The following is a 56,381-nucleotide window of genomic DNA, read 5'->3' as shown; positions in this document are numbered from 1 at the left end:
ATTGCTCCAGCAGCCGGCGCAGAAGATGCGACTTGCCGGAACCGGAATTGCCCTGCACCAGCAAACGCGTCGCAAGCAATTCCTCAATATCGAGCTTGGCCTGCTGCCCGCCCGATAGAGTTCCCATGTCGATGCCGACCTGCAATGTTCAATTCCTCGTGCTGCATCTGATACGGCCGATTCCCTTGGCGGCGGCCGAACATGCTCTTTACCAAAAAAACGCCGATTGCGTCTGTCACATCCCGATAATGCACAGGCAATTGCGTGTTACGCCTATGCAGGCCGGGTCCACAACCGCGACAGGGCGATGCGTCGCCCGAATACGTTCAGCACCAGGCCCAGAATGACCAACCCGGCGCCCAGCACTTCGAAGAGGGTGATATGCTCCGCAAAAGCGAGATAGGCGCTGATGAAACCGACAACAGGCACCAGCAGCGAAAACGGCGCAACGGTTCCGGCCGGATACCGCAAAAGCAGATAACTCCAGATGCCCGCGCCGACAATCGTCGCCCCATAGGCCATATAAATGACCACAAGAGCCGTCGTCGCCGTCGCATTGGCAAGCCCCTCGGCAATCGCGCCCGGCCCTTCCACAACAAGCGAAAGCGCCAGCAGCGGCAGAACAGGCACAAGGCTGGTCCATGCGACGAAGGAAACCGCATTCACCTGGCCGATCCGCCGGTTGACGATATTGCCGACGGCCCAGGCGATCGCCGAGCCGACGCCCATCAACAACGGCACGAAGGCCGCCATCGTCATGCGCTCCGCGCCGATCACGGCCAGCCCACCAAAGGCGATGACCGCGCCCATGACCTGCGAGGGCAAAGGCCGCTCGCCGAGGAACACGACGGCAAGCGCCAGCGTGAAAAACGCCTGCGACTGCATGACCAGCGAGGCAAGCCCGGCGGGCAGGCCGAGCTTGATGGCCGGATAAAGCAGGCCGAACTGAAAAAAGCCCATCGCCATGCCGTATACGATCATATGCCGCCACGGCACATTCGGTTTCGGCAGGAAGAAAACCAACGGCACGGCCGCACAGAGATAACGTAACCCCGTCAGGAACAAAGGCGGCATGTCGGTGACGCCGATCTTGATGGCGACGAAGTTGAAGCCCCACAAAAACACGGTGATCAGGGCGAGAAGTATATGCGGCAATGCCATGCTGTATATCCGGTATTGGCTCTCACGAAGCCTTTACGATGCAGCAGTCCTCTTCCACGCGAAGGCGACAAGACCGGCACCAATCAGGAGACCGCCACCCGTGCGGTTGACGATGCGCTGAACCTTCGGTTTGCGGATCGTGTTGCGGGCGGCACTTGCCAGCAGTCCATAAAGCGCTGCATTCACGGTGGCAAGCACCAGGAATGTCGCTTCGAAAATCAGCACCTGCGGCCAGAAGGGCAGCGTCGGCACCAGAAACTGCGGCAGGAAGGCCACGAAGAACACGATGCTCTTTGGGTTCAGCGCCGTGACGATATAGGCATGCAGGAAGATTTTAAGCGGCCTTTCACGGCCCGTCACACCCTTGCCATCCGCACCTTCGCCGCTGACCGGTGAACGCCACAGCTTGATGCCGAGATAGATGAGGTAAGCCGCCCCGATCCATTTCAGGCCGGTGAACAGCGCGGCCGAGGTGGCAAGCAGCGCCCCAAGCCCCAGCATGGAGGCGGTCATGGCGGTAAAATCACCCAGCGCGACACCTGTTACCGTCGCGGTGCTCGCCTTGCGGCCATGACCGAGCGCGTAAGAAATCACCAGCAGGATCGTCGGTCCCGGAATGGCAAGCATGATGGCGGATGCGGCCACGAAGGCCAGCCAGTTCTCCAACGGCATGATGAAATCTCCCTTCACTCAATGCGGTGAGCAAGCCACGGAAACCGAGAGGTATCAAGCCTAATCTTCGATGATTACGCCGCCCTGTCATCCAGCGGACGAACGGGCGGTTGCTCCCGTTTCATCGCCTGTGCAAGATCGTAGTTAGACTGCATGGCAAGCCATGCGCGGGCTGTGCTGACGCCTGCCCGCTCCAACCGCACGGCAAGGTCGGGGCTGACCCCTGCCCGTCCGTTAAGGACCCGCGAAAGCGCCACACGGGACATGCCGAGCCTTTCAGCAGCTTCTGTTACGGAAAGCCGAAGCGCGGTAATAACCTCCTCCCGCAAAAGCTCACCGGGGTGAACAGGAAACTTCATCATTGGAACAAATCCCTTCAGTGATAGTCCTGATAATCGACAAGCTCGACATCGCTATCCAAAAATCGAAATGTCACTCGCCAGTTTCCATTCACCCATAAGGACCAGTGACCCTTCATGTCGCCTTTTAGCGGGTGAAGTTTAAAACCAGGAAGATTGAGATCGGAAGCGACTGCCGCAACTTCTAACAATGTTAGTATCCGGCCAAGCTTCGCGGCGTGAGCCGGCTGAATACCCTTCGTTGTCCCGGAACGGTAAAAAGCTTCGAGCCCTTTGTGACGGAAACTAACGATCATGGAAAAACTGTATCCTGTATCGCATCGCTATACAACAGTGCAGAACGACAACGATACGGCCTCTCCAACATTTCGTCGTCAGAGAGGCCATCACCTTCAAAACCGCGGTGCCCAGTAAGGTGGCGCCCAGTCCCGACGCACCTTCCGCTCAGAGGGCTGGAGGCCGATATCATCCAGCAGACGTTCGGGTAAATCGGCGATATCCGTCGGCGGCGCGCGCGGCACCATAGCCGCGACAAGAACCGCCTTTAGGGTTTTCCAGACGCCGAATGTGACGAATAAACGGTCGACCGCATCCGGCAGCGCATATGCTACCAATGGTTGATTTTTCTGCATGGAAATCCATCCCGGCGCAGCGAAGCGGCCAGGTCCTTTATCGATGGAAACGACATGCTGGAACGACGGGCGCAGCAACGGAGCCACGCGAACGCACAATTTCAGATGTCGAACGAAGTGAAAGTGCCAAACGGCAAGGAAATCAGGCAATAAGCCTTATCGGAGGGTGATGCCTCGGGGCATATAACCGCAGATGACCATGCCGGAAGTGCCAGACATGCCGTTAAGGCGCATATTAAAATTGTCAATCATTCCACGCCTCCTTTTATAGCGATTACAGACGAGAGGCATCTTACACGAGATGCCGGACGCGACAAGTGGTCGCAATCTCGAATTGCAAAAGTCAAGCGGAACAGATGCAAAAATACAACAGCAGCTAAGGCCGTGAAACTCAGACCGCCGAAACGCTGAGGCCAAAACCCTGCATCAGCCGCCGCGTGGCGAAATCCGGCTTGCCTGACGTGAAGACGGCGAAGTCGAAACCATCTGGATGTTCCGCATCCTGCGGCAGCGGCACCAGATGGCGCGCACGCCTCGCAATCGCTTCAGCGGGATCGAGCCAGTCCACCGGCCATGGAGCGAGCCGGCGAAACACATTGGCCATGAAGGGATAATGCGTGCAGGCGAGAACGACGATATCGGTACGCTTGCCGTCGCTGTCGATGAAGCAGGGCTCAATTTCGGCAAGCACGGCGTCGTCGGATATCGGCTCCCCCCTGATCCAGCTTTCCGCCATACGCGCCAGATTTTCCGAGCCGACGAGGCGAACATGGCATTGCGTGGCGAAGGACTGGATGAGATCGCGCGTATAGGCCCGCTTGACGGTGCCGGGCGTCGCCAGCACAGAAACGAGGCCTGAACGGGTACGCTCGGCGGCGGGCTTGATGGCGGGAACGGTGCCGACGAAGGTCATGCCCGGAAACCGTGCCCGAAGATCGGCCCCGGCCAGCGTGAAAGCGGTGTTGCAGGCAATGATGCAAACTTCGGGGCTGTAATCTTCCAGCAGCGTTTCGAACAGCGAGAGAATGCGCGCCGTCAGCGCCTCCTCCTCCCAGCGGCCATAGGGAAAACCCGCATCGTCGGCCACATAGATGAAACCACGTTCGGGCATCAGCACGCGCGCCTCGCGCAGCACGGTCAGCCCGCCAATGCCGGAATCGAACACCAGCACCGGTTTCAGCACATCGGCCGCCGCTTCACTCGTCTTCAGCATTCTCCCCCATCTCCTGTGCCGGTTCTACCCTGCCGGTCTGTTTCGACCAACGGCGGGGAAAACGGTCGAGCGTATTGAGCACACCACGGAAAACGCTGATTTCCTGCTCGGAAAACCCGCGTCTCGACATCACGGCGCGCAGATTGTCGACCATTCTGGGCTTTTTTTCGGGCGGATGGAAATAACCGCGTGCATCCAGCACTTCCTCGAGATGTTCGAACAGGCCGAACACCTGCTCCTTGGTGGAAGGCCGCTGCTCGACGGACTGGAAAAGCGTCTCGTCCAGATCGTCCATGCCTGACTTCATCCACTCATAGGACATCAACAGCACGGCCTGCGCGATGTTGAGCGAGGCAAAGGCGGGATTGACCGGAAATGTCACGATCTCGTCAGCCAGCGCCACTTCCTCATTGGAAAGCCCCCAGCGCTCGCGCCCGAACAGGATGCCGGTCTTTTCGCCAGCCTTGAATTTTGTCCGCAGCGTCGCGGCGGCGGTGACGGGCGCGCGCACCGGCTTGAAACCGTAACGCTCCCGCGCGGTGGTGGCATAAACGAAATTGAGATCCTTGATCGCCTCTTCCAGCGTCTCGAACACCTTGGTCCCATCGATGACATGATCGGCCTTGGAGGCGGCAGCGCGTGCCTTCTCGCTCGGCCAGCCATCACGCGGATTGACCAGACGCAATTCGGAGAGGCCAAAATTGGCCATCGCCCGCGCCACCATGCCGATATTTTCGCCGAGCTGCGGTTCGACCAGAATGATCGCCGGGCCTTCCGCCAGAAGTTCAAGCTCGCTGTTAGTGCCTGCCATCGTCGTGTTCCAGTTTTTTAGAAGCGCGGCATCGGTTTTACCACGATGCGCTAAAGCGCGCCTCACTGGCACAGATCAGCGCTAAAATCAAAGGCGGGGCGAGCGCACACCCCCACTCAGCTTTGCTGAAGATGAGAGAAAAACCACCACCCCGTCATCCTCGGGCTTGACCCGAGGATCCACAACCCGTTGAAATCAATGGATCCTCGGGTCAAGCCCGAGGATGACGCCGAGTGTGGCGAAAGCCTCGCATCACCCACAACCGGCTCAAACGCGACCCCTTATTCCCCCTTGATGATCGTCGCCATCTCCGCGCGCAGCGAATCCCTGCCCTCGTCACCCACCCGGTGAATATCGCTGATCACCGGCCTGCCATCTTCCTCGATCACGTCGAAATGCACCTCGTCAACCGTCGCCTTCATCTCCGCCTCGTCCATGCAGGCCCAGAGCTTGAATTTCGCCGTCACGTCGGTCACGCCATCCTTGACGGCGCCCGGCGTTACCGAAACATCGACCAGAGGGCAGCCGTCCTGCGAGTTCGTCACCACATCGTAACCGAAGGGATCGCCGGTCTCGCCGCTTTCCGCCTCATAAGCCGGCTTCTTGGACGCTTCGCGATATTGCGTCACGAAGTCCTTGCTGAACAGGCTGGTCAGCATGTCCTCATCGAAAATGTATTTCCAGTTCTCGGCATCACCGGACCAGTTCTTGACGGTAATATCCATCACCTTCTGAACGGGATCGGCAGGCCCGGCCGCAAGGGCGCTGTGGGAAACGAGGACGGCGGCAGTCAGAAGCAGAAATTTCCGCATGATGTGATCCCGGGATAGGCCCGACACGCGGGCGAAGCGATTCGCCTGACTGTATTCCGGCATTGTGGTTTGGCAATGCGCAAAGCGTTATTGCGCTGCGCCAAAAAAGCGCCCCCCATGGCTTTGCCTCAGGCGCTCGCGATGCTATAGCCCGACCGGATATTTTTCCGAATACCGGCGTCAACAGGCGCCACAGCTTCGAAGGTGAGGAATTCATGGCAAAGATCAAGGTAGCCAATCCGGTCGTCGATCTCGACGGCGACGAAATGACCCGTATCATCTGGCAGTTGATCAAGGACAAGCTGATCCTGCCTTACCTCGATCTCGATATCGAATATTACGACCTCTCGGTTGAAAATCGCGACGCCACCAACGACCAGGTCACGATCGATGCGGCCCACGCCATCAAGAAGCACGGCGTCGGCATCAAGTGCGCCACAATCACCCCGGATGAGCAGCGCGTCGAGGAATTCGGCCTGAAGCAGATGTGGAAGAGCCCGAACGGCACGATCCGCAACATTCTGGGCGGCGTCATCTTCCGCGAGCCGATCATCTGCAAGAACGTTCCGCGCCTCGTTCCCGGCTGGACCAAGCCGATCGTCGTCGGCCGCCACGCTTTCGGCGACCAGTACAAGGCAACCGATTTCAAGTTCCCCGGCAAGGGCAAGCTGACGATCAAATTCGTCGGTGAAGACGGCACGGTCATCGAAAAGGACGTTTTCGACGCCCCGAGCGCCGGTGTCGCACTGGCCATGTACAACCTCGATGAATCCATCCGCGAATTCGCCCGCGCATCCATGATGTACGGCCTGATGCGCAAGTGGCCGGTTTACCTGTCCACCAAGAACACCATCCTCAAGGCTTACGACGGCCGCTTCAAGGATATCTTCGAAGAAGTCTACCAGACCGAGTTCAAGGCGAAGTTCGACGAAGTCGGCATCACCTACGAACACCGCCTGATCGACGACATGGTTGCTTCCGCGCTCAAGTGGTCCGGCGGCTACGTCTGGGCCTGCAAGAACTACGATGGCGACGTGCAGTCCGATACGGTTGCTCAGGGCTTCGGCTCGCTCGGCCTGATGACCTCGGTACTCCTGTCGCCGGATGGTCGCACCGTCGAAGCGGAAGCTGCACACGGCACGGTGACGCGCCACTATCGCCAGCATCAGAAGGGTCAGGAAACCTCGACCAACTCGATCGCCTCGATCTTCGCCTGGACCCGTGGCCTTGCCCACCGCGCCAAGCTGGACGACAATGCCGAACTCGCGAAGTTCGCGACAACGCTCGAAACCGTCTGCGTCGACACCGTCGAAAGCGGCTTCATGACCAAGGATCTGGCCCTGCTCATCGGTCCGGACCAGCCCTGGCTCTCCACCACCGCTTTCCTCGACAAGATCGACGAAAACCTCAAGACGGCGATGGCGGCTTAAGCCTCTTCACTCAGTGACATTAAAACCCGGCCTCAGCGCCGGGTTTTTTCTTTGCCCATAAAGCTGAAACGTCAGCGCCGCGGCATGGGCCGAGCGCGCCCTCATCTCCTCATGCGCTGGAAGACCGATTGCGCCCGTCGCGCGCCTGATCTGCAAATCTCCGACCAGAAGCGACAGCCAGATTTCGGCCGGCCCTTCCGACATGTCAGCGCATATGACACCGCGTTTTTCCAATGCCTGAAAATAGGCCGCGAGCTTCGGCATGACGTGGTCACGGCCCTTTTCCGCCAGCAACCCTCCAAGCGCCGCATCATCACCGGCCTCCGCCGCCGCCACCCGATTGAGCAACACGGCCCGCTCTCCGAGCAGCATTGCCAATAGATCAGCCCCGAAACGGGATAGCTCATTCACCCCATCGGAAGCCTCAGCAGAGGGCAACACCAGTGCCGCAGCATTTTCGGCAACCATGGCCTCGTAAAGCCCGGCCTTGCCGCCAAACCAGCCGTAAAGCGTTTCCTTCGACGATTTGCTGACCTTTGCCAGCGCCTGCATCGAAAACACGGCATACCCATCCCGCGCCAGCATGGTGAAGGCATGTTCGACGATCTCGCGCCGCCGCAACTCCCTGCTCTCACTACGCATGGATGCTCGCTTGACAAAATCCGTACATATGCGTACGGAATTAATATCCGTACGCATATGTACGGATATTAGATGGAGATTTTCATGTCCAGCTCATTTCTGCACCAGATAACCACAAAGCACTTTTCCGCGCTGGCTTCGGCAAGAGAACCGGCAATTTTTGCATCCCGTATTGCTGCGCCGCTGAGCCTTGGCATCATGGCCGGCTTTTTCTTCGCCTTCAGCAATCCCGTGATGATGGCATTCCAGCAGCTGGATGCCGATGTTTTCATTCTGGCGTTTAATGGCATCAATATCAGCCTTCGAAACGGCCTGTTCTTTATCGCCTTCTTTCTTCCGCTTGCCATGCTTTCAAGTGCCGCACTTATCGACCGCAGCAACAGGCTGTTGTGGGTGGTAGCTCTCATCATCTACACCGTCGTCGTGATCCAGACCCGAATGGTCAACGTCCCCATCAACGAGTTTTTCAAGACTGTTTCCACCGAGATACCGCAGGATTGGCAGGAACTGCGCAACCGCTGGGCGCTCTCCAATATCATCCGCACCTTGCTCACCACGATCGCCTTTTCGGTCGCGCTCTTTGCCGCAACAAGAAACACGGCGAGACACAAGCCCGGCTGATCTGGACTGCATCAGGCAAAAAAGGTGGAAAAAACTGGAAAACCGGGTCGCAACGCCCGGTTTTCTTTTTTTGTTCACAGTATCTTGATTAGACGTTGCACTAGGCGCAGACTTCGATTCTGGACCGTGCCGTGGCCAGCACAACAATAAGACAAAGCTGAAACAGCATCTACTTAAGATAACTTACCCGGCGCGGTCAAAACTTACCGCAGCGTCAGTACGATCTTCAAGGAGCGTGAGAATGATGCTGCGGATTATAAAAACACACCGCGCCAGTGAGGGACCCACAGGGTTTCCCCATGAGGCTGCGGCGATTTTGCTTGGGGAGGCAGGACTATGAGTGAGTTGATCTTCTACACCAATCCCATGTCGCGCGGACGCATCGCGCGCTGGATGCTCGAAGAAGTGGGCGTTCCGTATAAAACGGAAATATTGAGTTTCGAAACCTCGATGAAATCGCCCGCCTACCGGTTGATAAACCCGATGGCCAAGGTGCCGGCCATCAAACACGGCGACACCATCGTCACCGAGGCCGCTGCGATCTGCGCCTATCTCGCCGATGCCTTTCCGGGCGCGAACCTTGCGCCGACGCCGAAGGCGCGCGGGCTTTATTACCGCTGGATGTTTTTTGCCGCCGGCCCGCTGGAAATGGCGGCCAGCATGAAGGCGATGGGTTTCGAAGTGCCGAAGGAAAAACTGCGTATGGCGGGCTGTGGCAGCTATGCGGATGTGATGAACACGCTTGAGCGCGCCGTCAGTGAAAACCGTTTCATCGCCGGCGATCTCTTCACCGCAGCCGATGTTTATGTCGGTGCTCATATCGGTTGGGGACTACACTTCGGCACGATCGAAAAACGCCCGGCCTTCATCGACTACATGGCGCATCTCACCGAACGTCCGGCCTTCAAGCGCGCTGCCCAGCTTGATGAAGACGCGGCGAGGGATTTACAGGCGACGGGATAATCGTCCTACGGTATTGCAAAGAACGACGGTGGCCCGTCCGAAATCGCCCATAGGGTCGATCTTTGCGGCGGGTCTATTCATCGGATTGAACGAGTGGTTCTCCGACCTCGATTGCATGACCGTCCGGATCATAAAAGCGGAATACTCTCTGCCCCCAAGCCTGCGGTTCGAGAGGATGGATAAGCTCGACATACGGCGCGATATTTCGAAAAGCCGCCTCGACATCCGCATGCTCGAAATACAGCAGCAGGTTTCGCCTGCCATATGGCTCTTCCGCCTCTGATGGCGTCTGCCAGACCGTCTCCTCAAGCGACCGCCCTTCATGGATGGCGAAGCCGCCCTCAAAGAGAACGAACTTCCCGAAGTCACGCAATATTCGGAGGCCGAGCCGGTCACGATAAAACGCCGTGGAGCGGTCTATATCGCGCACGAAAGGGATGGGATTTACAAAGCGCATGCCTTCCTCCCCGTCTTCAGCGCTCGATGGTCCAAGCCATCTCTCGCAAGCCTCAGCGCAGAACTAAAAAAGGCGGGGTGAAACCCCGCCCTTCCTCAATCTTTCCGGATCAGGCCGCCAGTGCCGCGGCCACCGCTTCGATGGCCTCCTGCGCCTTGGTACCATCCGGGCCGCCGGCCTGCGCCATATCCGGGCGACCGCCGCCGCCCTTGCCGCCAAGTGCGGCGGAAGCGGTGCGGACAATATCGACGGCACTGAAGCGGGCCGTCAGATCTTCGGTCACGGCGGCGACAGCGCTTGCCTTGCCGTCTTCGGAAACCGCAATCAGCAGCACGACGCCAGAACCGAGAGTGGCCTTGGCCTCATCGGCAAGACCCTTCAAGTCCTTGGCATCGATGCCGGCAAGGGATTTCGCCAGGAAATTGACGCCCGCGACCTGCTGCACATCGTTAGCGCCGGCATCCGAGGAACCGCCGCCCATGGCAAGCTTCTTGCGGGCATCGGCAAGCTCACGCTCCAGCTTCTTGCGCTCATCAAGCAGGCCTTCGACGCGCGACAGCACCTCGCCCGGCTGAACCTTCAGCGACGAAGCCAGAGCCTTCACCCGCTCGTCCTGCTCGGCCAGATAGGCAAGCGCGCCCTGACCGGTGACGGCTTCCAGACGGCGCACGCCCGAACCGACGGCGCTTTCCCCGAGAATGCGGATAAGGCCGATCTGACCGGTTGCCGCCACATGGGTGCCACCGCAGAGTTCGACGGAATAGGGACGGTTGGCTTTTGCGCCATGAAGGCCGGTGCCCATCGACACCACACGAACCTCGTCGCCATATTTTTCACCGAACAGCGCCATGGCGCCCTCGGCAATGGCGTCATCGACGCTCATCAGGCGGGTGACGACCGGCGAGTTCTGCAGCACGATCTCGTTTGCCATATCCTCGACGACCTTCAGCTCCTCGGCCGACATGGGCTTGGGATGCGAAACGTCGAAGCGCAGGCGCTCCGGCGCGACCAGCGAGCCCTTCTGGGCCACATGGGTACCGAGCACTTCGCGCAGCGCTTCATGCAGCAGATGGGTTGCGGAGTGGTTGGCACGCAAACGGGAACGGCGATCATGATCGACCGTCAGCTGCACGGCCTCATCGACCTTCAATCCACCCTTGGAAACAGTGCCTGAATGCACGAACAGGCCTTCGCCCTTTTTGTGAGTGCCGGTAACGTCGATGGCGCCATTCTCGCCGACGATGACACCGGTATCGCCCATCTGACCGCCAGATTCGCCATAAAATGGCGTCTGGTTGACGATAACCTGCACCGTCTCGCCCTCGGCAGCACTATCGACCGCCTTGCCATCCCTGACGATCGCCTGAATGACGCCTTCAGCGGTTTCGGTGTCGTATCCCAGGAATTCGGTCGCGCCGAACTTTTCCTTCAGCTCGAACCACACGGTTTCCGTTGCCGTGTCGCCGGAGCCGGCCCAGTGCGAGCGGGCTTCCGCCTTCTGGCGCTGCATGGCATCGGTGAAACCGGAAATATCCACACCGATTTCGCGGGCGCGCAGCGCGTCCTGCGTCAGATCCAGCGGAAAACCGTAGGTATCGTAGAGCTTGAAGGCCGTTTCACCGTCCAGCATATCGCCCTTGTGCAGGGTCGAGGTCGCGTCGGACAGCAGCGACAGGCCGCGTTCCAGCGTCTTGCGGAAACGGGTTTCCTCAAGTTTCAATGTCTCGGAAATCAGCGCCTCGGCCCGAACCAGTTCGGGATAGGCGCGACCCATCTGCTGGATCAGCGCCGGCAGCAGCCGGTAGATCAGCGACTCGCGCGAGCCCAGAAGCTCGGCATGGCGCATGGCGCGACGCATGATGCGGCGCAGAACATAACCGCGACCTTCGCTCGATGGCAGAACGCCATCGGCAATCAGGAAGGCGGCCGAGCGCAGATGATCGGCGATGACCCGGTGGCTGGCGCGGTTCTCGCCTTCGGCCGGAACGCCGGTCGCCTCGACGGAAGCGGCTATCAGCGCCCGGAACAGGTCGGTATCGTAATTGTCATGTTTGCCCTGCAGCAGCGCCGAAATACGCTCCAGACCCATGCCAGTGTCGATCGACGGACGCGGCAGGTCGATGCGCTCTTCCTTCGTCAGCTGCTCATATTGCATGAAGACAAGGTTCCAGATTTCGATGAACCGGTCGCCATCCTCTTCCGGCGAACCGGGCGGGCCACCCCAGATATGATCGCCATGGTCATAGAAGATTTCCGAACAGGGGCCACAGGGACCGGTATCGCCCATCGCCCAGAAATTGTCGCTGGTCGGAATGCGGATGATGCGGTCGTCGGAAAAGCCGGCGATCTTCTTCCAGAGATTAAAGGCCTCGTCATCGGTGTGATAGACCGTGACCAGCAAACGATTGCGGTCGATGCCGAATTCCTTCGTGATCAGGTTCCAGGCGTGGGTGATCGCCTCTTCCTTGAAATAATCGCCGAAGGAGAAATTGCCGAGCATTTCGAAGAAGGTATGGTGACGGGCAGTATAACCGACATTGTCGAGATCATTATGCTTGCCGCCGGCGCGCACGCATTTCTGCGCCGAAGCGGCGGTGGAATAGGGACGGCTTTCAAGACCGGTAAAGACGTTCTTGAACTGCACCATGCCGGCATTGGTGAACATAAGCGTCGGATCGTTGCGCGGCACCAGCGGGCTGGAGGGCACAATCTCGTGTCCGTTCTTCTTGAAGTAGTCGAGGAAGGTCGACCGAATTTCATTTACACCGCTCATGCCCACACACCGCTCACAGCTGGAGTCCATCATTGCCATCACAAAGGATGACTATATTGCAAAATTAATGGCTTTTATCGTCCACATCCTGCCCTGTCCAGCCATGCAGGCGAAGCAAGACATATAGGCAAGGAAAAAGGGCCGCGCGAAGAAAAATCCGCACGGCCCTTTTGATCTAAACCAGTTTCGCGACATCTCCGGACGGCGACATCAGGATTTTCGCGAAATACATCAGCCCTCGTCGGAGCCGTCGTCGCCTTCGCCGGCATCCGGGCCGCCATTCTGCAGGAAGCGGTCGGCGATCAGACCGGCATTCTGGCGCAGCGCCAGCTCGATCTCGTTGGCCGTATCCGGATTGTCGCGCAGGAAGGACTTGGCGTTTTCACGCCCCTGCCCCAGACGCTGGCTGTTATAGGAGAACCATGCGCCGGACTTCTCGACGATACCGGCCTTCACGCCGAGATCGACAAGCTCGCCGGTCTTGGAAACACCTTCGCCATACATGATGTCGAATTCAACCTGCTTGAAGGGCGGCGCCATCTTGTTCTTGACGACCTTGACGCGTGTCTGGTTGCCGACAACCTCTTCGCGTTCCTTGACGGCACCGATGCGGCGAATGTCGAGGCGCACCGAGGCGTAGAACTTCAGCGCGTTGCCGCCCGTCGTCGTTTCCGGCGAACCGAACATGACGCCGATCTTCATGCGGATCTGGTTGATGAAGATCACCATGCACTTCGACTTGGAGATCGAAGCGGTCAGCTTGCGCAGCGCCTGGCTCATCAGACGGGCCTGAAGGCCCGGCAGGCTGTCGCCCATCTCACCTTCGATTTCGGCACGCGGCGTCAGCGCCGCCACCGAATCGATGACGAGAACATCGACCGCACCTGAACGTACCAGCGTGTCGGTGATTTCCAGCGCCTGTTCGCCGGTATCCGGCTGCGAGATCAAGAGGCTCTGCAAATCCACGCCGAGCTTACGTGCATAGACCGGATCGAGCGCATGTTCGGCATCCACGAAAGCGCAGATACCGCCCTTTTTCTGGGCCTCCGCAATCGTCTGCAACGCCAGCGTCGTTTTACCGGAGCTTTCCGGGCCGTAAATTTCAACGATACGCCCCTTCGGCAGACCGCCGATACCGAGCGCAATATCCAGGCTGAGCGAACCCGTCGAAACGGTCTCCACCTCAACCACATTTTCATTGGAACCGAGCTTCATGATCGATCCCTTGCCGAACGACCGTTCGATCTGGGAGAGAGCCGCTTCCAGTGCCTTGCTTTTGTCCACCGATTTATCCTCTACGAGACGCAAAGAATTTTGTGCCATCCGAAACACCTTTAGGTTATTGAAGCCACGCAGGCAATGAAGCAGTATTGAAATGGTATGTACCCTATTTGTTCTCATTTCGCAAGGCGCGGCCAGCATATTGAAAACAAATAATGATAAGTGGTTTGTTCTGCCTTTGTTTTTTCCGACCCGGCCAATCGCCGCAAACCGGATGGAAAGGTGGATGAATACGGGATCCGGCCGAATCGTGCGGCCTTTCGATCCATGCAAGAGGGAAACGCAAGCGTGAAGAAAATACTCGTTCTGGGCGGCGCGCATATCGACAGGCGTGGCATGATCGAGACGGAAACAGCACCAGGCGCCAGCAATCCCGGCTCGTGGATGGAAGAGGCCGGCGGCGGCGGTTTCAACGCGGCGCGCAATCTTTCCCGGCTCGGTTTTGCCGTCCGCATCATTGCGCCGCGCGGCGGCGACGTGACCGGTGAAGCGGTGGCGGAGGCCGCGAGGCAGGCAGGCGTCGAAGACACGCCCTTCATTTTCCTCGACCGCCGCACGCCGAGCTACACCGCCATTCTGGAGCGCGACGGCAATCTGGTCATCGCCCTTGCCGATATGGACCTCTACAGGCTCTTCACCCCACGCCGCCTGAAAGTGCGCTCCGTGCGCGAGGCGATTACCGCGAGCGACTTTCTGCTCTGCGACGCCAATCTGCCGGAAGACACGCTGACCGCACTTGGCCTCATCGCCCGCGCCTGCGAAAAGCCGCTGGCAGCCATCGCCATTTCGCCCGCCAAGGCGGTGAAGCTGAAAGGTGCGCTTGCCGATATCGACATTCTTTTCATGAACGAGGCGGAGGCCCGCGCGCTGACCGGACAGACGGCGGAAAATGTCCGCGACTGGCCCGACATTTTGCGCCAGGCCGGGCTTGCCGGCGGCGTCGTTACCCGCGGTGCAAGCGAGGTGGTGGCTTTTAACGAAACGCAAACCGCAACCCTCAACCCTCCCCTCATTCGCGAGGTGAAAGACGTGACCGGCGCCGGCGACGCCATGGCGTCGGGTTATCTCGCGGCGATCACCGATGGTAAAACCATCGCGCAAGCCCTGCGAGTGGGCGCAGCGGCAGCGGCCATCACCGTGCAATCGCCTTTCGCCACTGCCCAAGACCTGTCAAAAGACAGTGTCGAGACGATGTTGGGGCTTGTCCCCATGGCAGAAATGCTGGCATGAACCCGTTTATTAGAGAACCTGGAACAAACAGAATGACCCGCCCCATCTCCCCGCTCCTGCCCATCGTTTATTCGCAAGAAGTCGCCGCCGCCAAGCAGCGCGGCGCGCCGATCGTCGCACTGGAATCGACCATCATCACCCACGGCATGCCCTATCCGGGTAATATCGAAATGGCAGAAAGCGTCGAGCAGATCATCCGCGATCAGGGTGCGGTTCCGGCCACCATCGCCGTCATTCACGGCACGCTGCATATTGGTCTGGAAAAGGATCAGCTGGAAGCACTGGCCCAGACTACCGACGCCATGAAGGTTTCCCGCGCCGATATCGCCTTCGCAATCGCCGAACGCCGCACCGGCGCCACCACGGTGGCTGCGACCATGATCGCCGCCGCCCGCGCCGGCATCCGCGTTTTCGCCACCGGCGGAATCGGCGGTGTGCACAAGGGTGCGGAAGAGACCTTCGATATTTCGGCCGACCTCACCGAGCTTGCCAAGACCGGCGTCATCGTCGTCTGCGCCGGCGCCAAGGCCATTCTCGACATCCCGAAGACGCTGGAGGTTCTGGAAACCAACGGCGTGCCGGTCGTGACATTCGGCTCAGAAGAATTCCCGGCCTTCTGGTCGCGTTCCTCCGGGCTGGCGAGCCCGCTTTCGCTCAACAGCCCGGCGGCGATCGCCAATTTCCAGACGACCCGCGAACAGCTCGGCATCGATGGCGGCATGCTGATCGCCAACCCCGTGCCGGAAGAAGACGAAATTCCCCGCGAAGAGATGGACATCTACATCAACCGCGCCATTTCCCACGCCGAGCGCGACGACATCAGCGGCAAGGCGGTTACGCCCTACCTGCTCGGCGATATCTTCCGGTTGACGGATGGCAGGAGCCTTGAGACGAATATTGCGCTGGTGCGTAACAATGCGCGGCTGGCTGCGGAGATTGCGGTGGCGCTGAACTGAGGAGATGCATCTTCTCCTCGTTCAGTTTCTTCGTGGAGATGCCCCATTAAAAAAGCTGCCAACTTCCGGCTTTTCAGGTTTTGGGCGGTCTTCACAAACCTCTCCTCCGTCATGCTCGGGCCTGTCCCGCGCATCTGCTACATCTCGACTAAACGAGACGTGATTGGATCCTCGGGACAAGCCCGAGGATGACGTCGAGCATGAGAATTGACGATAAAAAAGCCCGGAAAGCTTGCGCCTTCCGGGCCTGCGTTTTCCTACCTGAACCCAATCAGTTCTGGGCGACCGGCTTCACCAGCGGTGTCACACGGCGGATGGTGACGCGGCGGTTCTGCTGTTCCGGGCCGAGCGTCTGGACCTTCAGGTAACGCTCACCATACCCTTGCGTCGCGAGGTTTTCCGGCGGAATGCCGTAGACATCGGTCATGACGTTGGCGACAGAGGCGGCGCGTTCATCGGAAAGCACGAGATTGCTTTCATCCGAACCGACAGCATCGGTATGGCCTTCGATCAGGAAGGTTTCCGCCGGGTTCTTTTCCAGCGCCTTGTTGATCGCATCCGCCACCTTGCGCAGCGAGCGGGCCTGCGCCATCGGAATGTCAGAGCTTCCCGTGGCGAAGGTGATCGTATCGAGGTCGATACGGCGCACCTTGTCGCGGATACGGGCCGAATACCGCACTTCGTCCAGCGAATAGACACGCTCCACCGGCTCGACCGGCGGCTGTTCGAGGAAGCGGTAATAATCGCGGTCCGGATCGCTGGACGTGTCGATGATGTAGTCGCGAACCGGGATGCGAAGGCGCATCGGCGGCAGGTCGAGGCCCGGATCGCGATAGACGTAATCGCGGTCGGGTTCGTCCATCAGCTCGGGCGCATAGAACAGCACATATTCGCGGCCGCGATCGTCGATGCGCGAGCGCTGGATCACGTCGCCATAACGGTTGCGGATCGTCACCACCTGCGTACCGTCACGGCGCTCCACCGTTTCGCGGACGCGACCGCCTGGCAGACGCTCGTAATAGGGCTCGCCGCCATCGCGGATGAAGCGCTGGTTGTCGTCGCCACGCACCACGACACGATCACCGAATTGCAGGATGATCGGCGCATCACTGTCACGGTCACGCGGACGACCCTCACGCGGCTGCCATTCACGCACGCCCTCCGGCCGCTCATATTGCGGACGGCGGTCGATGCGTTCGCCCTGCTGGGAGGTGATGGCCTCCATTTTCACGGGCGGCGGTGGGGTTTTGCCTTCGGCGGCACCAGCGCGCTGCGCCTCGGCGTCGGAGGTCGGAACCTTCACGTCACCGGCCTGCTCGCGCTCGCGGCGGCGTTGCTCGCGGGCCTGATTGTTGCCGGAGCGTTCCACTTCCTTGTCGCTGTCGAGAACGGCTGCCCCTTTGTCCACCGGCAGGATGACAGTGTCGACAGACTTGGACGGGTCCTTGGCAACCGCCTTGGCCTTGTCCAACTCCTGCTTCGTCGTCGGCGGTGCTTCGGTTTGCGGAATGGCAACCTGATTGGGCACGGGCTCGCCGGCAGGTGCCTGTCCGGTGGTCGCGCCGTTTGGCACAGGCGCAGGCGTGCCGGGCAGCGGGGCTGCGGGCTCGGTCTTGCCCTGTCCTTCGACCGGCGGCTTTTCAGAAGGCTGCTGACCGGGAGCAGGATTGGGCTGCGCCTCCGGTGCCGGCGGACGTGCCGGTGTCGGCGCTTCGGTCGGAACGGGTGCTTCCTTGGCAGCGGGTTCAGGCGCTGCCGGTTTTTTCTCTGGAACCGCCTTTTCGGCAGGCTCAGCCTTCGGCGCAGGCGCTTCTACCGGCGGCTTCGCCGCTGGCTCGGCTGATTCAGGACGCTTGGCGGGCTCTTCGGCCGCTGGCTCCTTGGCACGCTCCGGCTTGCGCGGACGTTCCTTCGGTGCCTGCTCGGCAGGGGCTGCGTCAGGCGCCGGCTCGGGGCGTTTGCGGGCGGGTTTCGGTTCGCCTTCCGGCTGTGGCTCCTGGGCGCGACGTGCAGGTTCTTCTGCCTTCTGCTCCGCAGGTGCGGGTTCCGGGCGAGCCTCGGCCTTCGGCTCCGGAGGCGCTTCGCGTTTCGGCTCCGGTTCACGCTTGGGCTCTGGTTCGGGTTTCGGCTCCGGCTCGGGCTTCGGCTCAGCTTTGGGCTCAGGACGCGGCTCGGCGGGGGCTTCAGCCTTGGGTTCAGGTTTGGGCTGCGCCTCTTCGGCCTGCTGGCGCTGCTTGCGCAGAAGTTCTTCCGGGTTCTGTTCTTCGGCGACCTGCCCTTCCGGTTGCGCCTGCGCCAGAATAAGCGAGCTCTGCGTCTGGGGCATCTGTGCCTGCGCCCGCGCGGCTCCGGCAAAACCGGCGGAGGCCGGCTCCACGGCGATTGCCAGCGACATGAGGGGGAAAACCACCCCCGTCAGCAATGTGTTCTTCTTCAGCATTCGGTGCTTCCTCATTTGCCTTGTCTTATCGGCGCGCGCTATCGCGACGTCCCGGCTGCGCATGCAGGCGCTGGACAACGCCTGCCACACACTTCGGTTCCCATGATGACCAAAGCCTTGTGTACCGGAAATGAACAGATCAAGGCGTTTTCGTGAAAGCTCTGCGGCACAATCGCGGTGACTAATATTGCAGTTGCATTTTTTGACCAACCGGATGAATAATTGCCGCAAGCGCTGAAGGCCCCGGGAAACAAAAAACATCCCGCCGTGCCCTGCGCTCAAGGCGTCCGCACTGAAAACAACAACAGACTGCGGATGAACGACCAAAAGAGAGGATCGAAATGCCTATTTCCACCCGTCTGCTCGCAGCCGTATCGATTGCCGCCATCTCGCTGTTTTCAGGTGCCGCCCTTGCGCAGGACAAGATCGTCATCGGCACCGAAGGCGCCTACCCGCCCTTCAATAATCTTGAAGCCGACGGCACGCTGACCGGCTTCGACATCGACATCGCCAAGGCGCTCTGCGTCGAGATGAAAGCCGAATGCACCTTCGTCACCAATGACTGGGACGGCATCATTCCGGCCCTGCAGGCCAAGAAGTTCGATGCCATCATCGCGTCCATGTCGATCACGCCAGAGCGTCTCGAGAAGGTCGACTTCTCCAAGAAATATTACAACACCCCGCCGGCCATCGCCGTGCCGAAGGATTCGCCGATCAAGTCGGTCGACGATCTCAAGGGCAAGTCGCTCGGCGCACAGGGTTCCACCACCCACTCCAACTATGCCGAAAAGCATTTTCCGGATGCCGATGTGAAGATGTATCCGACCGCCGACGAATATAAGCTCGACATCGCCAATGGCCGCATCGACGCCGTCATCGACGATATCGTCGTGCTTTCGGAATGGCTGAAGACGGACGCCGGCAAGTGCTGCAAAATCCTGACGCCGCTTCCGGTTGACGTCGAGATCAACGGCAACGGTGCAGGCGTTGCCGTGCGCAAGGGTGACACGGCGCTCGCCGATAAATTCACCGCCGCCATCGCCGGTATTCGCGCCAACGGCAAATATCAGGAAATCAACAAGAAATACTTCGATTTCGACGTTTACGGCCAATAACCGGCACGACGTCTGTTGAAATCTGGTGGCGGAAGGCTTGCCCTTCCGCCATTTTTGTTTGAAAACGTCACTATAACAATCACGGCGGCTTAAGACCGCGGGGGAAAACTGGCATGAGCGGAGCATTTTCCGCCATAGGTGCGTTCTGGACCTATGTCTCGACACTTCTCGACCCATTTTGCGGTCCGGTCGGTCTCTTCTCGCTTCTCGGAAACGGCACCCTTGTTGCGTGCGGCGACGCAGGCTGGGGCGATGAAATCGCTTTCGGCGTCAAGGTCACGATCTCGCTGGCGCTTGCCACCCTGCCCGTCGGGCTGCTGATCGGCTTCCTCATCGCGCTTGCGGCGCAATCGGAGGAAAAGTCGCTGCGGCTGGCGACCGGCATATATACAACCATCTTCCGCGGCCTGCCGGAACTGCTGACACTCTTCATCGTCTATTACGGCATTCAGATGCTGCTGCAATCGATGGCAGGTTACGTCGGCATCACCGGACCGGTCGAGATCAACGCCTTCGTGGCCGGCATGGTCGCGCTATCAGTGGTGTTTTCATCCTATGCCTCCGAAGTGCTGCTTTCCGCCTTCAAGGCCATTCCCAAGGGTCAATATGAGGCGGGCCACGCCCTTGGTCTGTCTCGCGGCCGCACCATGGTGCTCATCATCATTCCGCAACTGGTCAGGATCGCCCTGCCCGGCATGACCAATCTCTGGGTCATCCTGCTGAAAGACACCTCCTACGTCTCGATCATCGGCCTTGCCGATATCGTCCGCCAGACCGGCATCGCCGCCCGCGTCAGCAAGGAAGCCTTCTTCTTCTACGGCATCGCCTGCCTGCTCTACCTTATTCTGGCCCTTCTCTCTTCCATCGGGATCGGTTTCATCGATCGCTGGTCGCGCAAATCGGAGGTAAGCCGGTGAGCCACATCCAGGAACTCATCCCGCCGCGCCCTGCCCCGGCCATTGCAGACAAACCGCTCAACATATCGCGTATCGTCGGCATCGCCGTCATCACGCTTTGGCTGCTACTCGCCGCCGGGCTGCTCTTCGCCATGATCGAAGGATGGGACTGGGCAAAGTTCGAGCGCTACGGGCCGCGTTATATAGACGGCCTCATCACCACCATCACGCTGGTCGGCAGTTCGATCATTCTCGGCGCAATCCTTTCGGTGCCGATCGCCTTCGCACGCATGTCGAAAAACCGCATCCTCGGCGCACTGGCCTATGCCTATGTCTACGTCTTCCGCAGCACACCGCTTCTGGCACAGCTTTTCCTGATCTATTACGGCCTTGGCAGCTTCCGCCCGCAACTGGAGGCGGTCGGTCTGTGGTGGTTCTTCCGCGAGGCATGGTATTGCGGCCTGCTGTCGCTAACCCTCAACACCGCCGCCTATCAGGCCGAAATCCTGCGCGGCGCAATCCGCAGCGTGCCGCTCGGCCAGCATGAGGGCGCGGCCTCGCTCGGCATTTCGAAATTCATCACCTTCCGCAAGGTCATCCTGCCGCAGGCGTTGATCGTCGCGCTGCGTCCCTATGGCAATGAGATCATCCTGATGATCAAGGGTTCGGCAGTCGTCTCCATCGTCACGGTCTTCGACCTGATGGGACAGACCCGCTACGCCTTTTCCCGCACATTCGACTATCAGGCCTATCTCTGGGCCGCGATCTTCTACCTGACGATCGTCGAGACGCTGAGACATGTCTGGGCCTGGCTGGAAGCCCGCCTGACGCGCCACCTCAAGCGTTAGGCCGAAGCTTGGCAGCACTCATCAACTGAGGCTGCCAACATTTTGAAAAATATAACTATTTTGTGACAGCCCATGGCTTTGGCAAGGTTGGATTAACCCTGTCGTGTTCCCATGTCAGATACAGCGGCAACGCTGTGATCGGCAATCATGGAAACGGGAACCGCCGTCATGAACAAGGACATGGAAATGATGCTGAGAGGCTACGGCCTCACCACCGCCCAGATATTCTACCGCATGCCGGACCATCCGCTGGTTCTGCAGACCTATGTCTGGCAGGACTACGATCTCGCCCCGGATTTTCCCGAAATGCACGGTTTCCTCAAATTCTGGCAGGAAAAGCTCGACGGACCGCTACACTCCGTCCGCTACGTGCACCGACAGGTGATCTCGGCGCAGGAATGGCGCGCGCTGAAAGGGGAGTTCATCATCCACTGAAAACTGTTCCCACATAAACGTTGCGCCAACCACCGTTGCGGCTTACAGCAAACGTCAACTGAAGACGTTATGGATACCGCACGATGACGAAGAACCAGAAAATCGACGAAGAAGCGCTTGCCGAAGCCTATAACCGCGCGCTTGCGCTTGAAAAAGCCGGCGATGTGGATGCGGCGGTAAAAGCCTACCAGGAAGTTCTGGCCATCGACCCGGAAGATCACGGCGGTGCCGCCGTGCGCATCGCCGCCATGGGCCGGGGCGAACAGCCGTCAAAAGCGCCCGACGCCTATGTCGAAACCCTGTTCGACCAGCACGCCGAAGCCTTCGAGGATATTCTTGTCGAACAACTCGGTTATGCTGTGCCGATGATGGTGCGCCAGCGCTTGCAGACGCTCAATCTCGGCCCCTTCAAGCGCCTGCTCGATCTCGGCTGCGGCACCGGCCTCACCGGCGAAGCGTTGCGCGACATGGCTGAGGACATCACCGGCATCGATATCTCCGAAAACATGGTCGAAATCGCCCATGAGAAGGACCTCTACGAGACGCTTTACGTGGCCGAAGCCGAGGATTTCCTTGAGGATAATGACGACGAACCCTTCGATATCATCACCGCAACCGACGTGCTGCCCTATCTCGGCGCGCTGGAACCGCTGTTTTTCGGTGCCGCCGAAAACCTCAATGCCGGTGGCCTGCTGATCTTCTCGTCGGAAACCCTGGACGAAGAGACCTTGGCCGGACGTCCCTATATGGTCGGCCCGCACCACCGTTTCGCCCATGCGGAAGACTATGTCCGCGAACGGCTGGCGGCGACGGGTTTCGATATCCTCGAAGTCACCGACATCAATGTCCGCATGCAGGACGGCAACCCGACACCGGGCCATCTGGTGATTGCCAAGCTCAAGGGCTGATAACTCGGCATTTCGGCATATTTCTTCTCCCCGCCGGGGAGAAGGTGGCCCGAAGGGTCGGATGAGGGGTTAACGTCAGCGATATACGGAGAGCTTGCCCCCTCATCCCGCTGCCGCGGACTTCTCCCCCTCGGGGAGAAGAAACAAGTGGCGCCAGCTCGTGCCAATGCGGCGGGCTCTGCTTTGCTGAATCAATATCTCATCAAGATCGCCCAGCCGATTGAAGAGACTCAACTTTCCGTCGCGGCAAATAAAAAAGCCCTCCCCGGCAACCGGAAAGGGCATTGCTCAAAAACCGGATGAGCGGCGCGTCACTCCTCGCCGGATTTCGGATTATCCAGCAGCATGTAATCAAGCGGCAGTTCCGTCGTATATTTGATCTGCTCCATGGCAAAGGCCGACGACACATCGCGAATTTCGATCTTGGCGATCATCCGCTTGTAGAAGGCGTCATAGGCCGCAATGTCAGGAACGACGACGCGCAGGAGATAATCGACATCGCCGCTCATGCGGTAAAATTCGACGACCTCCGGAAATTCGGAAACCACCTCGGAGAAGCGCTTCAGCCATTCGATCGAATGGGAGGCCGTGCGGATGGAGACGAAAACCGTGACCTTGGTGTTGACCTTGACCGGATCGAGCAGCGCCACGCGCCGGCGGATAACGCCGTCCTCCTCCATCTTCTGGATACGCCGCCAACAGGGCGTCGTGGAAAGTCCGACCTTTTTCGCCAGATCAGCGACGGCCAGCGTGGAATCCTCTTGCAGAATGCGTAAAATCTTGCGGTCTAGGCGATCCAATGCGTCTACCCTCCTGAATTAATTTCCTTTCAATACACTAATTTTCGCATAAAAACAGAAAATTGTTTCACTAAAGCCGCATTTCCACATGTTGTCGCAGAACCGGAAGCAGCTCCTGCGTGAACCACGGGTTCTTTTTCAGCCAGCCGGTATTGCGCCAGCTGGGGTGCGGCAGCGGTAAAATGCCGGGGCCGGAATTGGCATGCAGGTAGCCGCGCCAGTTCTGCACGGTTTCGGTCATGGTTCTGCGCCGCCTTTCGCCCAGATGAAAAGCCTGCGCATATTGGCCGACAGCAAGGATCAGCTCCACCTGTGGCATCGCCGCCATCACCCGCTCACGCCATGCAGGCGCACATTCGCGCCGCGGCGGCAGGTCGCTGCCCTTGTCGTCATAACCCGGAAAACAGAAGCCCATGGGCACGATGGTGAAGCGGTCGAGATCATAAAAGGTCTCGCGGTCGACATTCAGCCATTGCCGAAGCCTGTCGCCGGAAGCGTCATTAAAGGGCAGTCCCGTCTCGTGCACACGCAGCCCCGGCGCCTGCCCGGCAATCAGGATGCGGGCCTTCTTCGACATGACAACCACCGGCCGCGGTTCATGCGGCAGGCAATCGGTCATGCCCCTGACAGGTGCGTCACGACAGATGCGACAGCGGGCAATCTCGCCGCGCAACTCATCCAGCCCATCATCAAACCTTGGCATGGATTGGACCAGCTCAGCCATGCGACCATCCCAGAAGATGGCGGATGACGGTCAGGAAACCGGCCGCCGGTGTCTCGATATCCGCTGCGCGGTGCTCGCGCCGCCATTGCGAAGGTTTTTCGAATTCGCCCGCCCAGATGCCCCGCGCCTCCCGGCGCGCTGCTGCCTGTTCGCCGGAAAACTGGAAATAACCGGAAGCGAGGGCAAAACCCGCCGACACCATGTCCGCCGAAATATCCCTGCCGCCGGCGGCGCAATAGACGAGCAGCCGCCCGTAACGGTCCCGCGAACTGCCGGAACAGGAGAAATCCTGCGCCACGACCAGCCGTTGCAGCACACGGCGTGCCTCCTCCCCGCAGGGCCAGGTTTCAGTGCCGCGCCGGCATGTCTGCGACAATTCGGGCGCATCGATGCCCAGCAGACGAAACCGTTCTTCACCCTTTGCAAGCGTATCGCCGTCGATTACGAAGAAACGGCCGCCATAGGTCTCGCTGTTGATCTGATCGAGCTTGGCGGCAATCAGGATACCGAGAAAAACCGCAGCAAGAAACAGCCCGCCGTCGCGGAACGCCGAAAAACCCCTGCGTCTGCCTCCGTTTCGTCCCATGTAACAACAAACCCTTGTCAGAAATGGCAAACAAATCCTTTCACGGCAGCATCTTCTTAAGATTTTAAGCGTAGCCTGCAAGGGTTCATGTCACCTGCGTTGTAACAATGAGTAAAAGCGTCAGCACGTCCACCGACAAGATCATCGTCGACCGCTCGAAAAAACACCGCAACAAGGCGGTTTTCGACACGGTGAAGACGACGCGTGAACGCCTGCAGCAAGGTGCTGGCGGAAGTGACGCCTATGAACGCGAAATGCTGACCATGCACATCGCCGAAGCCCTTCAGGGCGCGATGATCATGCCGCTCTTCATTGTACTTGCCTCCATCATCGGCCTTTACATCACCCGTGACATCGGCCTGATCGTCTGGTCGCTGGCTGCGCTGAGCTTCCATGCCATGTCGCTGATACTGGCAAAACGGGCAGCAAAACAGGAGATCACGGCCGAAAATCTCCAGCACTGGAGAAATCTCTTCCTCGGCATGCAGATCCTCATCGGCTGCGCATGGGCCATGTTCGCACTGGCCGAACCGGTGCGCAACGACCCGACGCTCGTTCTCTTCTTCAAGGGCGCAACGCTGCTGATCGCGCTTTCGCTGACCGCCATGGCCAATTTCATGCTGCGGCGGGCGACGTTCATGACTTTCCTGCCGGTGCTGGCAGCGCTGTGCGTCACCTCGGCCATCTCGCGTAATCCCTTCGATCTCGGCCTTGCGCTGATGTTCGGTATGGCGATCCTGTTCTGTCATCGCATCACCAGCCGGCTCTACCAGACCAGCGTCAAACTGCTCTCTTCCCAGACGGAAAAGGACGACCTGATCGCCGAACTCGAAGTCGCCAACTCGGTTTCGGATGAGGCGCGGCGGCGCGCGGAAGAGGCCAATCTGGCCAAATCGCGTTTTCTCGCCTCCATGTCGCATGAGCTGCGCACCCCGCTCAACGCCATTCTCGGCTTCTCCGAGGTCATGGCGTCAGAAGTGCTGGGTCCGCTCAACAATCCGCTCTACAAGGAATATTCCGGCGATATCCATCGCTCCGGTCAGCATCTGCTCGATCTCATCAACGAAATCCTCGACCTGTCGCGCATCGAGGCCGGCCGCTACGACTTGAACGAAGAGTCGATCTCGATGCTGGAAATCGCCGAGGATTGCATCGGCATGATCCAGCTGCGCGCCCGCGCCAAGACCATCAGGATTTCGCAGCAGTTCGAAGGCAGCCTGCCACAGGTCTGGGCGGATGAAAAAGCGATCCGGCAGGTCATCCTCAACCTTCTCTCCAACGCTGTGAAATTCACGCCCCAAGGCGGCGAAATTCTTGTGAAAGCGGGCTGGACGGCGGGCGGCGGGCAATATGTATCGATCAAGGATAACGGCCCCGGCATTCCCGAGGACGAAATTCCGATTGTCCTGTCCGCCTTCGGTCAGGGATCGATCGCCATTAAAAGCGCCGAACAGGGAACCGGGCTTGGCCTGCCCATCGTTCAGGCCATTCTCGCCAAGCATGACGGCCAGTTCATCCTGAAATCGAAGCTGCGCGAAGGCACCGAAGGCATCGCCATCCTGCCGGCAAAACGCGTATTGCAGAGCCTGCCGGCCGTGGAAGAAACCCACGCGATCCAGCCGCGCCGCCGATCCTTCGCATAAGGGCTTAACGCCTCAGAAGAACAGCGTCGTCACCAGCGAATAGAGCACGAAAAATCCGTTCGCCATCAACAGGCAGAAGACGGCGAAGGAGCCGAGATCCTTGGCATGTCGTCCGACCGAGGAAATTTCCGGCGAGATGCGGTCCACCAGCTCCTCGATCGCGGTATTGAGCGCCTCGATCGCAAACAGCAGCAGCATCAAAACCGTAAAGACGAGGAGATGCGCAAACGGCGCGCCGACGACCAGAAGCAGGGTAAGCCCGACGCCGAAGGCCAGAACCTCATGCCGGAACGCCGCTTCCTGCCACAGCCGGCCCAGTCCCTGCACGGAATAGCGGGCCGCGGCGAACAGATGCCGCCAGCCCTTTTCCTTGCGGAAAACGGGCTCGGGTTGCTTCTTGTGCGGCGTCGCGTCCATCTTTGACCTCAATGATCGGTACGGGGGCTGATGTGGGTATCCACACCCGCCGCTTCAAAGGTCGCCATACCGGAGTGGCAGGCAGCCGCAGCCTTGACGATACCGGCGGCCAGAGCCGCACCCGTGCCCTCACCCAGCCGCATGCCAAGCGCCAGAAGCGGCGTCTTGCCGAGCTTTTCGACGGCTGCCAGATGGCCGGGTTCGCCAGAGACATGGCCGATCAGGCAATGGTCGAGCGCCGAAGAATTGGCGGCCTTCAAGAGAGCGGCAGCGGCAGTTGCCACATAACCGTCGATCAGCACGGGAATGCGCTGCACGCGGGCGGCGAGGATAGCGCCGGCAATCGCCGCAATCTCGCGCCCGCCAAGGCGGCGCATGATTTCGAGCGGGTCGGACAGGTGGTCCTTGTGGAAATCGACGGCAGCCTTCACCGCCGCGATCTTGCGGGCCATGACCTCACCTTCGGAACCGGTGCCGGGGCCGGTCCATTCTTCCGCCGTGCCGCCATAGAGCGCCAGATTGATCGCCGCTGCAATCGTGGTGTTGCCGATGCCCATTTCACCCACACAGAGGAGATCGGTGCCACCGGCAATCGCTTCCATGCCGAAGGCCATGGTGGCCGCGCAGTCGCGCTCGGAAAGAGCGGGTTCGCAGGTGATATCACCGGTCGGATAATCAAGCGCCAGATCGAAGATTTTCAGGCCCAGATCGTTGGTGACGCAAATCTGGTTGATCGCCGCGCCGCCGGCTGCAAAATTCTCCACCATCTGCTGGGTCACGGAGGTCGGATAGGGCGTAACGCCGTGCCGGGTGACGCCGTGATTGCCGGCAAAGATCGCCACCAGCGGGCGGGTGACGGCGGGCGAACGGCCCGACCATGCGGCCAGCCACATGGCGATTTCTTCCAGACGGCCAAGCGAACCGGCAGGCTTGGTCAGCTGCGCATTGCGCTCCTTGGCCGCCACCAGCGCATGCGCATCCGGGCCGGGAAGCTCACGCAACAGCGCGCGAAAATCGTCGAAGGGCAATCCGCTCATGCTCATGGTGTCGGTCTCTTTCGTAGCCGGGTTGGCTGTCGCATCGGCTCATGCGTCCGGAACTTGTGTTTTCCGGCAAATCGGTCTTTGTTGCGCCTCTCATAATCGCGGATGCGCCGCGGAACAACCGGAAATGCAAGTGCAGCAACGGAGACAGCATGAAGGCCCGGGATTTTATAACAGATGTCATGCATTCCGTTGCCTTTCTCAGCCGCCTGCCGGTGCCTGCACGGTTTTTCGGCGATGTTGACGGCCTCTCGATGCGCCGCACCGCCCGCGCCTTTCCGGCCGCAGGCCTGCTGATCGCCCTGCCCGCCGCTTTTCTGGTGGTTGTTTTTGCCGCCTTCGATGCCTCGCCGCAACTCACCGGCTGGCTTGCCATAGCCCTGACGGCGCTCATCACCGGTGCACTGCACGAGGACGGGCTGGCCGATATGGCCGATGGTTTCGGCGCAGGCAAGGACAAGGCGCGAACGCTTGAGATCATGAAGGACAGCCGCATCGGCAGCTATGGCACCATCGCCATGATCCTCTCCTTCGCGCTGCGCGCCACCGCACTCGCATCGCTCATCGAGACCCTGCCCGCCAAAACCGCCGCCGCCAGCCTGATCGCAGCGCTTGTCATGAGCCGCGCTCTTATGGTGTGGCACTGGCAGGCCCTGCCCGCCGCCAAAACCTCCGGCATCGCCGCCGGCGCCGGCCAGCCGGGGACAAGCGAGCGCAACATCGCGCTCGCGGCCGGGCTGCTGGTCTTCATCCTCTTCACACTGCACGCTTTGCCTATTCTGTCGATTGCACTTGTGCTGGCGGCAGCCTTTCTGGCCTCAATGCTGTTCGCCAGGTTCTGCGACGGGAAGATCGGCGGTCATACCGGCGATACGATCGGCGCCTGCCAGCAGATCACGGAGATCGTTACTCTCGTCGCCCTTGCCCTTGCGGCGTGACGGCCTGATATAGATCAGCATGGAAACACCCTGCATTCACATCTGCCGCCTTGACGCGACCAACAGCCTCTGTATCGGCTGCGGCCGCACGCTGGATGAAATCGGCGGCTGGGCGGGTTATAGCGACGAGAAACGCCGCGCAATCATGCGGGCGCTGCCGCAAAGACTGGCAAATTTGAGCGAGACCGCCAAGGAGACGCATACCGCATGAACAGGCTGACCATCGTTCTCCTTCTTCTGGCAGTGGGTCTTGGCCTGCTTGTCATCAATCACGATGGCGGCCGCACCCTTGGCATCGATAATGATCAATTCGCGCAGGTGCTCTATCTGGTACCCATTGCCGGCCTCCTGTCGGCCGGCATTCTGGCCGGGAGACGTGGCAGCCTCGGCACAGTCATGCGCCAGCTCGCCGTCTGGCTCGTCATCATCCTCGGCCTCGTTTCCCTCTATCTCTATCGCTACGACCTGCAATCCTTCGGCGACCGGCTGCTGGGTGGCCTGATGCCCGGCCGCGCCGTGGTGGTGACGACATCAGGCGGCGAACAGGAGATCGTGCTGCACAAATCGATGAGCGGCCATTTCGAGGCGAATGTCGGCGTTGATGGCAAGACGATCCATATGCTCGTCGATACCGGCGCAAGCTCCGTGGTGCTGGCCAATGCCGACGCGGCCGCAATCGGCATCGACACCGGCAGCCTGCGCTATACCGTACCGGTCATGACCGCAAACGGCCGCACGGCAGCTGCCCCCGTCACCCTGTCGGAAATCGGCATCGGTCCGATCGTGCGCCGCAACATCTCTGCCCTCGTCGCCCAGGATGGCCAATTGGGCCAGAGCCTGCTCGGCATGAGCTTCCTGTCGACGCTCGGTTCGCTGCAGATGCAGACGGACGAATTGCGATTGCGGGACCGCTAAACCGCAGGCATCAGGGGCTACGCCTCGGCACGCCGCATTCGTCATCGGCCGCGGAAAGGAAATACCCCGTTTCGGGCACAATCGGAATGTTCTTTTCGCACTGACCTATCGCGACAGAGCATTCCCCCTTGATTCCTTCCCATTTGATAATTTATGTTGGTGATGTTCTCAGGGCGGGGTGCAATTCCCCACCGGCGGTATCGGGATTTGTCCCGGAGCCCGCGAGCGCTTCCGGTCTCCAAAGCCAGAAGGTCAGCAGATCCGGTGAGAGGCCGGAGCCGACGGTATAGTCCGGATGGAAGAGGACAAGGCATAAAGACGCCCGCGTTTCGTGGGCTTCGCATTGCATTGTTCGCCCAAGGGATATTTGGCGCTTCTTGAAGCGCGAAAATGCCGCAAAACGGCATAACCCCTTGAAAGGCTTGAAATAGAATGACCATTGCTAAAATTGAAGACGCGATCGACGCCATTTCCCGTGGCGAGATGGTGATTGTGGTTGACGACGAGGACCGCGAAAACGAAGGCGATATCATCGCCGCTTCCGACAGCATTACCCCGCAGCAGATCGCTTTCATGATGAACCATGCGCGCGGGCTGATCTGCGTTGCCCTGCCGGGTGAACGTCTCGATGCCCTCGACATTCCGCTGATGGTGTCGCGCAATACCGAATCCCTCAAGACGGCCTTCACCGTGTCGGTGGACTATATTCCGGGCACCACCACAGGCATTTCCGCCGCCGACCGGGCAAAGACAGTGCGTGCGCTGGTGTCGGAAGGCTCGCGCCCGGATGACTTCGCTCGCCCCGGTCATATCTTCCCACTGCGCGCCAACCCGGACGGTGTGCTTGGCCGCACCGGCCACACGGAAGCAGCCGTCGATCTCTGCCGTCTTGCCGGAAAATTCCCGTCCGGCACCATCTGCGAAGTCGCCAATGACGACGGCACCATGGCCCGCCTGCCGCAACTCGAAGTCTTCGCCGAACGCCACGGCCTGCTCGTCGTGACGATCAAGGACCTCGTTTCTTATCTGAAGGGCGAGGTTGTCGAGGACGTGGTGCAGAAGCAGGTCGCCTGATCTGCTGCTAGTGTTGTGAATACGAAAACGCCCGGCTGGAGCCGGGCGTAAAATTGGAAGTAGACCTTACCTCTTACGCAACGTCATCCTCGGCCCTGTGCCGAGGATCTAAACACGTCGAATGAAATCAATACGTTGCAGATCCTCGGGACAAGCCCGAGGATGACGGCAGTGGATTTTTCGGACTTCATCAGTCGTTGAAGCTGGGCTACCATGCCAACCCTACCAGCAGCAGAAACCGCCATCCACCAGCAGGTCCACACCTGTCACGAAGCTCGCGGCGTCCGACAGCAGGAAGATCGCCGGGCCGACCATTTCGTCCACGCCCGCCATGCGCTGCATCGGCGTCTGCTCTTCGAAGAGCTTGGTCTGGTGCACCATTTCCGGCCGGGTGTTCATCGGCGTTGCGGTATAACCCGGCGAGATGGTGTTGACGCGAATGCCGCGCCCTACCCATTCCATCGCCATGGATTTCGACATGTGGATGACGCCCGCCTTCGAGGCGTTGTAGTGGCACTGCATCAGCCCGCGATTGACGATGACGCCGGACATGGAGGCGATGTTGACGATCGCCCCACGGCCGTTTTTCAGCATGGCATTGGCTTCCGCCTGACAGGAGAGAAAAACGCCCTTCAGGTTGATGTCCATCATCGTCTGGAACTGGCTTTCCTCCATCTCCTCGGCCGGATTGGCATTGGCGATGCCGGCGGCGTTGACGGCAAGCGACAGCGCGCCGAGTTCAGCCTCCGTGCGGGCGACGGCTTCGGTCAGCGCCTGCTTGCTGGTGACGTCGGCGGCGATCTGGATCGACTTGCGGCCGGCCTTGGCGATGAAATCGGCCGTCTGCGCCAGACCGTCATCGGTACGGCGATCAAGCAGCGCGACATTGGCGCCGGACTGGGCAAGCCCCATGGCGATCCGCTGGCCGATGCCGGAACCGGCGCCGGTGACAAGCGCCACCTGACCGGAAAGATCGAACAGTTTCGGCGCGTTGAGCGTGATGGTGGACATCGCTATTTCCTTCTTCAGATGGTTGCCAGTTCCATGACCGAGACGTCGTTGGCGTCGTCGCGGTTAAGGATGCCGGCCTGTGTTCCCTGCGCAAGCACGAGGATGCGGTTCGAAACGCCCAGCACCTCTTCCAGATCGGAGCTGACGACGATGACGGCTACACCGTCCTTCGCCAGACCGACGATGATATCGTAGATGCCAGCGCGCGCGCCGACATCGATGCCGCGCGTCGGCTCGTCCAGCACCACCACACGCGGATTGCGGGCAAGCCATTTGGCGATGACCACCTTCTGCTGGTTGCCGCCGGAAAGATCCGACGCCGGCTGTTCGCTGCGGCCCTTGACCCCGAATTTGGCGATAGCTTCCTTGGTAAAGGCGCGCTTGATGCGCGGCGTGATCCAGCCCGTGCCAACGCGGTCGAGATTGGCGTAGATCAGGTTTTCACCGATCTCGTGCTCCACCACGAGCCCCTGCAGCTTGCGGTCTTCCGGCACCATGACGATGCCCTTCTCTATGGCATCCGCCGGGCTTTTCAGCGTCAGCACCTTGCCATCCAGCAGCACCTCACCCGCGCTCGTCGGATCGGCACCGGAAATGGCGCGGACCAGTTCGGTGCGCCCCGCACCGATCAGGCCGGCAATGCCGAGAATTTCGCCGGCGCGGACGCCGAAGCTGATATCGCGGAACGCGTTGTTCGCGCCGGTCAGCCCCTTGACCTCCAGCACCACCTTATCCTGCGGCTCAGGCAATGCTGGGAACAGGCGTTCCAGCGAGCGGCCGACCATGCTTTCGACGATGGTGCGCACCGGCGTCGCGCTGTCGGCAAATTCATGCACGCGCTCGCCGTCGCGCAACACGACGATGCGGTCGGTGATCTGTCTGATTTCTTCCATACGGTGGGAAATGTAGATGATGCCAACACCCTCGGCGCGCAGCTTGCGCACCTGCTCGAACAGCGCCTGCGTTTCCGCGCCACCGAGTGCGGCCGTCGGCTCGTCGAGGATCAGGAGCTTGGCGTCAAGCGCCAGCGCCTTGGCGATCTCGATCAGCTGCTGGTTCGCGGTCGAAAGGCCGCCCACCTTGCGGGTGGCGGGAATGTGAAGATTGAGGCGCGCCAGCTGCTGCTGGGCTCTGCGCACCATCTCGGCGTTGTCAACAACGCCGTTTTTCATGAGCCAGCGGCCGATGAAGACGTTTTCAGCGATGGAAAGCTCCGGCAGAAGCTTCAGCTCCTGATGAATGAGAACGATGCCCTTGTCGATCGCCTCGCGCGGCGATGCCGGCGCGTAAGGCTGACCAAGCCAGGTCATCTTGCCTTCGGACGGCTCGCGCGAACCCGCGATAATGCCTGACAGCGTGGACTTGCCCGCGCCGTTTTCACCGAGCAAGGCCACCACCTCGCCCGGATAGACGTCGAGATCGACGGCCTTCAGAACCTCGAGCGGACCGTAACGTTTGCTGATGCCACGGAGCGAAAGAACCGGCTCGCGCATGACGGGACCTCCCAGGGAGCATTCACAGCGGACAGAGGCCGCAGCTTTGCGTCCGAATTGCGTAAAGACGAAACAATGATAACCCCGCGCATCCAACGGACACGCGGGGGCAGAGATATTACGGATGGTTGGCGATAAAGCCTTCGACGTTTTCCTTGGTGGTCAGCGTCGCATCGGAGAGCTGCACGGCCGGAACCTTCTCGCCGCCGACGATCTTGACCGCCATTTCGACAGCCATGCGGCCCATCTTCTGGGTCTGCTGCGTCGCGGTCACGTCGAAGACGCCGTTCTTCAGCGCTTCAAGCGCTGCCGTGTCGCCATCGAAACCACCGACGACGATCTTCTGCGAAGGGTTGGCAACCTTGATTGCCTGTGCCGCGCCAAGCGCCAGACCGTCGGCCTGTGCAAAGACGATGGAGACATCGGGATTGGCCTGCAAAAGGTTCTGCATGATCTGGAAGCCTTCGTCCTGGCTCCACATGTTGGACCACTGTTCGGCAACCACCTTCACGCCGGCATTGGCCTTGACCGATTCCATGCAGCCCTTGGTGCGGTCCACTTCCGGCGTCGTGCCCTTCTGGCCATGAATGATGACCATCTTGCCGGCGCCACCGGCCTGCTTGATGATGTAGTCGCACACCGACTTGGCGGAAGCGACGGAATCGGTTGCAAGGAAGGTATCGCCCGGTGCGCCATCGGCATTGCGGTCGATGTTGATGACCGGAACGCCGGCGGCTTTCGCAAGCTTCACCGGAACGGTGGCGGCAGCGGCGCCAGCCGGAATATAGATCAGCGCGTCGATGTTCTGGGTCAGCAGATCCTGGATCTGGTTGACCTGCGTCGGGCCATCGCCCTTGGCGTCGACGGTGACGACGGAAATGCCGCGCGTCTTGGCTTCGGCTTCGACGGCCTGCTTGATCTGGTTGAAGAAGTTCGCCTGCAAATTGGCGACGGCAAGGCCGATCTTCTTGACTTCGGCGGCGTTGGCAGAGCCGAGCGACAGGGCGAGAAGGGCGGCGGATGTCAGCAGAATGCGTGAAAATTTCATGATTATTCCTCCATTTGTTGATTTTTGACCCTCGGGCAGATCGAACCTCCTCCCCTCCGGCCGTTTTTCACGCCTCCCGTATCGGGAGGTCTTTTATTGCGCGGACGGCTCATCACCGTCCGCAGGCAAATTCAGCTTCTGCGGCGGCGCAGCGTTTCAGCGCCCACGGCCAGCACGATGACGACACCGATGATGACCTGCTGCAAAAAGGGAGAAACGTTGAGAAGATTGAGGCCGTTGCGCAGCACGCCAATGATCAGCACGCCGATCAGCGTTCCGCCAATGCCGCCCGCACCACCCGAAAGCGATGTTCCGCCGATGACGACGGCCGCAATCGTATCCAGCTCGTAACCGAAGCCGCTGGAGGGCTGCACAGAGTCCAGACGCGCGGCGAGCACGATGCCGGCCAGACCGGCAAGAACCGCACAGGCGACATAAACGCAGATCGTCACCAGCGGCACGTTGATGCCGGCAAGACGCGCCACTTCCGGATTGCCGCCCACCGCATAAACGGTACGGCCTTCGGAGCGGAAGCGCAGGAAAAGCCAGGTCACGAGAACCACGACCAGCATCAGCAGCACGGTTGCCGTCAGCACGCCGAAATGACGGTCGATGGCGAGCATCATGAACCAGTCAGGAAAACCGACGATCTGCTGGCCGTCCGTGATCATATTGGCAAGACCGCGCGCCACCGACATCATCGCAAGCGTGGCGATGAAGGCCGGAACCCGGAAGGCGGTCACGAGAATACCGACCACAAGACCGCAGGCGGCAGAGGCGATCAGCGCCAGCACAATGGCCATACCCATCGGCATGCCGGCGACATTGGCCGTCCAACCCATGATCATCATCGACAACGCCAGAACCGAACCGACAGACAAATCGATGCCGCCGAGCAGAATGACGAAGGTCATGCCGACCGCCATGATGCCGAGAACCGTGATCTGGTCGAGAATGTTCAGGCCGTTTCGAAGCGACAGGAAGTTTTCGCTGGTGAAGGTGAGGAACACACACAGCAGCAACAGGCCCAAAAGAGGTCCGGTCGCACCGCTTAACCAGGCAAGCGGGCTTCTGGTGTGCGTGACCCCCTCATTGCGTTCAAGCGCGGACATGGCTCCTCCCGAGTGACTGTCTTGTATTTTTTAAACCGATTAGAATAATTATTCATCCTCGGTGAAACATGCATAAGCCAGTTAGGAGAAGCTTGTCAATAGGCTTGGATAGCGGGATGGACCACGGCGGAAGACACGGCGGCTTGAGACTGGCGCTTGCCGATCCCATTGCTGTGCCTGCCACAAGAATCCAGCCTGTGCGGGTGTGCACGGCGAAAAGAGACCTTCCAACCCAAGGGCTTGAGCTGGCTGAATTCCTTTGACCAGTACAGGAACGAGGCCGCCGCGAGGCTCGCCGCCATGAAATCATGCCTCGCGTCGGGAAGGAATGACGTGGGCTGAAACACGAGAATCCATAATTGCATCTTGACAGAAACGCCAAGTCTGCAATTATATAAACATCTGTATAAATATTCACACGCATGTTTTGAAGAGGATCCCATGCAGCCCACAGAGCTAGAGCGCATTGCGCGCCAGATCCGCCTGCGCGACCTGCAGGCTGTTTTCGAAGCGGGCGCCGGCCATATTGGCGGCGAATTGTCGGCTATCGACATCATGACCGCCCTTTATTTCCGCGTTCTGCGCATCTGGCCGGATGATCCGAAGAACCCTGCCCGCGACCGTTTCGTGCTGTCGAAGGGCCACACGGCCTGCGCGCTTTATGTGACGCTGGCCAAGCGCGGTTTCATTCCGGAAGAGGAAATCTCGACGTTCCTCAAGCCGAATTCCCGCCTCAACGGCCATCCGAACTGCAACAAGGTGCCGGGTGTCGAAACCAATACCGGCCCACTCGGCCACGGGCTGCCGGTTGCCGTCGGCATGGCCACGGCGGCCAAGCTTTCCGGCGCGGACTACCACACCTATGTCATGACCGGTGACGGCGAGATGCAGGAAGGCTCCAACTGGGAAGCCATCATGTCCGCCGCGCAATTCGGCCTGAACAATCTGACGCTGATCATCGACCACAACCGCTTCCAGCAGGGTGCGGCCATTGCCGACACCAACGATGTCGCGCCGCTTCGCCCCAAGCTCGAGGCTTTCGGCTGGGAAGTGACGGAAATCAACGGCAACGCCATGGCGGAAGTCGTGTCCGCGCTGGAGCATCGCGGCACCCGTCCGCATTGCATCGTCGCCCACACCAATAAAGGCCACGGCATTTCCTTCATGCAGGACCGCGTGGACTGGCACCACAAGGTTCCGAGCAAGGAACAATATGAAATTGCCGTCAAAGAACTTTCGGAGGCATTGTGATGAACGCGCCCGTAACCGCCGCCAAACTTTATGACTGCCGCGACGCCTTCGCCGAAACGCTGGAGGCGCTGGCCGCCAACAATGACAAGGTCGTCGCCGTCTGCAACGATTCGGTCGGTTCCTCGAAGCTCGGCGGCTTCAAGTCGAAATTCCCCGAGCGCCTGATCAATGTCGGCATCGCCGAACAAAACATGGTCGGCGTCGGCGCAGGCCTTGCCAATGGCGGCCAACTGCCCTTCGTCTGCGGCGCATCCTGCTTCCTCACCGGCCGCGCGCTGGAGCAGATCAAGGCTGACCTTGCCTATTCCAACACCAATGTGAAGCTGATCGGCATATCCTCCGGCATGGCCTATGGCGAGCTGGGACCGACACATCACTCCATCGAGGATTTCGCCTGGACCCGTGTTCTGCCGAATCTGCCCGTCATCGCCCCCTGCGACCGCATCGAAACCGCAGCCGCCGTCAAATGGGCGGCGGATTATGCCGGCCCCTGCTTCCTGCGCCTGTCCCGCGTCGGCGTGCCGGATCTTCTGCCGGAAGGCCACGTCTTCGAACTCGGCCGCGCCAACCTGCTGCGTGAAGGTTCCGACCTGACGCTGATCGCCAATGGCACGCTGACCCACCGCATCGTCAAGGCCGCCGATATTCTCGCCAGCCGCGGCATCAAGGCCCGCGTGCTGAACATGGCGACCGTTCGCCCGATCGACGAAGCGGCCATCGTCGCGGCGGCGAAGGAAACCGGTGCTATCCTGACAGCTGAAGAACATTCGATCTTCGGTGGCCTCGGCTCGGCCATCGCCGAAGTCGTGGTCGATCAGGCTCCGGTGCCGATGAAACGCCTCGGCGTTCCCGGCGTCTTTGCCCATACCGGCTCGGCGGAATGGCTGCTGGATCAATTCGGCATGGCCCCTGACGCCATTGCGGATGCGGCACAAGCGCTGATCAAGAGAAAATAAAGTCTCCTCCCAGGGGTCGTCGCGTGTCTTCGGATACGCGGCGACGTCTTTTTAGGACACACGCACCTTCTTAAACAAAGAGGCCCGTGTGAAAATGACCGCCGCAGACGAGAGAACACAGTGATGCGCGCTATTCTGTCCATCGATCAGGGCACCACCAATTCCAAGGCCATTCTCGTTGCGGAAAGCGGAGAGTTGCTGGCGCGCGGATCGTCGCCGGTCGGCATTACCTATCCGCAGCCCGGCTGGGTGGAACAGGAGCCGAACCGCATCTGGGCCTCGGTGCGCGAAGCGATTTCCGCCTGCCTTGCGGCAGCCCCCTCCGACATCAGCGTCGAAGCCATCGCCATTTCCAACCAGCGCGAATCGGTGACGATCTGGGACGGCGAAACCGGCGAGCCGCTCGGCCCGGTTTTGAGCTGGCAATGCCGCCGCACCGCGCAGGATTGCGCAGACCTGATCGAAAAGGGCCATTCCGAGCGCGTCATGGCGCTGACCGGCCTACCCATCGACCCGATGTTTCCCGGCGCGAAAATGCGCTGGTTGCTGGAGCGCGCGCCGAAGGGCCGCAAACTTCGCCTCGGCACCATCGACAGCTGGCTCATCCATTGCCTGACCGGTGGCAAGGTCCACGCCTGCGATGCCTCCAATGCCGCCCGCAGCCAGGTGCTGGATCTCAACCGGCAGGTCTGGAGCGAGGAGCTTTGCGACCTCTTCGGCGTCGATATCGAGGCGCTGCCGCACTTACGCGACAGCAGCGGCGATTTCGGCGTAACATCAGGCGTTCCCGGCATTAAGGACGGCACGCCGATCCTCGCCGCGATAGGCGACAGCCATGCCGCCCTCTTCGGCCACGGCGCTTTCAACCCTGGCGATGGCAAGGTGACTTTCGGTACCGGCTCGTCGGTCATGACGACGCTGCCGCATTTCATCGCCCCGCAACGCGGCATTACCACGACAGTTGCCTGGCGGCTGGGCGGCAAGCCGACTTTCGCTTTCGAAGGCAATATTCTCGTCTCGGCCGCGTCGCTGCCATGGATGACCGAAATCCTCGGCCTGCCGGATGTCGCAGCCCTCGTGGAACTGGCCGCCACGGCCGAACCGGAAGGTCCGGGTTTCGTGCCGGCCTTTGTTGGCCTTGGTGCGCCCTATTGGGATACCCATGCGCGCGCCCTGTTTTCCCAGATCAATTTCAGCACCAGCCGCGCCCAGATGGCCCGCGCCGTCACCGATTCCATCGCCTTTCAGGTCCATGACGTCTTCGCCGCCATGCGCGCGCAGTCGCCTTCCGGCTTTGGGCGGCTGTTCGTTGATGGCGGGCCAAGCCAGAACCGCTTCTTGATGCAATGTGTTGCCGACCTGCTGCAACACACCGTAATCCAGCGCGATGCGCCGGAGGCTTCCGCACTTGGTGCCGCTTATCTCGCCGGCCTCGCACTCGGTCTCTGGAGCGATCTCGACGCCATTGCCGCGCTGAACAGTCAGGGCAATGCCATTGCGCCTTCGACCGTCGATGGCAGCCAGCGGCTCGGCGTCTGGCGCGACGCGATTGCCCGCTCGACCTTGCCCGTAACCTCGGATAATGGTGAATAAAAATTCACCATGGAGGACTTATGGGCAGGATCAACGAACTTCGGATGATATCCCGCGTGGCGCAGATGTATTTCAGCGAGCACAAAAGGCAGGCGGAAATTGCGCAGCATCTCAACCTGTCGCAGGCCACCGTCTCGCGCATGTTGAAGCGCGCCGAGGCGGAAGGCATCGTCCGCACCAGCATCATTCCGCCGCCCGGCACCTATACCGATCTCGAAGCCCAGCTGCGCGAACGGTTCGACCTGCCGGAAGCCATCGTCGTCGATTGCAGCGAGGACCGTGACGGTGCGATCATGGCCCGCATTGGCGAGGCAGCGGCGCATTTCCTCGAGGTGACGCTGTCGCAGAACGAGATCATCGGTGTTTCCAGCTGGAGCCAGACGATCTTCAAGATGGTGGAAAACATCCACCCGCTGAAGGGCGCCAAGGCGCGTTATATCGTCCAGACTTTGGGCGGCATGGGCGATCCTTCCGTGCAGACCCATGCCACCCAGATCACTACCCGCCTAGCGCGGCTGACGGAAGCCGAACCGAAGCTGCTGCCGGTACCGGGTGTCGCCACTTCGCGGGAAGCCAAACTGCTGATGCTCGCCGACCCCTTCGTGCGCGAAACCATCGATCTCTTCGGCTCGATCACGCTCGCCATCGTCGGCGTCGGCGCGGTCGAACCGTCGGAGCTTCTGGCCCGCTCCGGCAACATCTTTTCCGCCAAGGAACTCGCCGATCTCGCGCAGGCAGGTGCCGTTGGCGACATCTCGCTGCGCTTCTTCGACAAGGACGGCAAACCGGTCAAGACGCCGCTCGACGACCGGGTCATCGGCCTGCCGCTGGAAAACCTCTCCAATGTCGACCGCGTCATTGCGCTGGCCGGCGGTTCGAAAAAGACCGAGGCGATTGCCGGTGCCTTGCGAACCGGCGTGATCGACGTGCTCGTCACTGATAAATTCACCGCCGAACGACTGGTCGGCACGCAAACATAGCCAAAATCCCATAAAGGAGGAGACATGAGGCGCTTTGAAGGTCAATCCGTATTCGTGACCGGAGGCAACAAGGGCATCGGTTACGGCATCGCCCGCCGTTTTGCCGAGGAAGGTGCAAAAGTCGCCATCGCCTCTGTCGACAAGGACACGCATGACGCCGCCAAAAAACTGGCGGACGAAACCGGCGCAGCCACCCACGGCGTCATCCTCGATGTGCGGGATGCGGCAGCGGTGCGCGACGCCTATGGCGCTGCGGAAGACGCGATCGGCGCGCTTTCCATCTCCGTCCAGAACGCCGGCGTCATTACCATCTCAAAGATCGAGGATCTGACGCAGGAACAGTGGGATTTCAATCTAGACGTCAACACCAAGGGAGCGTTCCTCTGCTGCCAGGAGGCGATCCGCCGCTTCCGCGAAAGCGGCACCAAGGGCCGCCTCGTCAATACCGCCTCCGGCCAGGCGAGGCAGGGTTTCATCTACACCCCGCATTATGCCGCTTCGAAATTCGGCGTTATCGGTCTGACGCAAAGCCTTGCCAAGGAACTGGCACCGGAAGGCATCACCGTCAACGCCATTTGCCCCGGCATCATCCATACCGAAATGTGGGACTATAATGACCGCGTCTGGGGCCAGATGCTCGGCGAATACAAGCCCGGCGAGTTGATGGCCGAATGGGTGCGCAACATCCCCATGCGTCGCGCCGGAACGCCCGCCGAAGTGGCGGCCCTGGTGGCGTTTCTGGCGTCCGAGGATGCGGCCTATATCACCGGCCAGACGATCAACGTCGACGGCGGATTGATCATGTCTTGAGGGCTTAGCCTCTCCCTCGTCATCCTCGGGCTTGTCCCGAGGATCCAATCACGTTCAATTAAATCAATCGGTTGCAGATCCTCGGGACAAGCCCGAGGATGACGTCGCGCATGAGGGAAGCTCCGCGATCTCTGACGATTTGGGCCGTCAGTTGCGCAGCCGGTAACCCGTCTTGAACATCCAGGCGACAACACCGAGGCAAACCGCCAGAAACAGCGTGATCATCGCAAGGCTGATCACCGGATTGACGTCGGCGATCTCATAGAAGCTCCAGCGGAAACCGCTGATGAGGTACAGCACCGGATTGAAGTGGCTGACCGTCTGCCAGAAGGGCGGCAGCATGTCGATGGAATAGAAGCTGCCGCCAAGGAACGTCAGCGGCGGCACCACCAGCATGGGAATGAGGTTCAGTTGCTCGAAATTCGTCGCCCAGATGCCGATGATGAAGCCGAACAGGCTGAAACTGATGGCCGTCAGCACGAAGAACAGCACCATCATGAACGGGTGGGCAATGTGGATATCCACGAAGAAGGTGGCCGTTATCAGGATGATCGTGCCGATCATCAGCCCCTTGGTCGCCGCCGCCCCGACATAACCGGCGACAATTTCCGTCATCGAGACGGGCGCGGACAATATCTCATAGACCGTTCCGGTGAATTTCGGGAAATAGATGCCGAAAGAACCGTTGCTGATACATTGGGTCAACAGCGTCAGCATGATCAGGCCGGGCGTTATGAAAGCGCCATAGGAAACCCCGCCAACCTCCTGAATCCGCGAACCGATCGCGGTTCCGAACACAATGAAATAAAGCGATGTTGAGATGACCGGCGAAATCACGCTCTGCAGCAGTGTGCGCCGCGTGCGCGCCATTTCGAACAGGTAGATGGACTTGATGGCTTCGAAATTCATTTCTGGCCTCCCACCAGCGAAACGAAGATATCCTCAAGCGAACTCTGCCGCGTGGAGATATCCTTGAAGTGGATGTTGGCGGCGGAAAGAGCGCCCAGAAGATCGGCGATGCGTCCCTGCTCGCCATTGTCCTCGATTTCATAGGTAAGCGTACAACGGTCATCCGAAAGCGTCAGACCGAAAGACGCAAGGCTATCAGGCAGTTGCTCCACCGGCTGCGCAAGCTCGAGGAAAAGCTGCTTGCGGCCGAGCTTCTTCATCAGCGCTGTTTTCTCTTCCACCAACAGCAATTCACCGCCATTGATGACGCCAACGCGGTCGGCTATTTCTTCCGCTTCCTCGATGTAATGCGTGGTCAAAATGATGGTGACGCCCTTGGTGCGCAGCTCGGAAACGACATTCCACATGTCGCGGCGCAGGGTCACGTCCACGCCGGCGGTCGGCTCGTCGAGGAACAGCACCTTCGGCTCATGCGCAAGCGCCTTGGCGATCAGCACGCGCCGTTTCATACCGCCGGAAAGCTCCCGCAGCATGTTGTCCTTCTTGTCCCACAAGGACAGGGACCTCAGAACGCTTTCGATCAGTTGCGGGTTCTTCTTTTGCCCGTGCAGGCCGCGCGAGAAGCTTACCGTGTTCCATACGGTCTCGAACATATCCGTCGTCAGCTCCTGCGGCACGAGGCCGATCAGGGCGCGGGTCTGGCGAAAATCTTTCACCACATCATGCCCGCCAACGAAAACGGAACCTTCTCCCGGATTAACCAGACCACAAACGATGGAGATCAGCGTTGTTTTTCCGGCACCATTAGGACCCAAAAGAGCGAGGATTTCCCCCTCTCTGATATCGAGGCTGACGCCTTTGAGCGCCTGAAAGCCATTTGCGTAGGATTTGGTCAGATTCCGTATCGAAACAATGGCATTCATCGCGAATCTTTCGAAAAACCGAGTAAGATGCACGCCATATAGGCCGTGGGAGGCGCAAATGCCAGCCCGGCGGGCTGAACACTGCGTTCGGCGATCAGGGAAAATCAGCCGTAGACGCTGTAGAAAAACTGCGCCGCGACGAAGACCAGAAATACCCCGAAGGCCCGCTCCAGCTGCTTTTTGCTGAGCGCATGCGCCAGTCGCGCGCCATATGGCGCGACAAGCAGCGTAATGGGGATCAAAAGCACCACGGCGATCCAGTTGATGAAGCCGGTCGAAAATGGCGGTAGCCCCGCATCACCCCAGCCGGCCCAGATGTAACCCAACAGCCCCGGCAGCGAAATCAACACACCGACACCCGAAGACGTGGCAACCGCCTGATGGATGGTGCGTCCATAAAGCGTCATGAAAGTATTGTTCATCACCCCGCCACCCACGCCCATCAGGCCGGAGAGAAGGCCGATGCCGGTGCCGACGGCAAACCGGGTCGGATTTTGCGGCAGGTCGGAGCCGAGATGCCAGCTTGCCCGGTTGACGATCATCCGGAAGGCCAGCGCAAGCGCGATGAAGGCGAAGATCAGCCGCAGCGCGACACTGGAAGCATGAGCAGCCACGACAGATGCGAGGATGGTGCCAAGCGGCACGGCAATGATCCAGCCTCGCAGAAGATCGATATCGACCGCGCCCTTCTGGCGATGCGTCAGAAACGAACGGATGGAGGTCGGCACGATAATGGCAAGCGATGTACCGAGCGAAAGATGCATGCGCACCGCCTCCGGCACATCAAGAAGCCCGAAGACATGGTAAAAGACCGGCACCAGAACCGCGCCGCCGCCAATACCGAACAGCCCCGCCAGAAGCCCCGCAACCACACCCGCCGCCGCAAGCGCCACGGCAAACGCCATTATCTCTGAAACAGGCGGCATCAAAGCAGGCTCCCCGGGGGCCGTTGTCACAAACATGTGACGCTCATAGCGTATCAGAAAAGGGCGGCAAGCCATGTTTGCCGCAGGTTAGTACGGCGCGATGTCTTTTGCCGCAAATCCGCACCGGATGGACCGCTTCTTGGGACCATGTCCCATTGCATGCCCTTGCAAAGACGCCGATATCCCCCCGATAAGGCAGTCTTCTTCACCGGCCTTCGGGCCGGTCTTTTTTTGGGCATTTGACAGGGGCGTATGTGTTGGGAGATGGATGCCAACAAACGCCGATCTGTCCAGCGAATGTCGTCCCGTACCACCAGGCAGGTCTCACCGAACGTCCTAGATGTTAGCTTTCAGGAGGTTGTTCGTTGACAATGGATCGAGGGTGCGTGGGGCTTACCCCCCTCTGCCCTGCCGGGCATCTCCCCCACAAGGGGGGAGATCGATCTGCGGCAAGGTCTCGCCCATCTCAAGCTCGAGAATGAAGTGGTGGTAGCGCCCCTTGCCGATCTCCCTCCTTGTGGGGGAGATGCCCGGCAGGGCAGAGGGGGGTAAGCCCCACGCACCCTCGATCCATTGTCAACGAACAACCTCCTGAAAGCTCACACGTAGAGCGTCGGAACGAAAGTGTATTGCGGTTTTCGGAAAATCCGATTCTCAAACAAAATCTGAGAGCGGCGGGACCGAATTCGATTTATCTCTCGCCGCTCTAATCGCAATGCCTGTAACCGGATTTACGGGTGCGCAGATCGAAATGAAAATGGTTCCAGTGATTGGGATCGCTGCCCGGCCCGAGAACGGTCGAGAAATATTTGCAGCTGTCGGACCTCACCGCCTTCAGTAGCGCTTTCTCCCGGAAGGCAAAGAAGTTCTTGCTGCGGACGTCGATTTCCTTGCCGTTCTTGAGCGTGATGGTGCCGATATCGATGGCGTTGCCACGTGCATGTTCGGACCAGGGGTTGCTGGAGCGCGAATTCATCTTGCGGCAGGAATAACCGCCCATCGGCGTGATGCGCCCGACGCCCGAGAGATAACGGAAGCGCGAGGATGGCACGAGTTCGAACTTCACCCATTTGGCAAAGGCAAGCGTCACCTGGCAATTAAGCTTCACGGCCGGCCGGATGGCGACACCGCTGGCCAGACCGCTGAGTTCGATCGGGTAATCGATGCCGCAGGTCGGGCCGTCGGCGATACGCGCCACATCGCGGAAAGCGACGCCAAGACGGCGCAGCTCGGTGCGGCAGGCAACTTCCGAGGAAGGCATGATGCCGGGAGGCATGGACGACCGGTTGCTTTGCCCGCCGCGCGCCATCGGATCATTTGGCATCAGCATGGCAACCTCCTCCACCGGCTGGCGGCGGGAAGACGAGCCAACCGGTGGCGGCGGGATCAGCCGTGATTGACTGGCGCCCTGCTGTCGGCGAGGAGGAGAGACGGCCACTGGATTGTCGGTGCCGATGCCATCCACCACCGGCTGCTCAGAAACACCCTCGGCAATATCGGCATCCTGCTCTTCTGCAAGCCCTCGAACCGGTTCCACGCCCAGCATGGAATCCATGTTCACCCCGGCCTCGCCTTCGGCCATCTGGCTGTCAGCCATCGGCTGCGACTGCGAGGACATGGTCTGGTTCTGCATGGGCTGCGCTGGCATGGTCTGCGTCTGGGCGCTGTGACCGCTGGCGGCCATACGCGCCTGATGCTGAGTGTCGAGTGTGGAATAACCCTGCCCGCCCTGTGGCGATTGCAGCAGGGGATCCTGCGAAGCGTAAGGCTCCGGCATCGGCTGTGACACGGCCGCGGGATAATCGGTGGCCTGCCCGGCCCGCTCGGCCTGGTAGACCGCACCCGGCGGTGCGCTGTAGCCCTGCTGCCGCGACGACCTTATGGCGCTGACACGCGTGGTGCCATCCACCTCCGCCGGTGGAACGAGGCCTTCCGCCGAACAAGACACCATGACCGTGGAAATCATCAGCAACGTCACAAGACGACGCGGAAGGGAAACATACGCCATACGAGAACCTGTACCTTCAGCGGCCGCAATCGCGGCAATACAGGTCAAATTTTAAAGAAATGAGGTAAACGAAACCTTATTGGTTGCCGGAAATAACGAATGGCTAGTTTTGCGGTCCATCTGATGCAAAAGCCCGGCCAAGCCGCATCCGTGGAGAAGAGAAAGTTTGAAGACCTCTCCGCCGTAATACTCGGTCCTGTCCCGAGCATCTGCAACCGATTGATTTTACGAGGCGTGGTTGAATCCTCGGGACGAGCCCGAGGATGGCGTCGAGTGTGGTTGAAGGTCCGTCAACAAGCTAAGGGCGCAGCCAAAGCCGCGCCCTCCTCGCTATCTCAGATAGATAAATCAAGCCGCCCGAGAAACCTCGCGCCCTGCCCCATGTCCCAGTTCGAAACGGGAAAGCAGCGAGCGCAGCTGCTGGCTTTCCTCGGCCAGCGTCTGGCTGGCCGCCGTCGTCTCTTCCACCATGGCGGCGTTCTGCTGCGTCATCTGGTCCATGTGGTTGACGGAAGTGTTGATCTCCTGCAGGCCGGTCGCCTGTTCGCGCGCCGCCGTGGCGATGGAGTTGACGTGGCCGTCGACACGGTTGACCAGCGCCATGATCTCGTCCAGCGCATAGCCCGTCGAACGAACGAGCGCCACGCCGCCACCGACCTCTTCTGCAGAGCGATTGATCAGCGTCTTGATCTCCTTGGCGGCATTGGCAGAGCGTTGCGCCAGTTCACGCACCTCCTGCGCCACCACGGCAAAACCGCGTCCCGCCTCGCCCGCCCGTGCGGCCTCAACCCCGGCATTCAGCGCCAGAAGGTTGGTCTGGAAGGCGATTTCGTCGATGACGGAGATGATCTGCCCGATGCGTTTGGAGGAATCCTCGATACGGCCCATGGCATCAACGGCGTTGCGAACGATCTCGCCTGAGCGGCCGGCGCTGGTTTTCGTGTCCTGCACCATCTGCCGCGCCTCATTGGCGCGCTCGGAAGCCGTGCGCACCGTAGCGGTAATCTCGTCGAGAGCCGCCGCCGTCTCCTCCAGAGCCGCCGCCTGCTGTTCGGTCCGGCGCGAGAGATTGCCGGTCGCGCCGCTGATATCGGAGGCGCTGTCATTGACGACATGGCCGGTTCTGGCAATCGCCTCGATGGCGCCGTGCAATGCGCCAACGGCGCGGTTGAAATCCATGCGCAGTTTTTCGTAGTCCGCGCCGATATCGGCAAGCTCGACGGTCAGATCGCCATTGGCAAGCGCCTCAAGCGAATTGCCGAGCTGGTTCATGGCATGGGCCTGACGTTCAGATGCGGAGCGCAACGTCATCTCATTGCCCTGCCGCGCCTCCTCCAGCGCCCGCTGCTGGTCGGCTTCGCGGGCCTGCAGGGCGCTGCGCTCATTGACGCTGTCGCGCAGCACCAGCAGGGTCTTGGCAATCGCGCCGATTTCGTTGCGGCGGTCAGCGAACTGGATTTCGGCCGCGCCGTCACCATCGGCGATCCGCTTCATGCTCTGGCGGATCAGGTCGATCGGCCGCGTCACGCTGCGCACGACGGCAGCAGCCACGCCGATGACCAGAAGGGCAGACAGAACGCACAGACCGATGTTGAAATAGGCATCGCTCCAGAACACCGCTTCCAGATCGTCGACATAAACGCCGGTGCCGACAATCCAGCCCCAGGGCGCAAACCCGGCGACATGGGAGAATTTCTCGACCGGGTCCGGCGCGCCGGGCTTCGGCCAATAATAATCGACAAAACCCTGACCGCCCGCCTTCACCGTGTTCACGAATTCGACGAACAGCGCCTTGCCGTTCGGGTCCTTGTTGGCGGTAAGATCGGTGCCGTTCATTTCAGGCTTGATCGGATGCATCACCATTTTGGGATGCATGTCGTTGATCCAGAAATAACCGCTGCCCTTGCCATAGCGCATCGCCGCGATTGTCGTCTTGGCCTGCTGCTGCGCGGCTTCCCGTGTCAAGCTACCGCTCTGCTCCAGACGATAATATTGCTCGAGAATGGCGACCGCGGTTTCGTTCATCGACGCAAGCCCGGCTTTGCGTTCGCGCTCCATCTCATGGAAGGTCTCGAACAGGCTGAACGTCAGCGCTGCGGTCAATATTGCCAGAAACAATGCGACAAGCGCATAAAGGCGCATAGATATCGTGACGTTTTTCATGTTCCCCCAACACCATTGACGACACTTCGATCAGGCGATGTTAAAGGCTAAAAATTTATTATTATTAAATACACATATTATACGTTGGTATTATTTCCATAGACATCGGCCTTATCGTCAAACCGTTCGAAACCGGCACGACAGGCTGCAATTTTCGAGCGGGGTCGGAGGACTTTAAAGACGCCGTTAACGATGAGGCCCTATTCTCTTTGACCAAAATACGGGTACAGGGAGGCGCGCGATGGCACGGCCGAATTTCCGCTTTACGCATTATGATCTCAAGGAATTGCGGGCCGGCACGGTCATTGAAGTGTCCCTGTCCGCCATTAACAACGTCCGGCTGATGACTGGTGCGAATTTCCAGCGCTTCACCGAATTGCTCGACTTCAAATATCTCGGCGGCGTCGCGAAAAAATCGCCGGTGCGCATCACCATTCCCGAAACATTGCACTGGCATTTGATAATCGACGCCGAAGGACAAAACGGCCTGGCGGAATCCTCGGTTAAGATGCTGCCGGCGCAGCCGCAGGTCGCGCCGCATCGCAAAGCATCCTGATTTCTTTAATAAACAAAGAGATAGCGCCGCTTTGCGACTCTTTTTGCCAAGCACATGAATCTGTTTGTGAAGAATGCCGCTTAACGCGATCCACGCTCGCGGCGCAGCTTCGCCCACCAGTCGAGACGCTTGCGGATTTCCCGCTCAAAACCCCGGTCGGGCGGATCGTAAAAGGTCGTACGGCCCATTTTCTCCGGGAAATAATCCTGCCCCGAAAAGGCATCCGGCTCGTCATGATCGTAACGATACCCATCGCCATAGCCCTCACCCTTCATGAGCTTGGTCGGGGCGTTCAGAATATGTTTGGGCGGCACCAGCGAACCGTTTTCCTTGGCCGCCCGCATCGCCGATTTGAAGGCGGTATAAACGGCGTTGGATTTCGGCGCGGTGGCGAGATAAACGCAGGCCTGAGCCAGCGCCAGTTCGCCTTCAGGCGAGCCGAGATAATCATAGGCATCCTTGGCGGCATTGCAGACGGCAAGCGCCTGCGGATCGGCAAGGCCGATATCTTCCACCGCCATGCGCACCAGCCGCCGCCCGAGATAAAGCGGGTCTTCACCGGCATCGAACATGCGGGCCAGGTAATAAAGCGCCGCGTCCGGGTCCGAGCCGCGAACCGATTTATGCAGCGCCGAAATGAGATTGTAATGGCCGTCCTGGCCCTTGTCGTAGAGCGGCGCGCGGCGCTGCACGATGCGCGTCAGCCCTTCTGTATCGAAAGTCTCATCTTTGCGCGCCGCGCGCCAAACCTCTTCGGCAAGCGTCAGCACGGCGCGGCCGTCGCCATCCGCCATGCGGACCAGGCTCGCCCGTGCCTCTTCAGTCAGTGGCAGGGGTTTGCTCTCCGCCTCCTCAGCTCGTTTCAGAAGTTCACTGAGACTATCCTCATCATGCGAACCAAATGTCAGCACCCGCGCCCGCGACAAAAGAGCAGCGTTGAGTTCGAAGGACGGGTTTTCGGTGGTTGCGCCCACCAGAATGATGGTGCCATCCTCCATGACCGGCAGAAAGCTATCCTGCTGGGCGCGGTTGAAACGGTGTATCTCGTCAACGAACAACAGCGTCTGCCGACCGTTCATCCGACGTGTCCGCGCGCCTTCGAACACCTTCTTGAGATCTGCGACACCGGAAAAGATCGCCGATATCTGCTCGAAAGCCAGTCCCGCCTCACCAGAAAGAAGGCGGGCAACCGTGGTCTTGCCGGTTCCGGGCGGCCCCCAGAAGATCATCGACCCCAAGGAGCCGCTGTCGATCATCCGGCGCAACACGCCCTCTTCGCCCGTCAGATGCGCCTGCCCGCTCACGTCAGCCAGCGTCTTTGGACGCAGGCGATCGGCAAGAGGCCGCCGGTTGGCGACCTCGACAGGCACTTGCGGGGCGAAAAGGTCGTCACTCATCGCAGGAACTGCCGGATGCGCTGCCCGTCACGCAGGATTTCCACCCGCCAGAAGCCGGGATTGTCATCCAGCGCCTTTTCGACTGCCGCCGTGGAGCCGATATCCGCACCATTCAGCGACAGAATGACATCCTTCGGCTGGAAACCGACACGATAGGCCGGGGAACCGCGCTTCACATCGGTGATGACGACGCCCGTCACCTGCGACGGCATACGCAACTCATCGGCAAGCTTCGGCGAAAGATTGGCAACGGTCGCACCGGCGAAGGGGTTGCGGCCCTCGATCAGGCGTTCATCACGCGGCGCGGTTTCCGGCGCCGTGTCCAGTGCGATGGTCAGCTTCTTTTCTTTGCCCTTGTCCATCACGGTAAGCTCGGCAGATTTACCGATGCCCGCCGTCGTCAGGCGATAACCAAGAGCGTCGGGATGCTCGACCTCGAAACCGTTGACGGCAGTGACGACCTGTCCCGGCTCGATACCCGCCTTCTCCGCCGGGCCGTCCTTGACGACACTGACGACGAGTGCACCACGGGCGCGATGCAGACCGAGCGCCTCGGCGACATCAGACGTCACGGGATCGAAAGTCGCGCCAATATAGGGGCGTTGGAAATTGGCGTCTCCGCGCTCAGCCGCAGCGACGAACACGCGGACGAGGTTGGCAGGAATGGCAAAGCCGATGCCGTTAGACCCGCCGCCCTTGGAAAAGATTGCCGTGTTGATGCCGATCAGCTCACCGGCCATGTTCATCAGCGCGCCGCCGGAATTGCCGGGGTTGATGGAAGCATCGGTCTGGATGAAGAAGCCGAAATCGCCCTGTGTCACCTGGTTGCGCGCCAGACCCGAAACGATACCGCTCGTCACCGTCTGGCCGACACCGAAGGGGTTGCCGATGGCCAGCACCAGATCACCGACTTCGATGGCGTCCGAATTACCGAGCGACAACACCGGGAACTGTTCCTTCGCATCGATCTGCAGAATGGCGAGATCGATGCGGTCGTCCTTCATCAGCACCTTGGAGGAGAACTCGCGTCCATCCGCCAACGCCACCTTGATATCGTCAGCGCCATCGATGACGTGATTGTTGGTCACCACCAGGCCGCCGGCGGTCACGATCACGCCCGAGCCGAGCGACGACTGTTTTTCCGTGCGGTTCGGCATCTGCTGGCCGAAGAACTGCTCGAAGAACGGGTCGCCGGCAAAGGGCGACAGACGCCGCTGCACGACACGCTCGGCATAGACGTTCACCACAGCCCCTGCGGTGCGCTTGACCAGCGGCGCGAAGGAAAGCTGCATTTCCGTTTGGCTTGCCGGCACGGTCTTGTTGTCCTGCGCCTGAGCGCCCGCTGGCAGGAGAATGAGCGCGGCGAGAAAGCCGGTGGACAGATACTTCAACACGCTTCGCATGTGATTCCTCATCGTCATCAGTGTGATGGAGTTATAACGCCAAAGCCTGTAAAGCAAAGAGCGGCAAGATGATGGCCAGCCTTTTCCCTGTGCAGGCCGGTTCCGGAGATTGGAACCACCGACGCCCCTTTTTGGTTTCATCGGCATCGATTGTCCTTGAAAGAAACGATCCATGCATCTGAAACAGACTTTTCTCGCCTGCGGCCTCCTCCTCTGCGTCTCCACGTTCGGTTCGCCCACCGCCGCTGCCAGCTTCGATTGCGCGAAGACCGATCTTGCAGCCGACGAAAAGGCGATCTGCGACAACCGCTCCCTGAACGACCAGGATGTGAAAATGGCCACCACCTTCGACATCCTCACCCAGCTGATGGCCATGGGCGCGCGCGATGCGCTGCGCGACGAACAGAGCCAGTGGCTGAAGAAACGGCAGGAATGCGCAGCAGACGTCGCCTGCCTGACAAAAGCTTATGAAGAGCGGATGACGAAGCTCGGAGAAGCCTTCCAAAGCATCAATAGGCCGCTGTGACTGGCAACGCCAGTCAGGCTGCCCGAATGATATTCTCCATCAGCCCGTGCAGCTGATCGCGATAACCGGTTCGGGCTGAAGGCGCGTCTTCGCGCGACGTCATGACCACGGAAAGCCGTTTGGCGGGAACGATGTAAAGCATCTGCCCGCCATAACCCCAGGCATAATAAACCTGCTCGCCAGCCATCTCCTTGATGAACCAGCAATAGCCATAACCATCACCATTGAAGACGGAATTGGTGCGCTGCTGCCAGGATTGATCGATCCAGCCCTGCGATATCAGCCGTTCACCGTCCGGCGTCACGCCGCCACGCCGGTAGAGTTCGCCGAATGCCAGCAACGACCGCGCCGTCATCGCCATCTGATTGCCGCCGAGATAGATGCCCTGCGGATCACGCTCCCAGCCGCCGATGGTAAACCCCTCGAGCGGCCGAAACCAGTCACGGGCCAGAGCCAGCGTCGAGCGGCCGGAGGCTTTGGTCAATATCGCCGAAAGCAGATGCGTTGAACCGGTGGAATAAAGCATGCCACCATCGGGTTCTCCGGCAAAACCGGAACCCAGCGCCATACGCACCCAGTTGCGGCTGGCAACCCAGCGACCGTAATTCGGCCCGGACATGCGCTCCAGACCCGATTGCATGGACAGCAGATTGCCGATGGTGATCCGCTCCAGTCGCGGATCGGGGTTTTGCGGAAAATCACTACGCAGAATGGTGGCGATCGGCTGATCGGCACCCGATAGTATCTTCTTGTCGATAGCCATGCCGACCAGCGCCGAAATGACGGATTTCGAGGCTGATTTGATGTTGGTGGAGCCGGTGAGGCTCGCGCCGTGATAGGCACGGCTGGCAATTTCCTCGCCATCAATACTGACGATGACAGCCTTGAGGCTGGAAAGCGCATCTGCCTCCCTCAATAACGGGTCGAAACTGGCGGCATTGCTGGCGGTCTGCGCGCTGGCAAGCGGGGCAAAAGGCAGGGAGGCGATAAGGGCGAGTGCGGTTCGTCTTTTCATGAGGTTGAAGTTAGGCATCGCTGCGTCCGGGAAAAGAGCGGATGGACGAACATCACTCCAATGTGACTGCGGCATGGCCAGCGGCGAGCTGATAAATTCGAATTTATTATTTCAAAACAGAATGTTGAACGAAGTTGGAGAATCACCTTCTGAGGCAATTGAATCTGTTTGTGAACGAAGCACATCACCTATTTGAGGACAGCAAAAAGCCGCTCGGAGAGCGGCTGATTGAACGATGGTAAGTCTCACGTCACATTCGACGTCATCCTCGGGCTTGTCCCGAGGATCTAAGAACGCCGCGTAAAATCAACCGGTTGCAGATGTTCGGGACAGGCCCGAGCATGACGGAGGAGAGGTTTTCAACCTTTGTCATCAGGTTTTAGCCGCTCCGCGCGACGGGGCGGTTGAGTACCTCCACGACCAAGACCAAACGTTACTCCGGCAAAATCCGCACCGCACCCTTGTCCGCGCTCGACGCAAAGGCCGCATAGGCCTTCAGCGCCGTCGTGACATTGCGCTTGCGCGGTGCTTCCGGCTTCCAGCCCAGCTCTTCCTGCTCGGCCCGGCGTGCCGCCAGCTCGGCATCAGTGACCTTGAGGTTGATGGTGCGGTTGGGAATATCGATCTCGATCAGGTCGCCCTGACGCACGAGGCCGATGGCGCCGCCCTGTGCCGCTTCGGGCGATGCGTGACCGATGGAAAGGCCGGACGTGCCACCCGAGAAGCGGCCGTCGGTGATCAGCGCGCAGGCTTTGCCGAGACCCTTAGATTTCAGATAGCTGGTCGGATAGAGCATTTCCTGCATGCCCGGTCCGCCCTTCGGCCCTTCATAACGGATGACGACGACATCGCCGGCCTTGACCTCGTTGCCGAGAATGCCCTTCACCGCCGCGTCCTGGCTTTCGTAAACAACGGCCGAACCGTTGAATTTCAGGATGGACTCATCGACACCCGCCGTCTTCACGATGCAGCCATCAAGCGCGATATTGCCGTAAAGCACGGCCAGACCGCCATCCTTGGAGAAAGGCTTCTCAACCGAGCGGATAACGCCGTTATCGCTGTCGGTATCCAGATCGTCCCAGCGCGAGGACTGACTGAAGGCCACCTGCGTCGGCACGCCGCCGGGGGCGGCCTTGAAGAACTGGCGCACCGTTTCGCTGTTGGTACGGGTAATATCCCAGCGGTCGATAGCGTCGCCCAGCGTCGCCTCGTGTACGGTATAGGTATCGCGGTTGATGAGGCCGCCACGCTCCAGCTCGCCCAGAATGCGCATGATGCCGCCGGCGCGGTGAACGTCTTCCATATGCACGTCCTGCTTGGCCGGCGCGACCTTGGAAAGGCACGGAACCTTGCGGGAAAGACGGTCGATGTCTTCCATGCCGAAATCGACGCCGCCCTCATGCGCAGCAGCCAGAATATGCAGAACCGTGTTGGTGGAGCCGCCCATGGCGATATCCAGCGACATGGCGTTTTCAAACGCCGCCTTGTTGGCGATGGTACGCGGCAGAACGGTTTCGTCATCCTGCTCGTAATAACGGCGAGCCAGATCAACGATCAGATGACCGGCCTCGACGAACAGGCGCTTGCGATCCGAATGGGTGGCGAGCGTCGAGCCGTTGCCGGGCAAGGACAAGCCCAGAGCCTCGGTCAGACAGTTCATGGAATTGGCGGTGAACATGCCGGAACAGGAACCGCAGGTCGGGCAGGCCGAACGCTCGATGACCGCCACGTCCTCATCGGAAATCTTGTCGTCGGCGGCAGCCACCATGGCGTCAACCAGATCGAGCGCCACCGTCTTGCCATGCAGCACGACCTTGCCCGCTTCCATCGGCCCACCGGACACGAAAACGGCGGGAATGTTGAGGCGCATCGCCGCATTCAGCATGCCGGGGGTGATCTTGTCGCAGTTGGAAATGCACACCATCGCGTCGGCGCAATGGGCATTGACCATATATTCGACCGAGTCAGCGATGATTTCGCGCGATGGCAGCGAATAGAGCATGCCGTCATGGCCCATGGCGATGCCGTCATCGACCGCAATCGTGTTGAATTCCTTGGCCACGCCACCCGCCGCTTCAATCTCGCGGGCAACCAGCTGGCCAAGATCCTTGAGATGCACATGGCCCGGCACGAACTGTGTGAAGGAGTTGACTACGGCGATGATCGGCTTGCCGAAATCGCTGTCCTTCATGCCGGTGGCGCGCCAAAGGCCGCGCGCGCCCGCCATGTTGCGGCCATGGGTGGTGGTTCTGGAACGATAGGCTGGCATGGTGTTTTCCTCGATCTCTTGGGCAGAAGAGCGCATGTCCGCAGCGCGGTCAAAACAACTCCTGCCCCATTTTGCGGTTTTTCTAGCGCAAACCGCAAGCCCTGTCACTGTCACCTTCGGGCAAAACAGTACGGTTCGGTACGGTACGCTTGTCTCCAATTGCGCGTAGTGGGTGGCTTACCATCACAAATGCGCGATTTGTGCCGCCCGGCCGCAGTTTTTACGCACAGCACTGAAACATATCTGTGCAGCAGCCGTATAGGCTATCATAATCGATTTATCGCCGACGCGCCCGGCTTTTGTGGAGATTGAAATGTCCGCCTATCGTCCGCCCCTGATCGTCTCAAGCGAAATCACGCCGAAGAATATCTACCTGTCCCGACGCGGCTTCCTCGGCACGGCGGCGGGGCTAGCGGCAATCGGGCTTGCAGGCCGCGAGGCGATCGCCGCACCGCTTTCTGCAAAACCCGGCGCCTATAAGCTGGATGAAAAGCTCACCCCGCTCGATGCCGTCACCAGCTACAATAATTTCTACGAATTCGGCGTCGGGAAATCCGACCCGAAGGAAAACTCCGGCAAGTTCAAACCCACCCCGTGGACGGTGAAGGTGGACGGCCTCGTCTCCAAACCGCAGGAATTCGGCATTGAAGAGCTGATGAAATATCCGCTGGAGGAGCGTACCTATCGCATGCGCTGCGTCGAGGGCTGGTCGATGGTCATTCCGTGGATCGGTTTTCCGCTTGCAAGCCTGCTCGACAAGGTGGAGCCGCTTGGCAGCGCGAAATACGTCACCTTCGAAACCGTAGTCCGGCCGGACGAGATGCCGGGCCAGCGCGGTCTGTTCCAGCCCCTGTCCTGGCCCTATATCGAAGGCCTGCGCCTTGATGAGGCGCGCCACCCGCTGACCCTCCTCGCGGTTGGCCTTTACGGAGAAACATTGCCGAACCAGAACGGCGCGCCGATCCGGCTCGTCGTCCCATGGAAATACGGCTTCAAGGGCATCAAATCCATCGTCAAGATTTCGCTGGTCGAAAAACAGCCGGAAACGACCTGGAAAAACTCCAACGCCCGCGAATACGGCTTCTACTCCAACGTCAATCCGCATGTGGACCATCCGCGCTGGAGCCAGGCAACGGAACAGCGCATCGGCGAAGGCGGCTTTTTCGGCACCCAGAACCGCCCTACCCTGATGTTCAATGGCTATGACGAGGTGGCAAGCCTCTATACCGGCCTCGAC

General features: G+C 60.0%; 56 protein-coding genes and 1 riboswitch (2 of these 57 cut by a window edge). Of the genes, 24 read left to right on the top strand and 32 right to left on the bottom strand.

Annotation, left to right across the window (positions count from 1 at the left end; genetic code table 11):
• From JZX89_RS10590 to JZX89_RS10550, 9 genes are all read right to left on the bottom strand, one after another.
• A protein-coding gene (locus tag JZX89_RS10590) for a helicase HerA domain-containing protein (protein WP_207134016.1) crosses the window boundary here: on the bottom strand, positions 1–145 show its start. Its footprint begins 1,373 nt before the window's first position; 145 of the gene's 1,518 nt are visible here — the first part of the coding sequence; it begins with the start codon at positions 143–145; the stop codon falls past the left edge of the window.
• A 128-nt stretch (positions 146–273) separates the two neighbouring features.
• Positions 274–1,161, bottom strand: coding sequence for an EamA family transporter (locus JZX89_RS10585; protein WP_207134015.1), 888 nt, complete (start codon positions 1,159–1,161; stop codon positions 274–276).
• A gap of 33 nt (positions 1,162–1,194) precedes the next feature.
• Positions 1,195–1,833, bottom strand: coding sequence for a LysE family translocator (locus JZX89_RS10580; protein ID WP_207134014.1), 639 nt, complete (start codon positions 1,831–1,833; stop codon positions 1,195–1,197).
• A gap of 74 nt (positions 1,834–1,907) precedes the next feature.
• Complete coding sequence (locus tag JZX89_RS10575; protein WP_149897316.1) at positions 1,908–2,195, bottom strand: HigA family addiction module antitoxin; 288 nt, start codon at positions 2,193–2,195, stop codon at positions 1,908–1,910.
• A gap of 14 nt (positions 2,196–2,209) precedes the next feature.
• Positions 2,210–2,488 (bottom strand): type II toxin-antitoxin system RelE/ParE family toxin, encoded by a 279-nt coding sequence (locus tag JZX89_RS10570; protein ID WP_207134013.1) that lies wholly within the window; start codon positions 2,486–2,488, stop codon positions 2,210–2,212.
• Positions 2,489–2,584: 96 nt separating this feature from the next.
• Complete coding sequence (locus JZX89_RS28875) at positions 2,585–2,824, bottom strand: hypothetical protein (protein ID WP_149898083.1); 240 nt, start codon at positions 2,822–2,824, stop codon at positions 2,585–2,587.
• A 391-nt stretch (positions 2,825–3,215) separates the two neighbouring features.
• The gene (gene murI / locus JZX89_RS10560; RefSeq protein WP_207134012.1) at positions 3,216–4,037 is read right to left on the bottom strand and encodes a glutamate racemase; all 822 of its coding nucleotides are present in this window, start codon (positions 4,035–4,037) and stop codon (positions 3,216–3,218) included.
• Complete coding sequence (locus JZX89_RS10555; RefSeq protein ID WP_174373563.1) at positions 4,021–4,848, bottom strand: RNA methyltransferase; 828 nt, start codon at positions 4,846–4,848, stop codon at positions 4,021–4,023. Before JZX89_RS10555 ends, murI begins: the two co-directional genes overlap by 17 nt.
• 281 nt (positions 4,849–5,129) lie before the next feature.
• On the bottom strand, positions 5,130–5,660 hold the full coding sequence (locus JZX89_RS10550) for a hypothetical protein (RefSeq protein WP_207134011.1): 531 nt from the start codon (positions 5,658–5,660) through the stop codon (positions 5,130–5,132).
• 215 nt (positions 5,661–5,875) lie between these two features.
• Between JZX89_RS10550 and JZX89_RS10545 the strand changes: the two genes are divergently transcribed.
• Entirely contained in the window at positions 5,876–7,090 is a 1,215-nt protein-coding gene (locus tag JZX89_RS10545; protein WP_149897312.1) for an NADP-dependent isocitrate dehydrogenase, read from the top strand.
• Positions 7,091–7,096: 6 nt separating this feature from the next.
• Here the strand turns inward: JZX89_RS10545 and JZX89_RS10540 are convergent, their stop codons facing one another.
• The gene (locus JZX89_RS10540) at positions 7,097–7,732 is read right to left on the bottom strand and encodes a TetR/AcrR family transcriptional regulator (protein ID WP_207134010.1); all 636 of its coding nucleotides are present in this window, start codon (positions 7,730–7,732) and stop codon (positions 7,097–7,099) included.
• A gap of 84 nt (positions 7,733–7,816) precedes the next feature.
• Here JZX89_RS10540 and JZX89_RS10535 point away from each other — a divergent pair, with 84 nt between their 5' ends.
• A complete protein-coding gene (locus JZX89_RS10535) occupies positions 7,817–8,353 on the top strand; it encodes an anthrone oxygenase family protein (RefSeq protein WP_207134009.1) in 537 nt (178 codons plus the stop codon).
• A 336-nt stretch (positions 8,354–8,689) separates the two neighbouring features.
• Positions 8,690–9,316 (top strand): glutathione S-transferase family protein, encoded by a 627-nt coding sequence (locus tag JZX89_RS10530; RefSeq protein WP_149897309.1) that lies wholly within the window; start codon positions 8,690–8,692, stop codon positions 9,314–9,316.
• Between the two features lie 73 nt (positions 9,317–9,389).
• On the opposite strand, the gene JZX89_RS10525 is transcribed toward JZX89_RS10530, so the two are convergent.
• From JZX89_RS10525 to recA, 3 genes are all read right to left on the bottom strand, one after another.
• Complete coding sequence (locus JZX89_RS10525; RefSeq protein ID WP_153514072.1) at positions 9,390–9,773, bottom strand: VOC family protein; 384 nt, start codon at positions 9,771–9,773, stop codon at positions 9,390–9,392.
• A gap of 109 nt (positions 9,774–9,882) precedes the next feature.
• Positions 9,883–12,546 carry an alanine--tRNA ligase gene (alaS, locus tag JZX89_RS10520; protein ID WP_207134008.1) on the bottom strand — a complete coding sequence of 888 codons (2,664 nt, stop codon included), beginning with the start codon at positions 12,544–12,546 and terminating at the stop codon, positions 9,883–9,885.
• Between the two features lie 231 nt (positions 12,547–12,777).
• Complete coding sequence (recA, locus tag JZX89_RS10515) at positions 12,778–13,869, bottom strand: recombinase RecA (RefSeq protein WP_207134007.1); 1,092 nt, start codon at positions 13,867–13,869, stop codon at positions 12,778–12,780.
• 246 nt (positions 13,870–14,115) lie between these two features.
• On the opposite strand from recA, the gene JZX89_RS10510 reads away from it, so the two are divergent.
• Entirely contained in the window at positions 14,116–15,057 is a 942-nt protein-coding gene (locus tag JZX89_RS10510) for a carbohydrate kinase family protein (protein ID WP_207134006.1), read from the top strand.
• Positions 15,058–15,089: 32 nt separating this feature from the next.
• Positions 15,090–16,013 (top strand): pseudouridine-5'-phosphate glycosidase, encoded by a 924-nt coding sequence (locus JZX89_RS10505; protein ID WP_207134005.1) that lies wholly within the window; start codon positions 15,090–15,092, stop codon positions 16,011–16,013.
• 271 nt (positions 16,014–16,284) lie between these two features.
• Here JZX89_RS10505 and JZX89_RS10500 read toward each other — a convergent pair whose 3' ends face one another.
• Complete coding sequence (locus JZX89_RS10500) at positions 16,285–18,453, bottom strand: OmpA family protein (protein ID WP_207134004.1); 2,169 nt, start codon at positions 18,451–18,453, stop codon at positions 16,285–16,287.
• Positions 18,454–18,794: 341 nt separating this feature from the next.
• On the opposite strand from JZX89_RS10500, the gene JZX89_RS10495 reads away from it, so the two are divergent.
• From JZX89_RS10495 to JZX89_RS10470, 6 genes are all read left to right on the top strand, one after another.
• A complete protein-coding gene (locus JZX89_RS10495) occupies positions 18,795–19,568 on the top strand; it encodes an ABC transporter substrate-binding protein (RefSeq protein WP_149897301.1) in 774 nt (257 codons plus the stop codon).
• A gap of 113 nt (positions 19,569–19,681) precedes the next feature.
• Entirely contained in the window at positions 19,682–20,485 is an 804-nt protein-coding gene (locus JZX89_RS10490) for an ABC transporter permease (RefSeq protein ID WP_153514079.1), read from the top strand.
• Positions 20,482–21,312 (top strand): ABC transporter permease, encoded by an 831-nt coding sequence (locus JZX89_RS10485; protein WP_149897299.1) that lies wholly within the window; start codon positions 20,482–20,484, stop codon positions 21,310–21,312. The genes JZX89_RS10490 and JZX89_RS10485 overlap by 4 nt, the downstream gene beginning before the upstream one ends.
• 168 nt (positions 21,313–21,480) lie before the next feature.
• Positions 21,481–21,747 (top strand): usg protein, encoded by a 267-nt coding sequence (locus JZX89_RS10480; protein ID WP_142840668.1) that lies wholly within the window; start codon positions 21,481–21,483, stop codon positions 21,745–21,747.
• A gap of 83 nt (positions 21,748–21,830) precedes the next feature.
• Positions 21,831–22,655, top strand: a complete 825-nt coding sequence (locus tag JZX89_RS10475) for a class I SAM-dependent methyltransferase (protein ID WP_207134003.1) — start codon at positions 21,831–21,833, stop codon at positions 22,653–22,655.
• A 147-nt stretch (positions 22,656–22,802) separates the two neighbouring features.
• A complete protein-coding gene (locus JZX89_RS10470; protein ID WP_207134002.1) occupies positions 22,803–22,958 on the top strand; it encodes a hypothetical protein in 156 nt (51 codons plus the stop codon).
• 8 nt (positions 22,959–22,966) lie between these two features.
• Here the strand turns inward: JZX89_RS10470 and JZX89_RS10465 are convergent, their stop codons facing one another.
• From JZX89_RS10465 to JZX89_RS10455, 3 genes are all read right to left on the bottom strand, one after another.
• On the bottom strand, positions 22,967–23,455 hold the full coding sequence (locus JZX89_RS10465; RefSeq protein WP_003507846.1) for an Lrp/AsnC family transcriptional regulator: 489 nt from the start codon (positions 23,453–23,455) through the stop codon (positions 22,967–22,969).
• 70 nt (positions 23,456–23,525) lie between these two features.
• Entirely contained in the window at positions 23,526–24,179 is a 654-nt protein-coding gene (locus JZX89_RS10460) for a uracil-DNA glycosylase family protein (protein ID WP_207134001.1), read from the bottom strand.
• Entirely contained in the window at positions 24,172–24,765 is a 594-nt protein-coding gene (locus JZX89_RS10455; RefSeq protein WP_149897297.1) for a thermonuclease family protein, read from the bottom strand. The genes JZX89_RS10460 and JZX89_RS10455 overlap by 8 nt, the downstream gene beginning before the upstream one ends.
• A 107-nt stretch (positions 24,766–24,872) precedes the next feature.
• Here JZX89_RS10455 and pdhS2 point away from each other — a divergent pair, with 107 nt between their 5' ends.
• The gene (pdhS2, locus tag JZX89_RS10450; protein ID WP_153514083.1) at positions 24,873–26,408 is read left to right on the top strand and encodes a two-component system sensor histidine kinase PdhS2; all 1,536 of its coding nucleotides are present in this window, start codon (positions 24,873–24,875) and stop codon (positions 26,406–26,408) included.
• A 12-nt stretch (positions 26,409–26,420) separates the two neighbouring features.
• On the opposite strand, the gene JZX89_RS10445 is transcribed toward pdhS2, so the two are convergent.
• Positions 26,421–26,825, bottom strand: coding sequence for a diacylglycerol kinase (locus JZX89_RS10445; RefSeq protein WP_207134000.1), 405 nt, complete (start codon positions 26,823–26,825; stop codon positions 26,421–26,423).
• An 8-nt stretch (positions 26,826–26,833) separates the two neighbouring features.
• Positions 26,834–27,868, bottom strand: a complete 1,035-nt coding sequence (cobT, locus tag JZX89_RS10440; protein ID WP_153514084.1) for a nicotinate-nucleotide--dimethylbenzimidazole phosphoribosyltransferase — start codon at positions 27,866–27,868, stop codon at positions 26,834–26,836.
• Positions 27,869–28,020: 152 nt separating this feature from the next.
• On the opposite strand from cobT, the gene JZX89_RS10435 reads away from it, so the two are divergent.
• From JZX89_RS10435 to ribB, 4 genes are all read left to right on the top strand, one after another.
• Positions 28,021–28,806, top strand: coding sequence for an adenosylcobinamide-GDP ribazoletransferase (locus tag JZX89_RS10435; protein ID WP_153514085.1), 786 nt, complete (start codon positions 28,021–28,023; stop codon positions 28,804–28,806).
• A 19-nt stretch (positions 28,807–28,825) separates the two neighbouring features.
• Entirely contained in the window at positions 28,826–29,017 is a 192-nt protein-coding gene (locus JZX89_RS10430; protein WP_149897292.1) for a DUF1289 domain-containing protein, read from the top strand.
• Positions 29,014–29,721 carry a TIGR02281 family clan AA aspartic protease gene (locus tag JZX89_RS10425; RefSeq protein ID WP_207133999.1) on the top strand — a complete coding sequence of 236 codons (708 nt, stop codon included), beginning with the start codon at positions 29,014–29,016 and terminating at the stop codon, positions 29,719–29,721. Before JZX89_RS10430 ends, JZX89_RS10425 begins: the two co-directional genes overlap by 4 nt.
• Before the next feature lie 160 nt (positions 29,722–29,881).
• Positions 29,882–30,032, top strand: a riboswitch (FMN riboswitch).
• A 121-nt stretch (positions 30,033–30,153) separates the two neighbouring features.
• Positions 30,154–30,795: a 3,4-dihydroxy-2-butanone-4-phosphate synthase gene (ribB, locus tag JZX89_RS10420; protein WP_207133998.1), complete on the top strand. Its 642-nt coding sequence runs from the start codon at positions 30,154–30,156 to the stop codon at positions 30,793–30,795.
• Positions 30,796–31,017: 222 nt separating this feature from the next.
• Here ribB and JZX89_RS10415 read toward each other — a convergent pair whose 3' ends face one another.
• The 4 genes from JZX89_RS10415 to JZX89_RS10400 all read right to left on the bottom strand — a co-directional run bounded on the left by JZX89_RS10415 (position 31,018) and on the right by JZX89_RS10400 (position 35,459).
• Positions 31,018–31,806 carry an SDR family oxidoreductase gene (locus JZX89_RS10415; protein ID WP_065115987.1) on the bottom strand — a complete coding sequence of 263 codons (789 nt, stop codon included), beginning with the start codon at positions 31,804–31,806 and terminating at the stop codon, positions 31,018–31,020.
• 14 nt (positions 31,807–31,820) lie between these two features.
• Complete coding sequence (locus JZX89_RS10410; protein WP_207133997.1) at positions 31,821–33,299, bottom strand: sugar ABC transporter ATP-binding protein; 1,479 nt, start codon at positions 33,297–33,299, stop codon at positions 31,821–31,823.
• Between the two features lie 118 nt (positions 33,300–33,417).
• Positions 33,418–34,347 carry a sugar ABC transporter substrate-binding protein gene (locus tag JZX89_RS10405; protein ID WP_149897287.1) on the bottom strand — a complete coding sequence of 310 codons (930 nt, stop codon included), beginning with the start codon at positions 34,345–34,347 and terminating at the stop codon, positions 33,418–33,420.
• 131 nt (positions 34,348–34,478) lie between these two features.
• The gene (locus tag JZX89_RS10400; RefSeq protein WP_149897286.1) at positions 34,479–35,459 is read right to left on the bottom strand and encodes an ABC transporter permease; all 981 of its coding nucleotides are present in this window, start codon (positions 35,457–35,459) and stop codon (positions 34,479–34,481) included.
• 441 nt (positions 35,460–35,900) lie between these two features.
• On the opposite strand from JZX89_RS10400, the gene JZX89_RS10395 reads away from it, so the two are divergent.
• The 5 genes from JZX89_RS10395 (at position 35,901) to JZX89_RS10375 (ending at position 41,049) form a co-directional block, all read left to right on the top strand.
• Positions 35,901–36,710 carry a transketolase gene (locus JZX89_RS10395; protein ID WP_207133996.1) on the top strand — a complete coding sequence of 270 codons (810 nt, stop codon included), beginning with the start codon at positions 35,901–35,903 and terminating at the stop codon, positions 36,708–36,710.
• On the top strand, positions 36,710–37,666 hold the full coding sequence (locus JZX89_RS10390) for a transketolase family protein (protein ID WP_207133995.1): 957 nt from the start codon (positions 36,710–36,712) through the stop codon (positions 37,664–37,666). Before JZX89_RS10395 ends, JZX89_RS10390 begins: the two co-directional genes overlap by 1 nt.
• A 123-nt stretch (positions 37,667–37,789) precedes the next feature.
• Positions 37,790–39,259, top strand: coding sequence for an FGGY family carbohydrate kinase (locus JZX89_RS10385; protein WP_207133994.1), 1,470 nt, complete (start codon positions 37,790–37,792; stop codon positions 39,257–39,259).
• A 20-nt stretch (positions 39,260–39,279) separates the two neighbouring features.
• Positions 39,280–40,239, top strand: a complete 960-nt coding sequence (locus JZX89_RS10380; RefSeq protein WP_194287582.1) for a sugar-binding transcriptional regulator — start codon at positions 39,280–39,282, stop codon at positions 40,237–40,239.
• A gap of 24 nt (positions 40,240–40,263) precedes the next feature.
• On the top strand, positions 40,264–41,049 hold the full coding sequence (locus tag JZX89_RS10375) for an SDR family oxidoreductase (RefSeq protein ID WP_153514092.1): 786 nt from the start codon (positions 40,264–40,266) through the stop codon (positions 41,047–41,049).
• A 147-nt stretch (positions 41,050–41,196) separates the two neighbouring features.
• On the opposite strand, the gene JZX89_RS10370 is transcribed toward JZX89_RS10375, so the two are convergent.
• From JZX89_RS10370 to JZX89_RS10350, 5 genes are all read right to left on the bottom strand, one after another.
• Positions 41,197–41,958: an ABC transporter permease gene (locus tag JZX89_RS10370; protein ID WP_149897281.1), complete on the bottom strand. Its 762-nt coding sequence runs from the start codon at positions 41,956–41,958 to the stop codon at positions 41,197–41,199.
• Complete coding sequence (locus JZX89_RS10365) at positions 41,955–42,881, bottom strand: ABC transporter ATP-binding protein (protein WP_149897280.1); 927 nt, start codon at positions 42,879–42,881, stop codon at positions 41,955–41,957. The genes JZX89_RS10370 and JZX89_RS10365 overlap by 4 nt, the downstream gene beginning before the upstream one ends.
• Positions 42,882–42,985: 104 nt before the next feature.
• Entirely contained in the window at positions 42,986–43,807 is an 822-nt protein-coding gene (locus JZX89_RS10360; RefSeq protein ID WP_149897279.1) for a sulfite exporter TauE/SafE family protein, read from the bottom strand.
• A gap of 706 nt (positions 43,808–44,513) precedes the next feature.
• Entirely contained in the window at positions 44,514–45,815 is a 1,302-nt protein-coding gene (locus JZX89_RS10355) for an extensin family protein (RefSeq protein ID WP_207133993.1), read from the bottom strand.
• 348 nt (positions 45,816–46,163) lie between these two features.
• Positions 46,164–47,978, bottom strand: coding sequence for a methyl-accepting chemotaxis protein (locus tag JZX89_RS10350; RefSeq protein WP_207133992.1), 1,815 nt, complete (start codon positions 47,976–47,978; stop codon positions 46,164–46,166).
• A 241-nt stretch (positions 47,979–48,219) separates the two neighbouring features.
• Here JZX89_RS10350 and JZX89_RS10345 point away from each other — a divergent pair, with 241 nt between their 5' ends.
• A complete protein-coding gene (locus JZX89_RS10345; RefSeq protein WP_149897276.1) occupies positions 48,220–48,534 on the top strand; it encodes a DUF1883 domain-containing protein in 315 nt (104 codons plus the stop codon).
• Between the two features lie 80 nt (positions 48,535–48,614).
• Here the strand turns inward: JZX89_RS10345 and JZX89_RS10340 are convergent, their stop codons facing one another.
• Both JZX89_RS10340 and JZX89_RS10335 read right to left on the bottom strand, forming a co-directional pair.
• The gene (locus JZX89_RS10340) at positions 48,615–49,931 is read right to left on the bottom strand and encodes a replication-associated recombination protein A (RefSeq protein ID WP_207133991.1); all 1,317 of its coding nucleotides are present in this window, start codon (positions 49,929–49,931) and stop codon (positions 48,615–48,617) included.
• Positions 49,928–51,334, bottom strand: a complete 1,407-nt coding sequence (locus JZX89_RS10335; RefSeq protein WP_207133990.1) for a DegQ family serine endoprotease — start codon at positions 51,332–51,334, stop codon at positions 49,928–49,930. Before JZX89_RS10335 ends, JZX89_RS10340 begins: the two co-directional genes overlap by 4 nt.
• A 172-nt stretch (positions 51,335–51,506) precedes the next feature.
• Between JZX89_RS10335 and JZX89_RS10330 the strand changes: the two genes are divergently transcribed.
• Positions 51,507–51,860 (top strand): lysozyme inhibitor LprI family protein, encoded by a 354-nt coding sequence (locus JZX89_RS10330; protein ID WP_207133989.1) that lies wholly within the window; start codon positions 51,507–51,509, stop codon positions 51,858–51,860.
• A gap of 13 nt (positions 51,861–51,873) precedes the next feature.
• On the opposite strand, the gene JZX89_RS10325 is transcribed toward JZX89_RS10330, so the two are convergent.
• Both JZX89_RS10325 and ilvD read right to left on the bottom strand, forming a co-directional pair.
• A complete protein-coding gene (locus JZX89_RS10325; protein ID WP_207134046.1) occupies positions 51,874–52,875 on the bottom strand; it encodes a serine hydrolase domain-containing protein in 1,002 nt (333 codons plus the stop codon).
• Positions 52,876–53,308: 433 nt separating this feature from the next.
• A complete protein-coding gene (gene ilvD / locus JZX89_RS10320; RefSeq protein ID WP_207133988.1) occupies positions 53,309–55,144 on the bottom strand; it encodes a dihydroxy-acid dehydratase in 1,836 nt (611 codons plus the stop codon).
• Between the two features lie 313 nt (positions 55,145–55,457).
• Between ilvD and msrP the strand changes: the two genes are divergently transcribed.
• Positions 55,458–56,381 carry the 5' portion of a protein-methionine-sulfoxide reductase catalytic subunit MsrP gene (gene msrP, locus JZX89_RS10315; protein ID WP_207133987.1) on the top strand. 18 nt of this gene lie beyond the right edge of the window, so 924 of the gene's 942 nt are visible here — the first part of the coding sequence; the start codon lies at positions 55,458–55,460; the stop codon falls past the right edge of the window.

Origin of the sequence: Agrobacterium burrii (assembly GCF_017313405.1) — a bacterium.
In the GTDB taxonomy this organism is placed as follows: domain Bacteria; phylum Pseudomonadota; class Alphaproteobacteria; order Rhizobiales; family Rhizobiaceae; genus Agrobacterium; species Agrobacterium burrii.
This window is presented reverse-complemented; position numbering and strand designations above follow the sequence as displayed.

What these genes read in the sequence shown, in the direction of transcription:
- JZX89_RS10585 (WP_207134015.1), bottom strand. Translation starts at nt 1,161, where the DNA reads ATGGCATTGCCGCATATACTTCTCGCCCTGATCACCGTGTTTTTGTGG.
- JZX89_RS10580 (WP_207134014.1), bottom strand. Translation starts at nt 1,833, where the DNA reads ATGCCGTTGGAGAACTGGCTGGCCTTCGTGGCCGCATCCGCCATCATG.
- JZX89_RS10575 (WP_149897316.1), bottom strand. Translation starts at nt 2,195, where the DNA reads ATGATGAAGTTTCCTGTTCACCCCGGTGAGCTTTTGCGGGAGGAGGTT.
- JZX89_RS10570 (WP_207134013.1), bottom strand. Translation starts at nt 2,488, where the DNA reads ATGATCGTTAGTTTCCGTCACAAAGGGCTCGAAGCTTTTTACCGTTCC.
- JZX89_RS28875 (WP_149898083.1), bottom strand. Translation starts at nt 2,824, where the DNA reads ATGCAGAAAAATCAACCATTGGTAGCATATGCGCTGCCGGATGCGGTC.
- murI (WP_207134012.1), bottom strand. Translation starts at nt 4,037, where the DNA reads ATGCTGAAGACGAGTGAAGCGGCGGCCGATGTGCTGAAACCGGTGCTG.
- JZX89_RS10555 (WP_174373563.1), bottom strand. Translation starts at nt 4,848, where the DNA reads ATGGCAGGCACTAACAGCGAGCTTGAACTTCTGGCGGAAGGCCCGGCG.
- JZX89_RS10550 (WP_207134011.1), bottom strand. Translation starts at nt 5,660, where the DNA reads ATGCGGAAATTTCTGCTTCTGACTGCCGCCGTCCTCGTTTCCCACAGC.
- JZX89_RS10545 (WP_149897312.1), top strand. Translation starts at nt 5,876, where the DNA reads ATGGCAAAGATCAAGGTAGCCAATCCGGTCGTCGATCTCGACGGCGAC.
- JZX89_RS10540 (WP_207134010.1), bottom strand. Translation starts at nt 7,732, where the DNA reads ATGCGTAGTGAGAGCAGGGAGTTGCGGCGGCGCGAGATCGTCGAACAT.
- JZX89_RS10535 (WP_207134009.1), top strand. Translation starts at nt 7,817, where the DNA reads ATGTCCAGCTCATTTCTGCACCAGATAACCACAAAGCACTTTTCCGCG.
- JZX89_RS10530 (WP_149897309.1), top strand. Translation starts at nt 8,690, where the DNA reads ATGAGTGAGTTGATCTTCTACACCAATCCCATGTCGCGCGGACGCATC.
- JZX89_RS10525 (WP_153514072.1), bottom strand. Translation starts at nt 9,773, where the DNA reads ATGCGCTTTGTAAATCCCATCCCTTTCGTGCGCGATATAGACCGCTCC.
- alaS (WP_207134008.1), bottom strand. Translation starts at nt 12,546, where the DNA reads ATGAGCGGTGTAAATGAAATTCGGTCGACCTTCCTCGACTACTTCAAG.
- recA (WP_207134007.1), bottom strand. Translation starts at nt 13,869, where the DNA reads ATGGCACAAAATTCTTTGCGTCTCGTAGAGGATAAATCGGTGGACAAA.
- JZX89_RS10505 (WP_207134005.1), top strand. Translation starts at nt 15,090, where the DNA reads ATGACCCGCCCCATCTCCCCGCTCCTGCCCATCGTTTATTCGCAAGAA.
- JZX89_RS10500 (WP_207134004.1), bottom strand. Translation starts at nt 18,453, where the DNA reads ATGCTGAAGAAGAACACATTGCTGACGGGGGTGGTTTTCCCCCTCATG.
- JZX89_RS10495 (WP_149897301.1), top strand. Translation starts at nt 18,795, where the DNA reads ATGCCTATTTCCACCCGTCTGCTCGCAGCCGTATCGATTGCCGCCATC.
- JZX89_RS10490 (WP_153514079.1), top strand. Translation starts at nt 19,682, where the DNA reads ATGAGCGGAGCATTTTCCGCCATAGGTGCGTTCTGGACCTATGTCTCG.
- JZX89_RS10480 (WP_142840668.1), top strand. Translation starts at nt 21,481, where the DNA reads ATGAACAAGGACATGGAAATGATGCTGAGAGGCTACGGCCTCACCACC.
- JZX89_RS10475 (WP_207134003.1), top strand. Translation starts at nt 21,831, where the DNA reads ATGACGAAGAACCAGAAAATCGACGAAGAAGCGCTTGCCGAAGCCTAT.
- JZX89_RS10460 (WP_207134001.1), bottom strand. Translation starts at nt 24,179, where the DNA reads ATGGCTGAGCTGGTCCAATCCATGCCAAGGTTTGATGATGGGCTGGAT.
- JZX89_RS10455 (WP_149897297.1), bottom strand. Translation starts at nt 24,765, where the DNA reads ATGGGACGAAACGGAGGCAGACGCAGGGGTTTTTCGGCGTTCCGCGAC.
- pdhS2 (WP_153514083.1), top strand. Translation starts at nt 24,873, where the DNA reads ATGAGTAAAAGCGTCAGCACGTCCACCGACAAGATCATCGTCGACCGC.
- JZX89_RS10445 (WP_207134000.1), bottom strand. Translation starts at nt 26,825, where the DNA reads ATGGACGCGACGCCGCACAAGAAGCAACCCGAGCCCGTTTTCCGCAAG.
- cobT (WP_153514084.1), bottom strand. Translation starts at nt 27,868, where the DNA reads ATGAGCATGAGCGGATTGCCCTTCGACGATTTTCGCGCGCTGTTGCGT.
- JZX89_RS10435 (WP_153514085.1), top strand. Translation starts at nt 28,021, where the DNA reads ATGAAGGCCCGGGATTTTATAACAGATGTCATGCATTCCGTTGCCTTT.
- JZX89_RS10430 (WP_149897292.1), top strand. Translation starts at nt 28,826, where the DNA reads ATGGAAACACCCTGCATTCACATCTGCCGCCTTGACGCGACCAACAGC.
- JZX89_RS10425 (WP_207133999.1), top strand. Translation starts at nt 29,014, where the DNA reads ATGAACAGGCTGACCATCGTTCTCCTTCTTCTGGCAGTGGGTCTTGGC.
- ribB (WP_207133998.1), top strand. Translation starts at nt 30,154, where the DNA reads ATGACCATTGCTAAAATTGAAGACGCGATCGACGCCATTTCCCGTGGC.
- JZX89_RS10415 (WP_065115987.1), bottom strand. Translation starts at nt 31,806, where the DNA reads ATGTCCACCATCACGCTCAACGCGCCGAAACTGTTCGATCTTTCCGGT.
- JZX89_RS10410 (WP_207133997.1), bottom strand. Translation starts at nt 33,299, where the DNA reads ATGCGCGAGCCGGTTCTTTCGCTCCGTGGCATCAGCAAACGTTACGGT.
- JZX89_RS10405 (WP_149897287.1), bottom strand. Translation starts at nt 34,347, where the DNA reads ATGAAATTTTCACGCATTCTGCTGACATCCGCCGCCCTTCTCGCCCTG.
- JZX89_RS10400 (WP_149897286.1), bottom strand. Translation starts at nt 35,459, where the DNA reads ATGTCCGCGCTTGAACGCAATGAGGGGGTCACGCACACCAGAAGCCCG.
- JZX89_RS10395 (WP_207133996.1), top strand. Translation starts at nt 35,901, where the DNA reads ATGCAGCCCACAGAGCTAGAGCGCATTGCGCGCCAGATCCGCCTGCGC.
- JZX89_RS10390 (WP_207133995.1), top strand. Translation starts at nt 36,710, where the DNA reads ATGAACGCGCCCGTAACCGCCGCCAAACTTTATGACTGCCGCGACGCC.
- JZX89_RS10385 (WP_207133994.1), top strand. Translation starts at nt 37,790, where the DNA reads ATGCGCGCTATTCTGTCCATCGATCAGGGCACCACCAATTCCAAGGCC.
- JZX89_RS10380 (WP_194287582.1), top strand. Translation starts at nt 39,280, where the DNA reads ATGGGCAGGATCAACGAACTTCGGATGATATCCCGCGTGGCGCAGATG.
- JZX89_RS10375 (WP_153514092.1), top strand. Translation starts at nt 40,264, where the DNA reads ATGAGGCGCTTTGAAGGTCAATCCGTATTCGTGACCGGAGGCAACAAG.
- JZX89_RS10370 (WP_149897281.1), bottom strand. Translation starts at nt 41,958, where the DNA reads ATGAATTTCGAAGCCATCAAGTCCATCTACCTGTTCGAAATGGCGCGC.
- JZX89_RS10365 (WP_149897280.1), bottom strand. Translation starts at nt 42,881, where the DNA reads ATGAATGCCATTGTTTCGATACGGAATCTGACCAAATCCTACGCAAAT.
- JZX89_RS10360 (WP_149897279.1), bottom strand. Translation starts at nt 43,807, where the DNA reads ATGCCGCCTGTTTCAGAGATAATGGCGTTTGCCGTGGCGCTTGCGGCG.
- JZX89_RS10355 (WP_207133993.1), bottom strand. Translation starts at nt 45,815, where the DNA reads ATGGCGTATGTTTCCCTTCCGCGTCGTCTTGTGACGTTGCTGATGATT.
- JZX89_RS10350 (WP_207133992.1), bottom strand. Translation starts at nt 47,978, where the DNA reads ATGAAAAACGTCACGATATCTATGCGCCTTTATGCGCTTGTCGCATTG.
- JZX89_RS10345 (WP_149897276.1), top strand. Translation starts at nt 48,220, where the DNA reads ATGGCACGGCCGAATTTCCGCTTTACGCATTATGATCTCAAGGAATTG.
- JZX89_RS10340 (WP_207133991.1), bottom strand. Translation starts at nt 49,931, where the DNA reads ATGAGTGACGACCTTTTCGCCCCGCAAGTGCCTGTCGAGGTCGCCAAC.
- JZX89_RS10335 (WP_207133990.1), bottom strand. Translation starts at nt 51,334, where the DNA reads ATGCGAAGCGTGTTGAAGTATCTGTCCACCGGCTTTCTCGCCGCGCTC.
- JZX89_RS10330 (WP_207133989.1), top strand. Translation starts at nt 51,507, where the DNA reads ATGCATCTGAAACAGACTTTTCTCGCCTGCGGCCTCCTCCTCTGCGTC.
- JZX89_RS10325 (WP_207134046.1), bottom strand. Translation starts at nt 52,875, where the DNA reads ATGAAAAGACGAACCGCACTCGCCCTTATCGCCTCCCTGCCTTTTGCC.
- ilvD (WP_207133988.1), bottom strand. Translation starts at nt 55,144, where the DNA reads ATGCCAGCCTATCGTTCCAGAACCACCACCCATGGCCGCAACATGGCG.